Annotated in this window: 43 protein-coding genes, 2 tRNA genes, 3 rRNA genes and 2 pseudogenes (1 of these 50 running past the window's edge); 27 read left to right on the plus strand and 23 right to left on the minus strand. The window is 46.1% G+C overall.

Annotation, left to right across the window (positions count from 1 at the left end; translation table 11 throughout):
* Nucleotides 1-493 precede the first annotated feature (493 nt).
* The 7 genes from RGU72_RS00005 to RGU72_RS00035 all read left to right on the plus strand — a co-directional run bounded on the left by RGU72_RS00005 (nt 494) and on the right by RGU72_RS00035 (nt 8,031).
* Nucleotides 494-2,022 (plus strand): 16S ribosomal RNA (locus RGU72_RS00005).
* Between the two features lie 124 nt (nt 2,023-2,146).
* Nucleotides 2,147-2,223, plus strand: a tRNA-Ile gene (locus tag RGU72_RS00010).
* A 52-nt stretch (nt 2,224-2,275) separates the two neighbouring features.
* Nucleotides 2,276-2,351, plus strand: a tRNA-Ala gene (locus RGU72_RS00015).
* 413 nt (nt 2,352-2,764) lie between these two features.
* A 23S ribosomal RNA gene (locus RGU72_RS00020) occupies nt 2,765-5,640 on the plus strand.
* Nucleotides 5,641-5,869: 229 nt separating this feature from the next.
* Nucleotides 5,870-5,982: ribosomal RNA gene (gene rrf / locus RGU72_RS00025) — 5S ribosomal RNA — on the plus strand.
* The 16S, 23S and 5S rRNA genes sit together here with 2 tRNA genes alongside, the layout of an rRNA operon.
* 414 nt (nt 5,983-6,396) lie before the next feature.
* A complete protein-coding gene (gene pilV / locus RGU72_RS00030) occupies nt 6,397-6,978 on the plus strand; it encodes a type IV pilus modification protein PilV (RefSeq protein ID WP_322117781.1) in 582 nt (193 codons plus the stop codon).
* 3 nt (nt 6,979-6,981) lie between these two features.
* Nucleotides 6,982-8,031 (plus strand): PilW family protein, encoded by a 1,050-nt coding sequence (locus tag RGU72_RS00035; protein ID WP_322117782.1) that lies wholly within the window; start codon nt 6,982-6,984, stop codon nt 8,029-8,031.
* 32 nt (nt 8,032-8,063) lie between these two features.
* Here RGU72_RS00035 and RGU72_RS00040 read toward each other — a convergent pair.
* A pseudogene (locus RGU72_RS00040) lies at nt 8,064-8,311 on the minus strand (IS1595 family transposase); the annotation flags it as partial.
* Nucleotides 8,312-8,330: 19 nt separating this feature from the next.
* Nucleotides 8,331-8,549, minus strand: a pseudogene (locus tag RGU72_RS21345) (IS3 family transposase); the annotation flags it as partial.
* A 396-nt stretch (nt 8,550-8,945) separates the two neighbouring features.
* Between RGU72_RS21345 and RGU72_RS00050 the strand changes: the two are divergent.
* Nucleotides 8,946-10,064, plus strand: a complete 1,119-nt coding sequence (locus RGU72_RS00050) for a transposase (RefSeq protein ID WP_322117783.1) — start codon at nt 8,946-8,948, stop codon at nt 10,062-10,064.
* A gap of 356 nt (nt 10,065-10,420) precedes the next feature.
* Here RGU72_RS00050 and RGU72_RS00055 read toward each other — a convergent pair whose 3' ends face one another.
* Genes RGU72_RS00055 through RGU72_RS00070 form a run of 4 tightly spaced genes read right to left on the minus strand, consistent with a single transcriptional unit; the run spans nt 10,421 to nt 14,754 of the window.
* Nucleotides 10,421-11,599 (minus strand): FAD-dependent monooxygenase, encoded by a 1,179-nt coding sequence (locus tag RGU72_RS00055; protein ID WP_322117784.1) that lies wholly within the window; start codon nt 11,597-11,599, stop codon nt 10,421-10,423.
* Nucleotides 11,596-12,930: an aminopeptidase P N-terminal domain-containing protein gene (locus tag RGU72_RS00060; protein WP_416200142.1), complete on the minus strand. Its 1,335-nt coding sequence runs from the start codon at nt 12,928-12,930 to the stop codon at nt 11,596-11,598. Before RGU72_RS00060 ends, RGU72_RS00055 begins: the two co-directional genes overlap by 4 nt.
* 16 nt (nt 12,931-12,946) lie before the next feature.
* Nucleotides 12,947-13,693, minus strand: a complete 747-nt coding sequence (gene murU, locus RGU72_RS00065) for an N-acetylmuramate alpha-1-phosphate uridylyltransferase MurU (protein ID WP_322117786.1) — start codon at nt 13,691-13,693, stop codon at nt 12,947-12,949.
* Nucleotides 13,694-13,713: 20 nt separating this feature from the next.
* Nucleotides 13,714-14,754 carry an aminoglycoside phosphotransferase family protein gene (locus RGU72_RS00070; RefSeq protein WP_322117787.1) on the minus strand — a complete coding sequence of 347 codons (1,041 nt, stop codon included), beginning with the start codon at nt 14,752-14,754 and terminating at the stop codon, nt 13,714-13,716.
* Between the two features lie 266 nt (nt 14,755-15,020).
* On the opposite strand from RGU72_RS00070, the gene RGU72_RS00075 reads away from it, so the two are divergent.
* The 5 genes from RGU72_RS00075 to pgi all read left to right on the plus strand — a co-directional run bounded on the left by RGU72_RS00075 (nt 15,021) and on the right by pgi (nt 22,496).
* Nucleotides 15,021-17,246 (plus strand): LPS-assembly protein LptD, encoded by a 2,226-nt coding sequence (locus RGU72_RS00075; protein ID WP_322117788.1) that lies wholly within the window; start codon nt 15,021-15,023, stop codon nt 17,244-17,246.
* 91 nt (nt 17,247-17,337) lie between these two features.
* Nucleotides 17,338-18,753, plus strand: a complete 1,416-nt coding sequence (locus RGU72_RS00080) for a peptidylprolyl isomerase (RefSeq protein ID WP_322117789.1) — start codon at nt 17,338-17,340, stop codon at nt 18,751-18,753.
* Nucleotides 18,753-19,781, plus strand: coding sequence for a 4-hydroxythreonine-4-phosphate dehydrogenase PdxA (gene pdxA / locus RGU72_RS00085; RefSeq protein ID WP_322117790.1), 1,029 nt, complete (start codon nt 18,753-18,755; stop codon nt 19,779-19,781). The genes RGU72_RS00080 and pdxA overlap by 1 nt, the downstream gene beginning before the upstream one ends.
* Nucleotides 19,782-19,926: 145 nt before the next feature.
* Nucleotides 19,927-20,724 (plus strand): 16S rRNA (adenine(1518)-N(6)/adenine(1519)-N(6))-dimethyltransferase RsmA, encoded by a 798-nt coding sequence (rsmA, locus tag RGU72_RS00090; protein ID WP_322117791.1) that lies wholly within the window; start codon nt 19,927-19,929, stop codon nt 20,722-20,724.
* A 125-nt stretch (nt 20,725-20,849) separates the two neighbouring features.
* Nucleotides 20,850-22,496: a glucose-6-phosphate isomerase gene (gene pgi, locus RGU72_RS00095; protein WP_322117792.1), complete on the plus strand. Its 1,647-nt coding sequence runs from the start codon at nt 20,850-20,852 to the stop codon at nt 22,494-22,496.
* A 470-nt stretch (nt 22,497-22,966) separates the two neighbouring features.
* On the opposite strand, the gene gloA is transcribed toward pgi, so the two are convergent.
* The 8 genes from gloA to RGU72_RS00135 all read right to left on the minus strand — a co-directional run bounded on the left by gloA (nt 22,967) and on the right by RGU72_RS00135 (nt 30,269).
* Entirely contained in the window at nt 22,967-23,374 is a 408-nt protein-coding gene (gene gloA / locus RGU72_RS00100; protein WP_322117793.1) for a lactoylglutathione lyase, read from the minus strand.
* Between the two features lie 101 nt (nt 23,375-23,475).
* Nucleotides 23,476-24,309 carry a M48 family metallopeptidase gene (locus RGU72_RS00105; RefSeq protein WP_416200143.1) on the minus strand — a complete coding sequence of 278 codons (834 nt, stop codon included), beginning with the start codon at nt 24,307-24,309 and terminating at the stop codon, nt 23,476-23,478.
* 129 nt (nt 24,310-24,438) lie between these two features.
* A complete protein-coding gene (locus tag RGU72_RS00110; RefSeq protein ID WP_322117795.1) occupies nt 24,439-25,179 on the minus strand; it encodes a lysophospholipid acyltransferase family protein in 741 nt (246 codons plus the stop codon).
* 127 nt (nt 25,180-25,306) lie between these two features.
* Nucleotides 25,307-25,870: a D-glycero-beta-D-manno-heptose 1,7-bisphosphate 7-phosphatase gene (gmhB, locus tag RGU72_RS00115; RefSeq protein WP_322117796.1), complete on the minus strand. Its 564-nt coding sequence runs from the start codon at nt 25,868-25,870 to the stop codon at nt 25,307-25,309.
* 72 nt (nt 25,871-25,942) lie between these two features.
* Entirely contained in the window at nt 25,943-28,087 is a 2,145-nt protein-coding gene (glyS, locus tag RGU72_RS00120; RefSeq protein ID WP_322117797.1) for a glycine--tRNA ligase subunit beta, read from the minus strand.
* A gap of 76 nt (nt 28,088-28,163) precedes the next feature.
* Nucleotides 28,164-29,129 (minus strand): glycine--tRNA ligase subunit alpha, encoded by a 966-nt coding sequence (glyQ, locus tag RGU72_RS00125; RefSeq protein ID WP_322117798.1) that lies wholly within the window; start codon nt 29,127-29,129, stop codon nt 28,164-28,166.
* Between the two features lie 206 nt (nt 29,130-29,335).
* Nucleotides 29,336-29,839: a DUF805 domain-containing protein gene (locus RGU72_RS00130; RefSeq protein ID WP_322117799.1), complete on the minus strand. Its 504-nt coding sequence runs from the start codon at nt 29,837-29,839 to the stop codon at nt 29,336-29,338.
* Nucleotides 29,840-29,954: 115 nt separating this feature from the next.
* Nucleotides 29,955-30,269 (minus strand): TM2 domain-containing protein, encoded by a 315-nt coding sequence (locus RGU72_RS00135; RefSeq protein ID WP_322117800.1) that lies wholly within the window; start codon nt 30,267-30,269, stop codon nt 29,955-29,957.
* A 384-nt stretch (nt 30,270-30,653) separates the two neighbouring features.
* On the opposite strand from RGU72_RS00135, the gene RGU72_RS00140 reads away from it, so the two are divergent.
* From RGU72_RS00140 to RGU72_RS00150, 3 genes are all read left to right on the plus strand, one after another.
* Entirely contained in the window at nt 30,654-31,439 is a 786-nt protein-coding gene (locus tag RGU72_RS00140; protein WP_322117801.1) for a hypothetical protein, read from the plus strand.
* A gap of 397 nt (nt 31,440-31,836) precedes the next feature.
* Nucleotides 31,837-35,112, plus strand: coding sequence for an alpha/beta hydrolase family protein (locus RGU72_RS00145; protein ID WP_322117802.1), 3,276 nt, complete (start codon nt 31,837-31,839; stop codon nt 35,110-35,112).
* Nucleotides 35,113-35,279: 167 nt separating this feature from the next.
* Complete coding sequence (locus RGU72_RS00150) at nt 35,280-35,591, plus strand: hypothetical protein (RefSeq protein WP_322117803.1); 312 nt, start codon at nt 35,280-35,282, stop codon at nt 35,589-35,591.
* Between the two features lie 697 nt (nt 35,592-36,288).
* On the opposite strand, the gene RGU72_RS00155 is transcribed toward RGU72_RS00150, so the two are convergent.
* Nucleotides 36,289-37,236 (minus strand): bifunctional helix-turn-helix transcriptional regulator/GNAT family N-acetyltransferase, encoded by a 948-nt coding sequence (locus tag RGU72_RS00155; protein ID WP_322117804.1) that lies wholly within the window; start codon nt 37,234-37,236, stop codon nt 36,289-36,291.
* 646 nt (nt 37,237-37,882) lie between these two features.
* Here RGU72_RS00155 and RGU72_RS00160 point away from each other — a divergent pair.
* The 3 genes from RGU72_RS00160 to RGU72_RS00170 all read left to right on the plus strand — a co-directional run bounded on the left by RGU72_RS00160 (nt 37,883) and on the right by RGU72_RS00170 (nt 40,315).
* Nucleotides 37,883-39,217, plus strand: a complete 1,335-nt coding sequence (locus RGU72_RS00160; protein ID WP_322117805.1) for a cyanophycinase — start codon at nt 37,883-37,885, stop codon at nt 39,215-39,217.
* A 209-nt stretch (nt 39,218-39,426) separates the two neighbouring features.
* Entirely contained in the window at nt 39,427-39,729 is a 303-nt protein-coding gene (locus RGU72_RS00165; protein ID WP_322117806.1) for a hypothetical protein, read from the plus strand.
* A 28-nt stretch (nt 39,730-39,757) separates the two neighbouring features.
* Entirely contained in the window at nt 39,758-40,315 is a 558-nt protein-coding gene (locus RGU72_RS00170) for a GNAT family N-acetyltransferase (RefSeq protein ID WP_322117807.1), read from the plus strand.
* 173 nt (nt 40,316-40,488) lie between these two features.
* Here the strand turns inward: RGU72_RS00170 and RGU72_RS00175 are convergent, their stop codons facing one another.
* The 4 genes from RGU72_RS00175 to RGU72_RS00190 form a co-directional block, all read right to left on the minus strand.
* On the minus strand, nt 40,489-40,908 hold the full coding sequence (locus RGU72_RS00175; RefSeq protein ID WP_322117808.1) for a DUF2177 family protein: 420 nt from the start codon (nt 40,906-40,908) through the stop codon (nt 40,489-40,491).
* A gap of 272 nt (nt 40,909-41,180) precedes the next feature.
* Nucleotides 41,181-41,678 carry a pyridoxamine 5'-phosphate oxidase family protein gene (locus tag RGU72_RS00180; protein ID WP_322117809.1) on the minus strand — a complete coding sequence of 166 codons (498 nt, stop codon included), beginning with the start codon at nt 41,676-41,678 and terminating at the stop codon, nt 41,181-41,183.
* A gap of 282 nt (nt 41,679-41,960) precedes the next feature.
* Nucleotides 41,961-43,025, minus strand: a complete 1,065-nt coding sequence (locus RGU72_RS00185; protein WP_322117810.1) for a hypothetical protein — start codon at nt 43,023-43,025, stop codon at nt 41,961-41,963.
* 115 nt (nt 43,026-43,140) lie between these two features.
* Nucleotides 43,141-43,467 carry a hypothetical protein gene (locus RGU72_RS00190; RefSeq protein WP_322117811.1) on the minus strand — a complete coding sequence of 109 codons (327 nt, stop codon included), beginning with the start codon at nt 43,465-43,467 and terminating at the stop codon, nt 43,141-43,143.
* A 526-nt stretch (nt 43,468-43,993) separates the two neighbouring features.
* Between RGU72_RS00190 and RGU72_RS00195 the strand changes: the two genes are divergently transcribed.
* Nucleotides 43,994-45,052, plus strand: coding sequence for a hypothetical protein (locus tag RGU72_RS00195; protein WP_322117812.1), 1,059 nt, complete (start codon nt 43,994-43,996; stop codon nt 45,050-45,052).
* Nucleotides 45,053-45,102: 50 nt separating this feature from the next.
* Here RGU72_RS00195 and RGU72_RS00200 read toward each other — a convergent pair whose 3' ends face one another.
* Nucleotides 45,103-45,567, minus strand: a complete 465-nt coding sequence (locus RGU72_RS00200; RefSeq protein ID WP_322117813.1) for a hypothetical protein — start codon at nt 45,565-45,567, stop codon at nt 45,103-45,105.
* A gap of 312 nt (nt 45,568-45,879) precedes the next feature.
* Between RGU72_RS00200 and RGU72_RS00205 the strand changes: the two genes are divergently transcribed.
* The 5 genes from RGU72_RS00205 to RGU72_RS00225 all read left to right on the plus strand — a co-directional run bounded on the left by RGU72_RS00205 (nt 45,880) and on the right by RGU72_RS00225 (nt 51,738).
* Nucleotides 45,880-46,296, plus strand: coding sequence for a LiaI-LiaF-like domain-containing protein (locus RGU72_RS00205; protein ID WP_322117814.1), 417 nt, complete (start codon nt 45,880-45,882; stop codon nt 46,294-46,296).
* On the plus strand, nt 46,293-47,021 hold the full coding sequence (locus RGU72_RS00210; RefSeq protein WP_322117815.1) for a LiaI-LiaF-like domain-containing protein: 729 nt from the start codon (nt 46,293-46,295) through the stop codon (nt 47,019-47,021). Before RGU72_RS00205 ends, RGU72_RS00210 begins: the two co-directional genes overlap by 4 nt.
* A gap of 193 nt (nt 47,022-47,214) precedes the next feature.
* Nucleotides 47,215-48,294: a sensor histidine kinase gene (locus RGU72_RS00215; protein WP_322117816.1), complete on the plus strand. Its 1,080-nt coding sequence runs from the start codon at nt 47,215-47,217 to the stop codon at nt 48,292-48,294.
* 15 nt (nt 48,295-48,309) lie between these two features.
* Entirely contained in the window at nt 48,310-49,050 is a 741-nt protein-coding gene (locus RGU72_RS00220; RefSeq protein ID WP_322117817.1) for a LytR/AlgR family response regulator transcription factor, read from the plus strand.
* Between the two features lie 507 nt (nt 49,051-49,557).
* On the plus strand, nt 49,558-51,738 hold the full coding sequence (locus tag RGU72_RS00225) for a S46 family peptidase (RefSeq protein WP_322117818.1): 2,181 nt from the start codon (nt 49,558-49,560) through the stop codon (nt 51,736-51,738).
* Between the two features lie 128 nt (nt 51,739-51,866).
* Here the strand turns inward: RGU72_RS00225 and RGU72_RS00230 are convergent, their stop codons facing one another.
* The 3 genes from RGU72_RS00230 to RGU72_RS00240 form a co-directional block, all read right to left on the minus strand.
* A complete protein-coding gene (locus RGU72_RS00230; protein WP_322117819.1) occupies nt 51,867-52,349 on the minus strand; it encodes an SRPBCC family protein in 483 nt (160 codons plus the stop codon).
* 165 nt (nt 52,350-52,514) lie between these two features.
* A complete protein-coding gene (locus tag RGU72_RS00235; protein WP_322117820.1) occupies nt 52,515-53,633 on the minus strand; it encodes a HupE/UreJ family protein in 1,119 nt (372 codons plus the stop codon).
* Nucleotides 53,633-54,871 carry a hypothetical protein gene (locus RGU72_RS00240; protein WP_322117821.1) on the minus strand — a complete coding sequence of 413 codons (1,239 nt, stop codon included), beginning with the start codon at nt 54,869-54,871 and terminating at the stop codon, nt 53,633-53,635. Before RGU72_RS00240 ends, RGU72_RS00235 begins: the two co-directional genes overlap by 1 nt.
* Nucleotides 54,872-55,201: 330 nt before the next feature.
* On the opposite strand from RGU72_RS00240, the gene RGU72_RS00245 reads away from it, so the two are divergent.
* Nucleotides 55,202-55,426: a hypothetical protein gene (locus tag RGU72_RS00245; RefSeq protein WP_322117822.1), complete on the plus strand. Its 225-nt coding sequence runs from the start codon at nt 55,202-55,204 to the stop codon at nt 55,424-55,426.
* Nucleotides 55,427-55,779: 353 nt separating this feature from the next.
* A protein-coding gene (locus tag RGU72_RS00250) for a UvrD-helicase domain-containing protein (RefSeq protein ID WP_322117823.1) crosses the window boundary here: on the plus strand, nt 55,780-57,671 show its 5' portion. It continues 139 nt past the right edge of the window; 1,892 of the gene's 2,031 nt are visible here — the first part of the coding sequence; the start codon lies at nt 55,780-55,782; the stop codon falls past the right edge of the window.

Here is a 57,671-nt window from a genome sequence, read left to right on the forward strand (position 1 = left end):
TTTGCTATAGTTCGGCTCCCGTCGAGAGGCGGGGAAATAGAGGTAGAAAGACAGTGAAACACGAGAAGTGAGTACGGTAGTTTGAAGGCAGAGAATTGAACAAGATCAGGTAGAAGAAACCGGATGGGATTTAAAAAGAAGCTTCAAAATAGGTATTGACGGAAAGCGGTAAGTGGTTCATAATCTTGCTTCTTTGCTGCTGACAAACAAAACGCTTTGTCAGAAAGTAGAGAGAAAAGAGTGGTTGATTCGCAAGAATCCTAGTCTTTTTAAAGCGACACAGAATACAGATCTTTAACAATTAACAGTCAATAAATGTGGGCACTTGATAGAAGGCACCGTGATTTAATTTATTAGATCATGATACTTAAAAAATATCAAATGTTCGCAAAAGTAATAAATAGGATATCTCGCAAGAGATAGCCTGTCAGTTATTTGAGTGAGCGACACTGTTCGAAAGAACAGAGTTCAGCAATGAACAAAAACAGAGATTAAACTGAAGAGTTTGATCCTGGCTCAGATTGAACGCTGGCGGCATGCCTTACACATGCAAGTCGAACGGTAACGCGGGGCAACCTGGCGACGAGTGGCGAACGGGTGAGTAATATATCGGAACATACCCTAGAGTGGGGGATAACGTAGCGAAAGTTACGCTAATACCGCATACGAACTCAGGTTGAAAGTGGGGGATCGCAAGACCTCATGCTCATGGAGTGGCCGATATCTGATTAGCTAGTTGGTAGGGTAAAAGCCTACCAAGGCGACGATCAGTAGCTGGTCTGAGAGGACGACCAGCCACACTGGAACTGAGACACGGTCCAGACTCCTACGGGAGGCAGCAGTGGGGAATTTTGGACAATGGGCGCAAGCCTGATCCAGCAATGCCGCGTGAGTGAAGAAGGCCTTCGGGTTGTAAAGCTCTTTTGTCAGGGAAGAAACGGTAGTTCCTAATACGGACTACTAATGACGGTACCTGAAGAATAAGCACCGGCTAACTACGTGCCAGCAGCCGCGGTAATACGTAGGGTGCAAGCGTTAATCGGAATTACTGGGCGTAAAGCGTGCGCAGGCGGTTATATAAGTCAGATGTGAAATCCCCGGGCTCAACCTGGGAACTGCATTTGAGACTGTATGGCTAGAGTGTGTCAGAGGGGGGTAGAATTCCACGTGTAGCAGTGAAATGCGTAGATATGTGGAGGAATACCGATGGCGAAGGCAGCCCCCTGGGATAACACTGACGCTCATGCACGAAAGCGTGGGGAGCAAACAGGATTAGATACCCTGGTAGTCCACGCCCTAAACGATGTCTACTAGTTGTCGGGACTTAATTGTCTTGGTAACGCAGCTAACGCGTGAAGTAGACCGCCTGGGGAGTACGGTCGCAAGATTAAAACTCAAAGGAATTGACGGGGACCCGCACAAGCGGTGGATGATGTGGATTAATTCGATGCAACGCGAAAAACCTTACCTACCCTTGACATGGAAGGAATCCCGAAGAGATTTGGGAGTGCTCGAAAGAGAACCTTTACACAGGTGCTGCATGGCTGTCGTCAGCTCGTGTCGTGAGATGTTGGGTTAAGTCCCGCAACGAGCGCAACCCTTGTCATTAGTTGCTACGAAAGGGCACTCTAATGAGACTGCCGGTGACAAACCGGAGGAAGGTGGGGATGACGTCAAGTCCTCATGGCCCTTATGGGTAGGGCTTCACACGTCATACAATGGTACATACAGAGGGCCGCCAACCCGCGAGGGGGAGCTAATCCCAGAAAGTGTATCGTAGTCCGGATTGTAGTCTGCAACTCGACTACATGAAGTTGGAATCGCTAGTAATCGCGGATCAGCATGTCGCGGTGAATACGTTCCCGGGTCTTGTACACACCGCCCGTCACACCATGGGAGCGGGTTCTGCCAGAAGTAGTTAGCTTAACCGCAAGGAGGGCGATTACCACGGCAGGGTTCGTGACTGGGGTGAAGTCGTAACAAGGTAGCCGTATCGGAAGGTGCGGCTGGATCACCTCCTTTCTAGAGTTGTGCTGAAAGTTAAGTGTCCACACTTATTGACTGTTACTGTAAAGAACAAGGTAAGTTGCCAGGAAACTGGCGACAAGCTGTATAACTCACTCACGTGAGAATCGAGCAAGCACCTGGGTCTGTAGCTCAGTTGGTTAGAGCACCGTGTTGATAACGCGGGGGTCGTTGGTTCGAGCCCAACCAGACCCACCAAACTGGTGGAGCAGGTTGCAGGCAAGTGAGTGCAGGAAGACATCCAAGTTTCGGGGGTTTAGCTCATCTGGTAGAGCACCTGCTTTGCAAGCAGGGGGTGAACGGTTCGATCCCGTTAACCTCCACCAAGATTGAAACATTGAAGCAAAGTACAAACCTAAGTCAAGCAGCGCGCTCAACAGCGATAGCGGCAAGCGATTTAGGTTTGATCTTTCAACAGAGATTAAGCAAGACAGTATTACCGTTCTTTAACAATTGAGAAGAAGTAAAGTAGAAATAATCAAAATTATTTCTGTAAAGAGAAGTTAGCAACGACAGTTGTTAATGGAAATTATGGAAGGGTTGTGATTGTATCGAACAAACATAGTATTACAAAGAGTTTGAAAAGCACTGCTGCAAAGCAGAGTTTTAGAAAAAATCAAATTCCTTGAGATACGGCAAACGCTAAAGAAATACTCATAAGTAATAAGAACTATAACCGGTTTTTAGTGATGAACCTGGGTTCAGTAATGAACACAGACACTAGAAGCTAACGTTATAGGGACAAGTGACTAAGTGCACATGGTGGATGCCTTGGCGATATCAGGCGATGAAGGACGTAGTAGCTTGCGATAAGCTGCGGGGAGCGAGCAAACACGCTTTGATCCGCAGATTTCCGAATGGGGAAACCCGGCCGTAAGGTCATTGCAACATGAATACATAGTGTTGCAAAGCGAACGTGGCGAACTGAAACATCTAAGTAGCTACAGGAAAAGAAATCAACCGAGATTCCCAAAGTAGTGGCGAGCGAAATGGGAACAGCCGCAAGTGATAGCAGACTTGATAGTAGAACGGAATGGAAAGTCCGGCCATAGAGGGTGATAGCCCCTTATACGAAATCATATCTGTGGTACTAGGCTTGCAACAAGTAGGGCGGGACACGAGAAATCCTGTCTGAACATGGGGGGACCATCCTCCAAGGCTAAATACTCGATATCGACCGATAGTGAACCAGTACCGTGAGGGAAAGGCGAAAAGAACCCCGGAAGGGGAGTGAAATAGATCCTGAAACCGTGTGCATACAAACAGTAGGAGCGGACTTGTTCCGTGACTGCGTACCTTTTGTATAATGGGTCAGCGACTTACATTCAGTGGCAAGGTTAACCGCATAGGGAAGCCGTAGAGAAATCGAGTCCGAATAGGGCGAAATTAGTCGCTGGGTGTAGACCCGAAACCAAGTGATCTACTCATGGCCAGGTTGAAGGTGCGGTAACACGCACTGGAGGACCGAACCCACTAATGTTGAAAAATTAGGGGATGAGCTGTGGGTAGGGGTGAAAGGCTAAACAAACTTGGAAATAGCTGGTTCTCTCCGAAAACTATTTAGGTAGTGCCTCAAGTATCACCATCGGGGGTAGAGCACTGTTATGGCTAGGGGGTCATCGCGACTTACCAACCCATTGCAAACTCCGAATACCGATGAGTGCGAGCTTGGGAGACAGACGTCGGGTGCTAACGTCCGGCGTCAAGAGGGAAACAACCCAGACCGCCAGCTAAGGTCCCAAAGTATCGCTAAGTGGAAAACGAAGTGGGAAGGCTAAAACAGTCAGGAGGTTGGCTTAGAAGCAGCCACCCTTTAAAGAAAGCGTAATAGCTCACTGATCGAGTCGTCCTGCGCGGAAGATGTAACGGGGCTAAGCGATACACCGAAGCTGCGGATATATCTTAGGATATATGGTAGGAGAGCGTTCTGTAAGCCTGCGAAGGTGTCTTGTAAAGGATGCTGGAGGTATCAGAAGTGCGAATGCTGACATGAGTAGCGATAATGGGGGTGAAAAGCCTCCACGCCGTAAGCCCAAGGTTTCCTGTTCAACGTTCATCGGAGCAGGGTGAGTCGGCCCCTAAGGCGAGGCAGAGATGCGTAGCTGATGGGAAGCAGGTTAATATTCCTGCACCGTCGTATGATGCGATGGGGGGACGGATCACAGAAGGTCGTCAGGCGGTTGGAAGAGCCTGTTCTTGACTTGTAGAAGGCACTTAGGCAAATCCGGGTGCGTAATTCAAGGGGTTGAGACGAGTGAATTAATTCATGAAGCGATCGGAAGTGGTTCCAAGAAAAGCCTCTAAGCTTCAGTCATACGAGACCGTACCGCAAACCGACACAGGTGGGCGAGATGAGTATTCTAAGGCGCTTGAGAGAACTCGGGAGAAGGAACTCGGCAAATTGGTACCGTAACTTCGGGATAAGGTACGCCCTTGTAGTTTGACCCCCCTGCGGGGGAAGGATGAAAGGGTTGCAATAAACTGGTGGCTGCGACTGTTTAATAAAAACACAGCACTCTGCAAACACGAAAGTGGACGTATAGGGTGTGACGCCTGCCCGGTGCTGGAAGATTAAATGATGGGGTGCAAGCTCTTGATTGAAGTCCCAGTAAACGGCGGCCGTAACTATAACGGTCCTAAGGTAGCGAAATTCCTTGTCGGGTAAGTTCCGACCTGCACGAATGGCGTAACGATGGCCACACTGTCTCCTCCCGAGACTCAGCGAAGTTGAAATGTTTGTGATGATGCAATCTACCCGCGGCTAGACGGAAAGACCCCATGAACCTTTACTGTAGCTTTGCATTGGACTTTGAACCAATCTGTGTAGGATAGGTGGGAGGCTTTGAAGCGGGGACGCCAGTTCTCGTGGAGCCAACCTTGAAATACCACCCTGGTTTGTTTGAGGTTCTAACCTTGGCCCGTTATCCGGGTCGGGGACAGTGCATGGTAGGCAGTTTGACTGGGGCGGTCTCCTCCCAAAGTGTAACGGAGGAGTTCGAAGGTACGCTAGTTACGGTCGGACATCGTGACGATAGTGCAATGGCATAAGCGTGCTTAACTGCGAGACTGACAAGTCGAGCAGGTACGAAAGTAGGACATAGTGATCCGGTGGTTCTGTATGGAAGGGCCATCGCTCAACGGATAAAAGGTACTCTGGGGATAACAGGCTGATTCCTCCCAAGAGTTCATATCGACGGGGGAGTTTGGCACCTCGATGTCGGCTCATCACATCCTGGGGCTGTAGCCGGTCCCAAGGGTATGGCTGTTCGCCATTTAAAGTGGTACGTGAGCTGGGTTTAAAACGTCGTGAGACAGTTTGGTCCCTATCTGCCGTGGGCGTTGGAAGTTTGAAGGGGGCTGCTCCTAGTACGAGAGGACCGGAGTGGACGAACCTCTGGTGTATCGGTTGTCACGCCAGTGGCATTGCCGAGTAGCTATGTTCGGAAGAGATAACCGCTGAAAGCATCTAAGCGGGAAACTCGCCTTAAGATGAGACTTCCCAGAGACTAGATCTCTTTAAAGGGTCGTTCGAGACCAGGACGTTGATAGGCTGGGTGTGGAAGTGCAGTAATGCATTAAGCTAACCAGTACTAATTGCCCGTAAGGCTTGTCCCTATAACCTTAGCAGGTTATCTGTTACAAGTATTTGTGAAGTGTTTGCCTGAACCTTACGTCAGTAAGTTGTTCGACAACAGTCACAACCACCACAGCATGCCATGGTCTGGCGTGCTGTGAAAAAAACATTGATTAGTGCGATTCAACCCGTACACTCTACTGCGCTTCTTCCCAATTGGATTTGTTGACCCTCACAGAATAGCGTGACTTAACAGATCAACAAGTTATGCCTGATGACCATAGCAAGTCGGTACCACCCCTTCCCATCCCGAACAGGACCGTGAAACGACTCCGCGCCAATGATAGTGCTGCAACCAGTGTGAAAGTAGGTCATCGTCAGGCTTTTATTCCGCAAAGCCCTTAACTCCATCCGAGTTAAGGGCTTTTGCCTTTTTAGAATTTTGCCTTTTTTTGTCTTTGCTTTCGCCTTCGTCTTTTTAGACGATTCAAACAATACCCCTTCCTTATCACATGACACCGCACTGGCTACGCTGCCGCTGTACCTATCTCTCATTCTTCCTTCTCGGTAAACTCCCCAACCATTTCACCGCCGCTCTCGTATTGGCCTTGAGTGTGTAATCTAATGACGCTACCTGTTCTTGTAGCGCTTCTTTAAACATACTGGATGCATCCGCCGGCAGTAGTTTTGCCAGTTAAATTCTAGATTCGTCGGTAAGTTTCAAGTGATAAGCGGTTGCTGTAGGAAATTATTTATATGTAGAATAGTATTCAATCAAAATGTTAATACGAAATATTATGTTTATTGCAAATATAAAATATAGAGTAGGATTTTCGTTAGTCGAAGTATTAATCGCTGTTTTCGTGCTTGTACTAGGCGTCATCGGTGCGGCAGGATTGCAACTCGCAGCGATACGTACTTCACAACAGACGAATTTCCAGACAAATGCAGTACAACTTGCGAATGAATTAGCCGATAAAATGCGTTCAAATTCCGCCCAGATGGATTTGCCTGACGCTTCTAATTTATTCTTGAACATGAACTACAATTCCGCCACAGACCCAGCTCCCACAAAACCCGTTCTTTGCTATACGAGTAGCGCTAATTGTAGTGGTGCGAATTTGGCAGCAGCTGATATTTATGAGTGGCAAATGCGCCTTAATGCAGCTTTACCGAGCGGACGGGTCGTTGTTTGTCGCGATTCTGCACCATTTGATAGTACCGCCGGTGCTTTAACCTGGACATGTACTCCCGATGCTAACGCAGGCCTTACTATCAAAATAGGTTGGAGAACTAAAAACCCTGATGGTAGTTTTAATGATACCGCTGGAGTTACTCCCCCAGGTTTTGCCCTCACTGTTGAATCTTACGTGAAGTAAATTATGCCTATTGCTTTTTGTCAATTTCGCTCCCCCTTAAGAGCATCTATACGACAAGATGGGCTAACTATTGTCGAATTAATGATTTCGCTTACCCTTGGTCTTCTAGTGATATTGGGTTCTACCGCACTGGTCGTTTCAACTAAAACTTTATTTATTACGCAAACCGATGGAAATGATACGCAAGATACCGCTCGTTTTGCGCTCGACAATATTGCACGTCAGTTACGTCAAACTGGTTACGTGAATTATGACTTTTCTAATCCTAGCAACGTTCAAGTAACCCCATCAACGGCAAGTGCTGATTTGGCCGGAATGGATGCTAATAGTGTTAGTGCTACAAGTACTGATATTTCTACTCCTTTAAATACCTCAGTGAACTCAAGCGATGTACTGGCAATACGGTTTTTTGGATCCGGTACGGGTGCCAGTGGTGATGGCACAATGTCAAATTGCGCTGGTTTTTCTGTCCCAGCACCGATGTCGGCTAGTAAAGCAGATACTGATAGAGGTTGGAGTATTTATTATGTATCGTTGGATGCGAATAATGAACCTCAATTGATGTGTAAATATTTGGGAAGTAATGGAAGTTGGTCTGCTCAAGCACTAGTTAAAGGTGTTGAGTCCTTTCAAGTTCTTTATGGGCTTGATACCAATACTCCATCAGACGGATTGTCGAATCAATATTTAACAGCATCGGGTATCAATGCTTTAGATGCCAATCTGACTTTGACTGGTACTACAGCCGCACAGAAGCAACAAAGTTTATATTTGCAAACCTATTGGAAGAGGGTTTTAGTCGTGAAAATTGCTATTTTGGTAAGAGGTAAGGAAAATTCTCGCACTGATACAACCAGTACTATCTACAATTTATTTGGAGCAGATTATACCACTGTGAATGGCGCTAACGATCCCGGAACTACCATTAATGAGCAGAGCTTGCCAGCATCCACCATTAATAGAGTAAGGAAAGTATTTTCTTCTACTATACAACTTCGTAATAATTGCCTGGTCGATCCAGCCAGAAATATCTGTCTCCCACCAAATATTTAACAGTATTAGGAAGCAAACGAAGTTAAAGAAGATCATCTAAGTAATTTTAGCAGTACGAGATAGAGATCATTATGACGATGGTTAAAGTGAAATTCGCACTCTTTTAAATGCAATGGGAACGTATGTTTTGCAATGCCATTTAATTTTGCCAGAAGACGTTTAGCAAAGCTCCAGAATGATTCAGTATCATTGACATGGTTACTGCCTGAGACGAATTCATTATTGTCATGATTTGATTGACCCTAAAATGCTTATCAAAGCCCAAATGAACCAAGCTATCGGCAGCGAAAAACTACTTAAATTCCCAGCGCTTCTCGATCGAAATCATAGATCACCTTGAACAGTTGAATACTTCGTCTACTGCTAAACTGATCGTGCATAAAATCCATCTACCGAACCTGATTGATCGACTCTGGTACCGTTAGCTTAGCTGGCTTCTTACGCACCATCAGCTTCTTTGGCTTGATTCGGAGATGAAGTTCCAACTCCCGATAAATTCGATACACACGCATATGGTTTTAAGGCGTCTCTTTCACGTTGCGAAGATACGGTTAGAACAGACCAAAGCCACAATTCTGATTATAATCTTGGCATCAGCCAAACATCCATGCCGCCGAACTTTGCGCGCAATTTGTAAAACGTCGCACTGCTGACCCAGTGCTCACTAAATAAATCCGGCACGGGCTTACCGACCTCAGATTACTTCAATGAGCCATGAACTGACTATCTATAAATCGTCATCTTTTCATTAAAGTACCACCTCAATTCATTTCAAGAAAATTCTATTTCTGTAGAGGTTCTTGCAAAACGAAACACCGGAGAGTAATTTTATTGCGAGAAGCGCAAAATAGATGAGAAAGGAGCGGCCATTTCTGGCAAGATGAAAGTGACTAAACAACCATCTGCGCTCCGCTATGAATCCTACACAACGCCTGCTGATAATGCAACGCTGGAATTTACTGCAACACGATTTGCTACCGGAGATAAAACAGCAATGCGGGTCACTGACGCCGAAGCTGGAAAAATTGATTCATGTACTAGACTGGGTGCGCATCGAAGAATTTGTGTCGGACCAATGGCAAGGGATAGGACGCAAACCGCATGACCGTGGTGCATTGGCCAGCGCCTTCATCGCCAAAGCTGTGTTGGGGCTCAATACAACAGCGGCCTTAATAGAACGATTGACGATGGATCGCAGTTTAAAACGGCTGTGCGGCTTTGAGATGTGGAAAGAAGTTCCGAATGAAGCCACTTTTTCGCGCGCCTTTGGCGAATTTGCCCAAGCCAAATTAGCGGAGAAAGTGCACGAAGCGCTGATCAAGAGTTATTTAGGCGACAGCCTCATTGGACACATCAGCCGTGACGGCACGGCGATTGCGGCGCGCGAGAAGCCGAAGAAACACATGAAAGTTGTTTCCGTAGAAAAGGCCCAAAAGCAGCGCCGTGGACGGCCAAAGAAAGGCGAGATAAGGCCGCCAAAGGAAGAGAAAGTGACCAAGATAGGCTGGCAGTTGACGCAAACTTTACCGAGCATCGTCAATGCTTTACCCAAAGAGTGTGACCGCGGCACTAAATGCAATGCGCAAGGTTATAAAGTGAGTTGGAACGGCTACAAGCTGCATATCGACACCGCTGACTGCGGCGTTGCCATCAGTGCGCTATTGACCAGCGCCTCGGTGCACGATAGTCAAACGGCGGTGCCGTTAGCAACGATGACGGCCGCACGAGTAACGAATTTGTACGATTTGATGGATGCAGCGTATTGCAGTGAAGAGTTAAGGGCACACAGCAAAAGTCTTGGCCACGTGCCATTAATTGATCACAACGCACGCGGCGGGGAGAAGAAACCGTTCGCCCCGCATGAACAACAGCGTTATAAAGAACGCACGCAAGCTGAACGTACCAATGGCAGGCTGAAAGACGAATTTGGTGGCACGACAGTACGGGTGCGTGGTAGCGAAAAAGTGATGTCGCATTTGATGTTTGGTTTATTGGTATTGACCGCAGATCAGTTGATGCGTTTATTTACGTAACAGCTTTGCTTTTAAAGAGTCGAAAAAAACAACGTTTCCCAACGTTCATAGGGGCAGTGATGGTCACATAGGGATTGACACGCCATAAAACGATAATCCGGCACAAATTCATGTCACATGTGCCGCTTCAAACAAGAAAACCAATCGCAACAGTGGCCACACCCATGCTCGACTTTACTGGTTTGGGTATTTTGCAAGAAGCTCTGTAGATTACTGTTTTGTGCGGGAGTTGCCTTGCATAAAAAGATATGGGAAATTATCAGGCGAAGCCGACGCAGTGATTTTATGAAACCAATTTTGTGTCAAAGCGACATTTGATTATGAAAAAATCAGATAATAGGGGTTAATTTTGATAACTATCTCCAGCCAAACATCATTTGTTCTGCAAGTATTTTTTTCGCTGGCTGGACAATATCTAATAGCCCCAAACCCAAGCCAAATATGGATTGTGTGAGTGCGCCATCTGGTGCGCTGGCAAATATTCTTGCCATGCTATCGGTTAGCCGTATGGTGGTATTACGGTCAGTTTGTCGTTGTTTTAAGAAAAACTGCAATTGTTCGCCGACTTGCTGAGCAGCAGTCGGCTGACTGGATTCATCTTGCAGTGGTATCTCCGCCAGCGTGCTTGCCAGGATTTTGGCGTCGCGCAAACCAAGATTTAAACCTTGTCCTGCAACTGGGTGCAGAGTTTGTGCCGCGTTGCCAATGGTGACGATTCGCTTAGTTGCTTGTGCCTGCGCATTCAAGCCTAAGGGGTAGGAGTGGCGTGGCGATGCGGTCAAAATCTGGCCCAGTCGCTGACCAAATGCTTGCTGTAGAGCAGCTTTAAACGCGTTATCGTCCAAGCCCAAAAGCTGCTCTGCGCTTGGGGGGCGAACACACCACACCAGCGCATAACCATCCTCTTGCGGCAGCAGCGCTAACGGGCCTTGTTCGGTAAAGCGTTCAAACGCGCGCTGTGCAACCGACTGGCTGACCGTGATGTGAGAAATGATTGCCGTTTGCTGATAGTCGACACTGCGCACTTTTTGCATCTGATTACCAAAGGTGCCACCTTCTGCCTGCACCACGATGGTCGCGGTAATCTTTTCACCATTCTGTAAAGTCAGCGTGACCGCATCGTCGCTTTCTTCTAACGCTGCCACTGTTGCCGGACGTTTGATCTGTATGCCACGCTGTTCTGTTGCCTGTTGTAAAGGCGCAATGATATCGCCGTAACGAGCGACATATCCTAGCGCCGGAATGGAGTAATCCTTGCAGTCAATCAAGCTACGGCCAAAATGTCCGCGGCGCGATACGTGTATCTGCCGGATGCTGGTCGCCTTGATCGGCCATGCACCTGCATTTGTGAGAATTTGCTGACTGCCATAGGACAGCGCGATTGAGCGCGCGTCTTGTTCGGCTTGCGCACTGGTTTTGGCATCCAGCAAAAGGATGCGATCAGCGGCAATCCCCTGCTTGCAAAGCAACAGGGCTAAGCATTGTCCAACCGGACCTGCGCCGCAGATGGCGATATGGAAATCAGTAAGTTTCATCGTTTCATGACACTTTCGATTTCCGCCACGGTTTTTGGCGTGTCGCGGCTCAGATTGAGATGACCTTCTGGTGTGATCAGGATGTCGTCTTCGATACGGATACCAATATTCCAAAATTCTTCGGGAACGCCTTCTGCCGGACGTACATAGATCCCGGGTTCTATGGTGATGACCATGCCAGGTTCCAACTGACGATAAGGCCTTTCATCACCTACTTTGTCTGCTTCACGATAGGAGCCTACATCATGTACATCGAGTCCTAGCCAGTGCCCTGTGCCATGCATATAAAACTGGCGGAATGCTAGGTTATTGATGGCATCTTCAACATTGCCAAGCTTATTTTTATCCAGCAAACCGGTATCGAGCATACCTTGCGTTAATACTTTTACAGCGGCGTTGTGACCGTCCATATAGCGCGATCCCGGACGGGCACAGTCCAGTGCTGCCTGCTGGGATGCGAGGACGATTTCATACAAGGTTTTTTGTGCTGAACTGAATTTGCCATTGGCAGGAAAGGTGCGTGTGATATCGGAGGCGTAGCTATCAAATTCACAGCCAGCATCAATCAAAATCAAATCACCGTCTTTAATTAATGCATTGTTACTGCTGTAGTGCAAGACACACGCGTTGGCACCAGTTGCAACGATAGACCCGTAAGCCGGTGCTTGCGACCCTTGGCGGCGAAATTCATGATGTAGCTCCGCTTCAAGCTCATATTCATAACGACCTGCACCTGCGATCTGCATGGCTCTTGTGTGAGCAACGCCAGATATATTGGCCGCTTTTTGCATCAAAGCTACTTCAGATGCATCTTTACGCAATCGCATTTCATCCAGCAAGACGCGCACGTCGATTGTAGTGTCTGGCGCGCTGATGCCGCTACGAGATTTTGCACGTACCGCTTCTATCCAGTTATGCAGGCGTGAGTCGAGTTGAGTGTCGTTGCCCGTGCTGTAAAAAAGTGTAGGGACATCCGCTAGCAGATGCGGCATTTCTGTATCTAGCGCATCTATCGCAAAGCTTGCGTCAAAACCAAAATGCGCTTTGGCAGCAGCGGAACCGAATCGATAGCCATCCCAGATTTCGCGTTCCAGATTTTTTTCGCGGCAGAATAAGATACTGCGTTGCTCATGGCCGTTGGCGATGAGGACGATGAGCGCTTCTGGCTCTGTAAATCCTGATAGATAATAAAAATAACTATCGTGCCGGAACGGGAAAAAATTATCGCTGTTACGCACCCTCTCATAAGCAGTCGGGATGATCGCAATACCGCCACCACGTGCTTGCATTTGTGCAAGCAGTTGCTGGCGACGACGCAGATAAGATGGCATGCTCATACGGATATCCTTATGATTTTTTTACTGTGTTAGCCGTAGTGAAGGGCTCATTTAGCTGGGCTAGTTGCTCTGGCGTACCTACATTGTGCCAGTCGCCACGATACAGCTCACCACCGAGCTGACCACGATCAGCAATCTCGCGCAGTAAGGGACCGAGTTTGGCGTAACTGCCTGGTTCTATATCAGCAAAAATTTCTGGGCGGTACACACCGATATTACCGAAGGTCATGCGCGGCGATCCATCTGTACTGTCGTTGACCAAGCCCATCAAGTTCATTGCAAAATCACCATCGGGATGGAAGGACGGATTTTTTACCATATATAACCAGGCTAAATCGCGTTTATCTAACGGATGCGGATTACCCCACATATCATTGTCTTCCAGCGTATTTTTACATTCTTCAAAATTGAAATGAGGGATGTAAATATCGGACGATATGACGATAAACGGTTCATCCCCGTTCTCGGTCAACAAGGGCAGGGCTTTTGCAATCCCGCCCGCGGTTTCCAGCGCAGTTGCTTCTGCCGAATAACGGATATGCGCCCCAAATTTGCTGCCATCACCCAGCGCATCAACGATCATCTGACCAAGATGTGCATGGTTAATGACGATATCGGTGATGCCGGCTTTAACCAGATTCAAAATATGCCAGACGATCAGTGGACGACCGCGCACTTTCAGTAAAGGCTTTGGGCAAGTATCCGTGAGTGGTCGCATACGCTCGCCGCGACCTGCTGCTAATAACATGGCTTTCATTGGGGGTGTGTTCAATCTGATTAAAACGTGTAGCCGATTTGCGGTGCCGTATCTTCCAGTACATCCAACAAGCGCAATAAGGGGATCAGGATGTTGTAACGCTGCGCAGTTTTGCGCACATATGTCATTACCAGTGGCATATCTTGCAGATAGGCGTCTTTGCCGTCGCGATGAGCAAGACGGGCAAAAATACCGAGAATCTTTAAATGCCGTTGTAAGCCCATAAATTCAAAATCACGATAAAAGTTATCGACGTCAGGACTAACGGGCAGTCCGGCAGCACGGGCTTTTTCCCAATAACGGATGGCCCAGTCGATTACCATTTCTTCATCCCATTGCACATAAGCGTCGCGCAACAAAGAGACTAGATCGTAAGTTAATGGACCATACAAGGCGCCCTGAAAATCCAGAATGCCGGGATTACTTTTATCCAGCACCATTAAGTTGCGAGAATGGTAATCGCGGTGTACATACACTTGTGGCTGCGCCACAATATTGGCGAGCAAGGCTTCGAATACATTATTCAGGCTGGTACTTTGCTCTGTAGTTAATGTTAAGCCCAGATGTTTGCCGATATACCATTCGGGGAAAATCATCAGTTCGCGCAGTAAAAATTCTCTGTCGTATTCTGGCAATACATCCGCCTGACTTTGTGCTTGCATCAGAATCAAACTATCGATCGCATCCAGATAAAGTTTGTGAGCGGTATCGTTATTCAGCGCATTAAAATAGGTTGTCGTACCTAAATCAGTTAACAGCAAAAAACCTTGTTCAACATCTTGCGCAAGAATATCCGGGATAGATAAATTTATTTTTGTAAATAATTCTGCAATCTTGATGAATGGACGTACATCTTCTGCTGGTTGTGGTGCATCCATCACGATATAAGTTTTACCATCCTCACCGTCAATACGGAAATAACGACGAAAACTGGCATCTGCTGAGGCCGCACGCAAGCTCGCCACTTTTAAACTTGGACTAACAATACTTGTAAGCCAGGTATGAATAGCGGACATGCGCAGATCTTCTGTAACTGAGTTGGACGAAACGGGTAGGGACATAGATCGATTCTCTTGGGTAGCGAGTTAATTTCGGATAAGTTATTTGTAAATTAATTAATATTTATATGCTGATTTGGTATGGAGATAAGTTACGAGTCGCAAGAACGAATAGTTTTGGTGGCAATCCGTGAGGATATTTCCCCTATAATAGGCGCTTGATTTCTGGTTCGAATGTCAAAAAAGCTAAAAATGACTTTTAAATGATTTCTAAACCAGCTATACACCCTATAAAACGCCCGATAAGTCCTCTACTGAAATCATATTACATGCGCCGGAAAACTGTATTATCTCACCCGCAGCCCTTGTTTCCCACTATCTTGGCGATAGCCATATCAGCGTTATTTCCGGTTCCGGTTTTTGCCCAGGTGGCACCATTTAATCCCGTGAATTCGGCTATTTCAGCCAAACCAGTAGAAGTTGTCATCAAAGGTGATAAAGACCAACCAACTGTTATACAAGCTGAACAAATGTCTGGACGTCCTGAGCGCTACGCCAATTTTGATAATGATGTAGAAGTGACGAAGGCCGACACAAAGGTTAACGCTAATAAAGCGACTTACACTAATCTTGAGGATGAAATTAAAGCATTTGGTGATATTCGTATGTCACGTTCTGGAAATAACTACCTTGGCGACTCGATGCGTCTACAAATGGATTCTGGTGTCGGATTCATTCTTAATCCAATTTATAAATTAGTACGAAATAATGCACAAGGTAGAGCAGAACGCGTTGATTTTGAAAGCGATGAGCAATCCACAATCGTTAATGGTACTTACACCACATGTGATAGTAATGACCCCGATTGGTATCTGGAGTCAAAGTCGCTTTATTTAGACACTGAATTAGATCGCGGTGTCGCCGGTAAAACTATAGTTTATTTTAAAGGTGTGCCAATTCTTGCGACACCGTTTTTGACTTTTCCTTTATCCGGTGCGAGGCATTCAGGATTTTTACCGCCAATTTTTGGTGGCTCGTCTCGCGGCGGTCCTGAGTTAGCACTACCTTATTATGTCAACATCGCGCCAAACCGTGATTTGACGCTTTATCCAAAATTAATTGAACGGCGTGGTTTCCAGCTTGGTTTGGAAGCACGCTATATGGGTGACACCTACTCAGGAAATACAACAGTTGAGGGTTTAATTGACGATAAGCAGACAAATACAAATCGTTATGCTATCTCATCAATACACCAGCAAAGTTTATTGCCTCAGTTAGTTTTAGGATGGAACCTGAATGCGGCATCGGACGACAATTATCCGAGTGATTTTTCGAGCTCCATTACGAAAACTGCCCAGCGATTATTGCTAAGAGATGTCAATACAACTTATTTTGGATGGTTAGGTTCTGCAACATTACGCGCATCGAATTATCAAGTTTTACAAGATCCGACGGCACCAATCGCTAGGCCGTATGATCGCTTGCCACAATTAGAACTTCATGCTGAGCGGCATGATGTTTTAGGCTTTGACTGGTCGGTCGATACGATACTTACGCGCTTTTGGCATCCTACGTTAGTACGTGGTGACCGCGCAGTTTTTAATCCTCAGATTTCATATCCTATTGTACAGCCTGGGTACTTTGTTATTCCTAAGTTATCTCTTAATGCAACCAATTATCATCTGGTTAACCCAGATGTAGGGCAGGACAGTGATTTCCACCGAATTGTCCCGACCTTTTCGCTTGATAGTGGTTTAGTTTTTGAACGTCCCTCCACGTTATTTGGTAAAGCAGTTACGCAAACTTTAGAGCCACGGGTTTTTTACGTAAATACACCTTATCGTGACCAAAGTTTATTTCCAAATTTTGATAGCGGCATTGCAGATTTTAATTTCGCCCAGATTTTTAGTGAAAATCGTTTTACTGGTCTGGATAGGATAGGCGATTCTAATCAAATCACTGCAGCTCTAATATCTCGCTATATAGAAAGTGATGGCGAAGAGCGTTTGAAGTTGGCGATTGGACAGCGTTTTTACTTTAACACGCAAAAAGTGACCTTAGACAATACAACCGTTCCTCAGAGTCGCTCAGATTTATTGTTAAGTGCATCTGGAAAATTTTCTGACCAACTAAGCGCGGATAGTGCCTTACAGGTAAGCCAGTCAGACCGTCATGCAGTACGCTCCAATTATGGTGTGCGCTGGCAGCCAGCACCACAAACCGTTTTTAATGCCGAATATCGTTATCAACTAGATACCTTAAAGCAAGTTGATCTCTCGACACAGTTGCCTATCAATAAACGCTGGTTTGTTGTCGCGAGAAGTAACTACTCTTTACCAGACAAAAAACTGGTAGATGGTCTGGCGGGTTTTGAATATAAAGATCCTTGTAATTGCTGGTCATTCAGGATGGTAGCGCAACGTTTTTCTACGACTTCTGAAATAAGTAACACCTCCTTTTTTATTCAACTAGAGTTGAACGGTCTGTCAAAAATCGGATCAAACCCACTTGACGCCTTGAAAAAGAATATTTCGGGTTATCAGCCGATAAAGTAGCGTATATTTCAGCTTTTGCTAAAAAATTAGCGATGGAGATTGCGGAGCTTCTATTCCCTTTCTTCCATGGTTAATATGAATTTGGATCACTATGCGACATAACTTGCACATGAAACAACGTAATATCCTCTCACTCTTGGCTACCTCTGCTTTTTTGTTGGCGGGTTCTCCTACGTCGGCGCAGACGAAAATCAGCCCAACGATTTCTCCCATTCTTCCCGTGCTGCCTTCTAAGTCAGTGGGTAACGCATTTAATGCTAATGAAAAAGGGCAGTTGGTTAATAAAATTATTGTAGTGGTTAATGACGATGTCATTACCAGCCAAGAATTGAATGATCGTTTGAAGGCAGTAGAGAAGCGGCTCTCAGCGCAAGGTACAGCCTTGCCAAGCAGAGCTGATCTGCAAAAGCAATTACTAGAGCGGATGATTGTTGATCGCGCTCAACTACAACTGGCCAAAGAAAACGGTATGCGTGTCGATGACATCATGCTGGATCGCTCTATGCAACGTCTTGCAGAGCAAAACAAAATGTCTCTGCAAGAGTTTCGTAATCAGGTTGAGCGCGAAGGCACGCCGTATGTACGTTTCCGCGAAGAAGTGCGCGACGACATCATGATGCAGCGTATTCGTGACCGCGAAGTTGATAGCAAGATTCAGGTCTCAGAATCTGAAGTAGATAACTATATCGCGCAAGAGGCTGCACCAGGTAAGGTCGCGCAAGAATTGAATCTGTCGCACATTTTAGTAGTTATTCCAGAGAATGCATCTGCGGAGCAAATTGCGCAACGCAAAGCCCGTGCAGAAGAAGTCTTGAAAAAAATAAAAGCAGGCGAAGATTTTGCCAAACTGGCGGTCACTTATTCTGACGCCAGCGAAGGTATCAAAGGCGGTGACATCGGTTGGCGTGAGCAAGATCGTTTGCCGCAATTATTTTTGGATTCAATCAATAAGATCAAGGTAGGCGAAGTTACTGAAATTATTCGCAGCTCTAACGGCTTCCATATTTTAAAGTTGACGGGCAAACGTGATGTCGGCAAGAGTAAAGCGGATAGCACTGTCGTTCAACAGACGCATGTACGTCATATTTTGATCAAGCCAAGTCAAATCGTGACAACAGCGGAAGCACGTCGTAAATTGGTTGAATTAAAACAACGTCTGGATAATAAGGCGGCTACATTTGAAGAATTAGCAAAGTCCTTCTCTAACGATGGCTCTGCTGCTAAAGGTGGTGATCTGGGTTGGATTTATCCCGGTGATACCGTACCTGAATTTGAACAAGCGATGAATAAATTGGCGATTGGCGAGGTGAGTGAGCCAGTCGAAACACAATTCGGTTTGCATCTGATTCAGGTAACTGAACGCAAATCAGACGACGTTTCTAAAGAGCGTCAACGTTTGCTTGCTCGCCAGGCCGTGCGTGAGCGCAAGTCGGACGAGGCTTTGCAAGACTGGCTGCGTCAGTTACGTGACCGCGCTTATGTTGAGTTCCGTCTGGACGATAATTAATGACAAAAATTGCCATCACAGTAGGTGAACCGGCGGGCATTGGCCCAGAAGTTTCTTTATTGGCAGCATGGCAATTACGGTCAGAAATTCGTCCTGTCCTGATTGGTGACGCTGCTTATTTATCCATGCTGGCAGGAGAAATTGATCCTGCTATGCAGTTGATGGGCGTGTCATTAGAGGCTCTTCGTTACACTGGTTTGCCAGCCTGCGGCGTAAATCAAATTACCGTAATTGATTGTCCTCTAGCAGCTCATGTAATAGCTGGACAATTAGATCCTCGTAATGGCCGTTCGGTATTGCATACGCTGGATGTTGCTATAGAAAGCGTGCAGCAAGCCTGGTGCGATGCGATCGTTACAGCACCCCTACAAAAAAGTACGATCAATGATGCCGGTGTTGCTTTTAGCGGACACACCGAATATTTCGCTGAAAAAACAAATACTGCGCAAGTTGTCATGATGTTGGCATGTGAAGCATCCGATCATTTGCCACACGCTTTGCGAGTCGCTTTGGCGACCACGCACCTTGCATTAAAAGATGTGCCTGCCGCGATTACTTTTGATCATTTACTTAAAACGCTGCAGATTATTCATCAAGACTTACAAGTCAAATTTGGTTTACAACAACCGCGTATTTTCGTTACTGGCTTAAATCCCCACGCCGGTGAAAACGGTTATCTTGGGCGTGAAGAGATTGACATCATCACTCCTGTGATTTTACATGCACAGGGTTTAGGGATGGATGTGCGTGGCCCATATCCAGCAGACACGCTATTCCAGCAAAAATATTTGCAGGAGGCTGATTGCGTGCTGGCGATGTACCACGATCAAGGTTTGCCTGTACTAAAGCACGCTAGTTTTGGTTTAGGGGTAAATATCACTTTAGGTTTGCCGCTGATACGAACCTCAGTCGACCATGGCACTGCACTTGACTTAGCCGCGCAAGGCGTAGGTAAAGCAGATGTCGGCAGTATGCTGGTAGCGGTACGAGTCGCAGCTGGTATGGTGAAGGCGCAATCTCAGCACTAGCTTGTCAGAAGTATTAAGCGTCAATAAAAAACTTAGACAACGAGAGCATTTCGCTGGCAGTCATTGATGATCGCTGACGATCATAGCTTCTATCTTACTTGTCACACATGTTCTACAATCGTGAAATTCAGAATACCCAAAAATCATGAAACACATACCTCGTAAACGCTTCGGCCAAAACTTTTTGACTGATCAATTGGTGCTCAGTCACATCACCAGTGCCATCAATCCTCAGCCTGATCAAACTATGGTTGAGATCGGCCCAGGTTTGGCTGCTATGACTAAACTCTTGTTAGAAGGATTAAGTCAACTGCATGTAGTTGAGCTGGATCGTGATTTGGTAGCGCGTCTGAAAAAGAATTTTGATCCTGCTAAATTGATCGTGCATGAAGGGGATGCTTTACGGTTTGATTTTTCGACGATCCCATTGCCGCCGGATAAAAAGCTCCGTGTCGTTGGCAACCTGCCTTACAACATTTCTAGCCCTTTATTATTTCATCTGGCCGAGATTGCACATCTGGTTGAAGATCAGCATTTTATGCTGCAAAAAGAGGTTGTGGAACGTATGGTTGCAGAACCCGGTGGCAAAGCATATGGTCGCTTGTCCGTCATGCTGCAATGGCGCTATCACATGGATTTATTGTTTATCGTACCGCCGACAGCGTTTGACCCACCACCTAAAGTAGAGTCTGCGATTGTCCGTATGATCCCGAAGGCGGAACGTCTAGAATGCGATATTCATAAATTGGAACAAGTAGTGACTAAGGCATTCTCACAACGCCGTAAAGTGGTACGTAATTGTGTCGCCGGAATGTTTACTGAGCAGCAATTGATTGATGTTGGTATCAATCCGCAAATGCGACCAGAAACGATTCCGCTCGAACAGTATGTCGGTTTGGCTAGGTTACTCGTAGAACTGAAGCCCGATGTACCTGCAGATTGATTTGTAATTAATAGGGCTTACGCAAAACCAGCCCTATAAATAAGCTTAGTTGCTTTAGCCGAGCAATACCGTTTGCCTGGATACTGATTTTTCTTATCTCTATCGATTTTCCTCCGATTGCAAATATGAACATTACTACTACGCCAGAATGGCAAACCTTGCTAGCGCATCAAGCTCGTTTAGAACACGTGCATTTGCGCGATTTGTTTGCTGCTGACCCACAACGTTTTCAACATTTTTCTCAGGAGCTGGATGGCTTGCTGGTAGATTATTCCAAGCAAAGGATAGATGCCGAAACATTGCAAAGTCTGGTTGCCTTAGCCAGATTATCGAAGGTAGAGGACTGGCGTGACCGCATGTTTTCGGGTGAGAAAATCAATATCAGCGAAGACCGCGCTGTACTTCATACTGCTTTGAGGCACTCGGCTTTTACACCGTTCCCAAATCCAGAAGCCGACGTGATGCCTTTGGTACGCGCTGTGCGCAGACAAATGCGCGATATCGTCGAGCGGGTGCGCAGCGGATTATGGCGGGGCTTTAAAGGTGATGCGATTCAAAATGTGGTGAATATCGGGATTGGTGGTTCTGACCTCGGCCCTAAACTGGCGACGCGCGCATTGTCGGCAATGCAGCATCCTGGCCTGAGTTTTTATTATGTTTCTAATTTAGACAGCGCCCATCTCGCACCTTTGTTGGAGACCTTAGACCCGCGTACGACCTTGTTTATTGTCGCCTCCAAGACGTTTACCACGCAAGAGACCAGTATTAACGCCAACACTGCACGTACCTGGCTGATGGCCGCGGCGATGGAGGAATGGGCGGTCGCTAAGCATTTTATTGCTGTTACTTCCAGCCCCGATAAAGCGCATGAGTTTGGTATTCCTGATGCCAATATTTTACAAATCTGGGACTGGGTTGGCGGGCGATACTCTTTGTGGTCGGCGGTAGGTTTATCAGTTGCACTCGCAATCGGGATGAATGGCTTTGAGCGCTTGCTAGATGGTGCCGAGGCGATGGACAAGCATTTTTGTAAAACGCCGCTAGAGCATAATTTGCCGGTTTTGCTGGCGTTGATCTCCGTGTGGAACACGAATTTTCTTGGTGCTGAAACGACCGCAATCTTGCCGTATAACGAGTCCTTGCGTCACTTGCCCGCTTTCTTGCAGCAATTAGAAATGGAATCGAATGGCAAAACGGTAGGACGTGACGGTGAGCCTTTGACTTGTCGCGCCAATCCGATTGTGTGGGGCGAAATTGGCGTCAATGGCCAACATGCTTTTTTCCAGCTTTTGCATCAGGGCGGCTGGTTGATTCCATGTGATTTCGTGGTGGCTGCTTCCAGTGATTATCCTTTGCCAGGGCATCAGGCGCCATTATTAGCCAACTGTCTGGCGCAAAGTGCTGCTTTGGCTTTCGGCAAAACTGAAGAACAAGCACGCATAGAATTGTCTGCCGCAGGTTTGAGTGAGAGCAAGATCGCCGCGCTATTGCCGCATAAAGTATTTGCAGGCAATCAGCCATCCACGAGTATTCTCATCCCTAGCCTTGATCCTTATCAGCTCGGCATGTTGCTCGCTTTGTATGAGCATAAGGTGTTTGTCCAAGGCGTGATCTGGGGCATTAACTCTTTCGATCAGTGGGGCGTTGAGTTGGGTAAGCAGCTTGCCAATCGCTTATTGCCAGCAATTAAAGGCGATCAGGCCTACGACGTTCAACTGGACACTTCGACCACAGGTTTAATCGCTTATTTCCGTCGGCATGGGCATGTATAAGGAAAATCAACGGTTTTAATTTTGATAGGACTTACGCAAAACTACCCTAACTGCGTTGCAGCTCCTAGCTGTACCGAGACAAATCAAAGGTTTTATTTCGGATCATGTAATGGAGATAAGCTTTAACAAAAGTTGACACAAATTGACCGTCGGGTTGAAGCAAACTGAATATAATTGATTCAAGGCAATAAATTAATTGACTTGCAGAGATATAAATCACAACACTACACAATTGGCGGATCTATCATGTTGACAGGAATTATCAGTGTTCTCACTTTCGCCCTCATTGTTGGTGTGATTGGCTTGATTAAAGTAATGAACAAGATTGCAGAGCAATCTGACCAGCCACAATAAAAAAAGCTGTCTCTAATCTCAACAGATCACAGACAGCTTTTTTATTTAAACCTTCACTTGATTTGATCTGGTTCGTCCAGACTACAATTCCCTTCGTTTTTAACTGCCAAAGAGTCTTACAGACTGGTCGCTTGTTCGGCAGTTTTCCGCTCTATCAATTCTATTTTGTAGCCGTCAGGATCTTGTACAAAAGCGATAACGGTCTTGCCGCCTTTCACTGAACCTGCTTCACGCGTTACGTTGCCGCCTCTGGCTTTTACTGCATCACATGCCTTGTACGCATCTGGCACTGCGATCGCGATATGTCCATACGCGCTACCCAAATCGTATTTTTCGACGCCATAGTTGTAGGTCAACTCTAGTTCTGCGTGATCAGGGTTATTGCCATAGCCGACAAAGGCGAGGGTATATTTGTACTCGGGGTTATCCGATGTCCTGAGCAATTTCATACCCAACACTTCAGTATAAAAATCAATCGAGCTTTGTAAATTACCGACGCGTAACATGGTGTGTAATAGACGCATAATAAAATTCCTTTAAATATACTGGATATGAGTATGATAATTGAAGCACAGATTGTCCATAGAATGATTGGACGATCTTCTAAAAACTATAGATACTCCCCTTAAAATACGGGGAGGTCGTGTGCTGCATGCTGTTTTAATGCATGCTTAGCATGTTCAAATTCTGGGAACACCGATTGTACTGTCGCCCAAAAGCGGGGGCTGTGATTCATCTCTCGCAAATGCGAGAGTTCATGCGCGATCACATAGTCAATCACCGTCAGAGAGAAATGAATCAGCCGCCAGTTCAGACGAATTTTACCTTGCGAGGTACAAGAGCCCCAGCGCGTAGTCGCAGCAGACAGTGCCATTGAATGATAACTAACATCCAATTTTTCCGCATAGACAGGCAAGCGCTCTAAAAATACCCGGCGGGCTTCTTGCTGCAACCAAGCCTGTACCCGGTCTTTGAGTTGTTGCTCCCCCGAGTCCGCAGGCAGACAAATTCTCAGCTCGTTACTATCGCTGTCTAAATGAATGCCCAGCGATTGCGTGGCAAGAATTCGCAAAGTCAGTTGCTTGCCCAGATAAGGTAATTGAGCGCCATCTGCCCATACCATTTTAGGTTGAACCTGATGCGTAGCCCGTTCACGGCGCTCGGTAATTTTGGCGACGATCCAGCGCTGCTTCTCGTGAATTGCCTGCTCAATATCGCCAATTGTTACCCAGCGTGGTGCAGTGATTCTCAGTCCCTCGTCATTGATTAAAAAGCCAATGGTACGTCGCTTGGAGCGCAGCAGACTATATTCCAGCCATTGCTCTTGCAGGCGGATCTGACGTTTATTCGGAGATTTTTCTGGCGGCGTGGATGATGTCTTTGGCGGTGCCGGAAGACTGGGTGGCGTTGCTTTTTTCGGCGCCGGATCTTGCATTTTACGGCGGGGCGATTGGAACATCCCGCCGTCGTCAGTCCGGCTATCTGAAAACAAATCCAGTTGCAGTAAAAACTGCAACGGCTTGGTCAATAATGAGAAACGTGATTTCAAAAAACTCTCTTGTTCCTGATTGATCAAGAGTCGCTCTGATCAATCCTTTTTGTATATATGCGGTGAGATCACACGCATTTCGCCTTCTATCCAAGCCTCTACTTTTTGCATCATTTCAGCCGCACTCAAACCATCAGGTGGTATTGGTTTGCCGATTGATACCGTGATCAGACCTGGCATTTTGATGAAAGAATTTTTAGCCCAGCATTCACCGGAATTCATCGCGATCGGTACAACAGGAGTATTGGTTTCTGTCGCCAGGCGAGTACCGCCCATTTTGTAATTACCTTTTTGTCCCACCGGGATACGCGTGCCTTCCGGGAACATAATAACCCATTGTCCATCAGCGAGCCGGCGACGGCCATGTACCACGACTTGGGCGAATGCATCCTTACCTTTGCTACGATCAATCGGGATCATGCGCATCAAAGAAATGCCCCAACCGAAGAAAGGGATGTAGGTAATTTCTTTCTTAAATACGAAGACTAAAGGTCTTGGCATGCAGGTCAAATAGAAAATGGTTTCCCATGCCGATTGGTGCTTAGACAGTAAAATAACCGGCGCATCTGGCAGGTTTTCCATTCCTTTGATTTGGTAGCGGATGCCGCAAATAACTTTGGCCGTCCAGATCACAAATACATTCCAGCGCGCGGTCCAGTAGTAACGTTTGTTATACGGCAGTGGTGCAAACAGCAAGCAAGCCATAGACCAGATCACTGTCGCAACAGCCATCAGGCTAAAGAATAAAACCGAGCGTAAAAAATAATTAAAACGAAGCATTGCACATCCTAATAAGATCATAGCTAATAAGGTCACAGCTAATAAGGTCACAATAAATTACAGAAAACTCCAGCAGACTCAATCAGCGATGATATGTTGTATTCGTTTGCTAATTTGTTAGATTAGCTCAAACCGCCACAAAAAATTCCGCAGGTACAGTTTTTAAAAGAATATCCACCATCGAGGCGAGGTCTGGATAAATCTGTGTCCCCGGCGGTAGTCCTCCTTTTTCAAAGGTCTTTTTACCTTTGCCTGTCAGTACTAGATGCGGCAAGCAGCCGCATACAAATCCCGCCTGCAGATCACGCAGCGAATCGCCCACACAATGGATGCCTTTTAAGCTGACATCGTAACGACTGGCGATTTCTTGCAGCATGCCTGGTTTGGGTTTGCGACAATCACAATTATCTTCAGAGACATGCGGGCAAAAAAACACGGCATCAATTTCAGCACCGACTTGCTGTGCTGCTGAATGCATTTTTTGGTGAATCGCATTCAGCGTCGCCATATCAAACAGCTTACGTCCAATACCAGACTGATTGGTAGCAACGACGACTAAATAACCAGCCTGATTCAGTTTAGCAATCGCTTGCAATGAACCGGGTATCGCCTTCCACTCATCAGGAGATTTGATGAACGCGTCTGAGTCCTGATTGATTACGCCATCACGATCCAGAATGATTAGCTTCATAGTTTTTTCCATTGCTTCTTCTCTGTTCTGTTTGCGCGATCGATCTTGCTTAGTTGACTGATTAAACTGATTTTATGCTGCAAGTTTGGAAATGTCAGCCACCTGATTCAGCATGCCGTGCAACTCGTTTAGCAGCGCTAGACGATTATTGCGCAAGGCCTGATCCTCGGCGTTGACCATAACATCATTGAAGAAACTATCGACTTCAGCACGCAATGCCGCCAAGATTTTTAAAGCGCCGGAGAAATCACCTTGAGCGAACGCTGCATCGACCTTTGGCTTTACATCACACATCGCCGTATGCAATGCTTTTTCGGCTGCTTCTTGGAGTAACGGCAACTGTACCGATCCTAGCGCGCCATCTGTTTTTTTCAGAATGTTAGTGATTCGTTTATTGGCAGCTGCCAGCGCGCTGGATTCGGGTAAAGCAGCGAACGCTTGCACCGCTTGGTAGCGTTCTACAATATTATTGAGTTTATCTGGACGTTGACTAATTACCGCATCAATTTCATTCTGAGTATTGTTTTTATCAGACAATGATTCTCTGATCTTTTTTCCCAGCGCCATTACTTGTAATGAACCGTCATATCCTCGGAGCAGTCCATTCAAGCGATCATAGATAAAATTCAAGACATCAGTTGTTGGGTCTTTAAAATTAACATTATTACTAAATTGATTTACAGTATTATTTATTAACTCTAACAGCGATAAATCTAATTTTTTCTCCATTAACATTCGTACGATCCCTAAAGCATGGCGACGCAAGGCAAACGGATCACGATCCCCCGTTGGTTGCAAACCTATGCCCCAAATGCCGACCAGCGTTTCTAATTTATCGGCGAGCGCAACCGCGGTGCCTGTCGCGGTCGCAGGTAAGGCATCGCCCGCAAAACGTGGTTGATAATGTTCGGATGCGGCAGCAGCAACCTCTGGATTTTCATTATCATGTGAGGCGTAATACGTACCCATAATGCCTTGCAGTTCTGGGAATTCGCCTACCATATCGGTCAATAAATCAGCCTTTGCCAGCATCGCACCGCGCTCTGCCAACGCAACATCGTAGCCCAGACTTTGTGCGATTTTTCCAGCGAGTGATTTCACGCGCTGCATACGTTCAGCCTGGCTACCTAGTTTGTTGTGGTACACCACATTTGCCAGCATAGGCAGACGCGCTTCCAAGGTTTTTTTCTTATCTTGCTCAAAGAAGAATTTGGCGTCAGACAGGCGAGGGCGTACCACACGTTCGTTACCTTGAATGATATGTTCTGGCGTCGCTGTTTCCAGATTAGATACGATCAAAAAGCGTGAGCGCAATTTGCCTGCGGCATCGGTCAGCGCAAAATATTTTTGATTCGTCTGCATCGTCAGTATCAGACATTCTTGCGGTACTGCCAAGAATTCATCCTCAAATTTGCACTCATACACAACTGGCCACTCGACCAATGCCGTGACTTCATCCAGTAATGGTTCTGGCATCAAAACCTGATCGTCCCCCGCTTTTGCGAGCAAGGCAGTGCGGATTTTTTCTTTGCGTTCAGTGACATTGGCAATGACTTTACCCTGGCTCAGCAGATCCGCAGCATAGTCATTTGCATGCGCTATATTGATTTGGCCGCTAGTCAAAAAGCGATGTCCTAAAGTGATGCGGTCACTGGTCAGTCCCAGTAGTGCCAGCGGTACCACGTCAGCACCATGCAGGGCGATGATGCGATGTACCGGACGCACAAAATGGACTGTCGCACCGTCTTGACGTTGATAGCTCATGACTTTAGGAACCGGCAATTTATTAATCGATTCTTCGACCGTTGCTTGCAAGCTATCGGCTAGTGCAGTACCTGATGCAGTGTAGTTATAGAAAAAACTCTCAGCCTTGCCATCGACCGCACGTTCTAACTGGCTGATTTGCAAATCTGGGAATCCCAGTGCCGCTAACTTCTTCGCCAGCGGTGCGGTGGCATTACCTGCCGCGTCTAATGCCACAGAAACCGGCAAGATTTTTTCACGGAGTATTTTGTCCGGCGAGGTCGGACGCACATTGGTAATACTCACGGCCAGCCGGCGCGGTGACGCATAAGTTGTTGGGACAGAATCGCTCTCTAAAAAATCGCGTGACTTTAAGCCGTTGACGATACCCGCAGCAAATGCTTCGCCCAGCTTGGCGAGTGCTTTGGGTGGTAATTCTTCCGTGAGCAGTTCTACTAATAATGTTTGGTTCATTTCTTTTATTCCAGAATGGAGATCGCTTGCGAGCAGATATATTGTCGTTTTTGTGATCGCTAAGATGTCACTAAATTTAAGCGGCTTTCAGTTCCGCATTTGAGGCAGTCTCTAAAGCGGCTTTTTTATGCTGGCAATCTGGAGCACAAATCGGGAAGCCCAATGCTGCCCGCGAAGCCAAATAAGCCGCCGCGACCTTGCGTGATAAGTTGCGGATACGACCAATATAGGCAGCACGTTCCGTCACCGAGATCGCACCCCGAGCATCTAGCAAATTAAACGTATGGCCAGCTTTTAAGATCATTTCATAAGCTGGTAAAGCGAGTGATTTTTCTTCTACTGCCAGCAATTTTGCCGCCTCAGCCTCGTAGCTGTTAAATAGCGAGAACAAGAAATCGGTATTTGAGTACTCAAAGTTAAATGTCGATTGCTCGACTTCGTTTTGGTGGAATACATCGCCATAGGACAAGCGCACTGTTTTGCCGTTTTCTTCGCGCTCAGTCCACACCAGGTCATACACGTTTTCTACGCCTTGCAAATACATCGCCAGCCGCTCAATACCGTAAGTGATTTCGCCCAGAATCGGTTTGCAATCAATCCCGCCAACTTGCTGGAAATAAGTGAACTGGGTAACTTCCATTCCGTTCAGCCAGACCTCCCAACCCAAACCCCATGCACCTAAAGTCGGATTTTCCCAATCATCTTCCACAAAACGCACATCGTTTTGCTGCAAATCCAGACCGAGCGCTTTTAAAGAACCAAGGTAGAGATCCAGAATATTTTCTGGTGCTGGTTTTAGTACCACCTGATATTGGTAGTAATGCTGTAAGCGATTAGGATTTTCACCATAGCGACCATCCTTAGGGCGGCGTGACGGTTGTACATAGGCGGCGCGCCAAGGTTCTGGTCCAATCGCTCTTAAAAACGTGCCCGTGTGTGACGTACCTGCACCGACTTCCATGTCATAAGGTTGCAACAAGGCGCAACCTTGCGCAGCCCAGTATTCTTGCAGTTTGAGGATGATTTGTTGAAATGTAAGCATTATGATGTTCCGCTTTGATGAATGGCGCAGACTGAAGTTTGCTAAACCTTGGATTTTAGCGGGTTTTGCCCTAGATAGGCGAATTTGCTTGCAGCATTGACAGCTCAGATACTTGCTGAACCCAGAGTCACGGAGGCAAAAAAACCAAGAGGCAGTCACCGGTTGGCGCTGCCTCTTTTTATTGGCTACATGAGCAACCTTAAGTCTTACATCTCTTTTGGACAGGCACCGAATTGATTTTCTGAACGCTGGCTATCAGTTGCCCAAAATACGATCAGTACGATGACGCCCACTACCGGCACCAGGCCGATCAACAACCACCATGCGCTACGGTCAGTATCGTGCAGCCTTCTTACTGAAACTGCCAGTCCGGGGATCAGAGTCGCCAATGAATATAAGCTGCTGAGCAGTCCAGAATCCGTCCCGAAGTATGATGTCCCGGTTACGCGATCAACGATCGATAATCCTATGTTGATTAATATCGTGAACAGAGTAAAAAACCAAAATTCTTTACGACGTGAACGACCGCTAAACTGGATATATTTTTTTAATACCAGCACATACCAGTCGAAGGCTTGTGAAATATCTTCCGACTCCACTGGCAGCGCTGATGATGTTGACGATACTGTCTGTGAGGCGCCGCAATGCGGACAGGTTGGGGCGGTTTCGTGAATTTCTTTACCGCAGCCGCGACAAAATACCATGCTCATTTTGTACCCTCTATAAAGTTGTATTGCGTAGTCTTATGTTTTGTATTTTTAAAAATCTCATTTTTTGAGAACGCATTTAGTAGTTGAAACCGCCAAGCGTTTTGTTCTCTAAAATTTATGTCCAGAGATTAATCCTATTACCTTGTTTATCCGTAAAACTGCCGACCACAATCATAATAAAATCAATCAGCGCCCAAATCCCTAGGCCACCGAGTGTGAGCAATTGCAAAATACCTGTTCCGATTTTTCCAACATAAAATCGATGTACGCCAAACATGCCTAAAAAGAAGCAAAACAGCGCAGCCGGAAGTATTCTTTTTTCTGATTGGGTTTGCTGTTGCAAAGTGCCCTGTGGCGCACCGCAATGTGGACATGTGACAGCAGTTACATGGATTTCTTTTCCGCAGCCGCGGCAAAATACCATACTCATTTTTTTCTCCTTGTCGTGTTGGTAGTGCGTGATGACAGTGAATATCGATTACCAGCACTTGTTTTAAATAAGGTACTACCCGGTACCACTATGCAGAAAAAATTACCAATAAATCTATTAACACTGATAATTTCATGAGAGTACTTGTTTTATTGAAACGACAAAACAAAAATGTCAAAAACTTGTAGAAACTGTTGGATTGATACCCTAAGCTCGTGCATAGATACAGTTAACAAATCGCTTTTCGCATCCCGCCGTATAGGGCAATCAGACTGCAGATCGTTGGACGGAACTATTGTCGCTATTGCCACTCTGACAGAAGTTATTTTTAGCATGTCGATTTTGTCGCATCTTATTCAACCCCAATTTTTATCCGAGGTAAAAATGTATTCCACTCGATCGACGATGTTGTCCCGTATCTATTCAGTTGCTTTGATTAGTACCCTGTCAATCGGATCGCAATTTGCTTATGCCGACGGCTTAAGTGATTTAAAGACTGCTTTGATCAGGTTGCAAGGCGCGACACCGGTGAAGGCAAATTTGGAAGCAAAGACATGGAGTCGTCAGGGGGATGGTAAAGACGCAGATGAACGCAGTGGTATCGCCAGTGTGCAGATAGAGGAAGGGCCGCGTGGCTTGCAGGTGTATTACAGCAGAGACTTGTTGAGTCGACTGGAAACCGAAGAACGCGCCCGTGAAAAAGATCCAAAGGCCAAAACCCCAACGCTTTCTGCGCTCAACGATATCAATTCTAGTGAGCTGCGTCCGTTGATTTATGCCGCCAATAGTTTGTCCCGTGCAGTAGAAAAAGCCATATTCAAAAATGAAAAAGCGGATACCTACAATGGTAAGCCAGCGCGTCTGTTGAGTTTTGAAATGACCATCGACAAGATGACCGAAAAGGAGCGTAAGTATATTAAAAAGTATGAAGGTAATCTGGATATCTGGATCGCTGCCGACGGCACACCGCTGGCCAGTCGCATGCATGAAACCGCATCCGGGCGTGCTTTTATTGTGATTAGTTTTGAAACCAGTAATGACAACGATCAGGTCTACGGTTTAGTCGGTGACCGTTTGGTGATGATACGCAAAGAGACCAAAAGCAGCGGTGCAGGTGCAGGCGAGAAGGGTGAAATGCGTAGTATTAAAACGCTGCAATTGCAGTCCTGATGCTTGCTTGGCGTTGCTATTGCAACCGCCTTTATTCTGTTATCTATTCTACCATCTCGCAGCATAGATAAATATATACTCCTATCCTGTATATTTAATTGTCCATAGATTAATTGGTCTATAAGCCAATTTTAATAAAAAATAGGGGGAGTATGTTGAATTTTATCTATTTTTTGCTGCGGATTTCCCCATTTGATATGTTATTCGAGGCGAGACTGCTTTTTGTCTTACTCTGAAGTACGCCTTGATTTCCTGCATTTGCCCTGTTCACGCCCTCCGCCTATTTCCGTATCTAAAATGATGCAAATATTTTCAACTGTGCAGTAATTTTTGCGCATTTCTGTGACAATGTTTCTTCATCTCAATTCTGTTATTTCATCTAAAGAAAGCACATCCTGTGTTCTCCAGACAATCGCTCCTACCTTCCGCCGCCATTCTGTTTTTTAGTCTGACCAGTCAACTCGGCCTGGCGCAAACTGCTACTTCAGCCAATCTAGCTAGTCAAACTATGACTGCAAGCAATACCACGGCGAACAACAAAAAAATGATCACTCACGATGTCTATGCTAATTGGCGCAGCATTCAGGGCGATAAGCTTAGCCGGGACGGGCAGTGGGCAGCGTATGCATTGGTCGCGCAAGAAGGTGATGGCGAGCTAGTCATCCGTCATCTTGCCAGTGGACGCGAATGGCGTTACCCGCGCGGTACTGCACCTATCTTCAGCGCAGACGCTCACTATGTTGCATTTGCCATCCAACCCACTCGTGCAGAAATCGACAAGGCCAAAAAAGAAAAGAAGAAAGGGGAGGATCTACCGAAACCCGGTTTTGGCGTAATGGATCTAGCAACGGGTAAAGTCGAGACGCTGAACCGCGTTAAACGTTTTGGTTTTCCAGAAGAAGGCGGCAATTGGCTGGCAGTCTTGCTGGAGGCACCGAAAGACGAGAAAAAAGATAGCAAGAAAGAATCTGAAAAAGAATCCACAACCGCAAAGCCGGACGATATTCAAGATGGCATATCCGACCAGCAAATGGCTGGCGCTGGCAGCGCATCCGCCAGTGGCAAAAAGAAAGAGGCAGGCAGCGAGCTACAACTATGGGATTTGACTAGCGGAAAGCACATTAGCTACAAAGACGTAGCGGAGTTTGTCTGGGCAAAAAATGGTGGTTTGCTGGCCTATAGTGTGTCAGTAAAAGACGTCGTAAAAACGTCTGAAAAAGCTAGCGATAAGCTAATAGAGAAAGTGACAGAAAAATCAGCAGAGAAAGTGACAGAAAAAACCAATGAAAAAATAGGCGAAAAAACAGCTGAAAAAATAAATCAAAAAACCGACTCAACAATCGCTAGCAGCACCGACAAAATAAAAGAAGCAGAAAAATCCAAAGAAGCCTCTAAGGAGGGCGTGTATTTATTCAGCACCGCCGATAGCAGCACGCAAAGTCTATTAACAGGTGCCGGAAGCTACAAGCAGTTGAGGTTTGACGACGCAGGTACGCAACTCGCCTTTGTCAGCAACCGTGATCAATTGCTTGCCCTGCGAAATGAAAAATCGAGTGAAAAACTCGTTGAAAATACTACGCAAAAAGAAAAAAATAAAGAATCCGACAAAGCCAAAGACCCCGACCCAACAGCCTTCTCGCTGTTCTACTGGAATACCAAAGATCAGGCCGCCAGCTTATTAGCCAACGGCGCAACTCCAGGCATGCCAATCGCCTGGTCACCTAGCGAATTTGGTGAGGTCGCTTTCAGCAAAGACGGCGCACGGCTGTTTTTCGGCACCGCAGAAGATCCAAAAATAGAACCCAAAGACGCGCCAGAAGCGATGAAAGTCGATCTATGGCATTGGAAAGACCCAGAGCTGCAATCGATGCAAAAGGTCAAGGCAGAAAAAGAAAAGCAACGCAGCTATCGAGCCGTCGTGCATCTGGCCGACAAGCGTTTTGTGCAGCTGGCGAATAAAACTATGCCGGTTGTCATCACCAATGACAATGCCCAGTTTGCGCTGGGTATCAGCGATTTGCCCTATCAGATTTTGCAGTCATGGGATTCTTTATATTACGACGCCTATGCATTGGATTTGCAAACTGGCCAAAGTAAGCCCTTAGCAAAAAAATTACGCTTCGAACCCGCTCTGTCATCTGCCGGTAAATATATGCTGGCCTTTGATGCGGCGACCAGCACCTGGTTTAGCTGGAGTACCGCTGACGGTAGCAAGACCAACCTGACAGGCAAACTTAAAGTCCATTTTGAAGATATTAAACAAGACACGCCAGAGCCACGTTCTGCCTACGGCTTTGCAGGTTGGACAGAGAATGACGCCAGCGTTGTTGTGTACGACCAGTTCGATTTATGGGAGATCAATCCTGTCACTCATGTCAGCACTAATTTGACTGCTGGTTATGGCCGTAAAAATCATTTGGAACTGCGCTACGTCAGCTTAGATAAAGAACAAAAATTTTTGCCATCCGACCAAAATTGGGTGCTCGCTACGACCAATGATACTGATCGTTCTAGCGGCTATGTACAACAAAATCCCAAAGGGGGCGAGCCTGTCAAACTGATCCATGCGAACAAAATGATCAGTGGTTTATTGAAGGCAAAGCTGGCCGATACTGTCTTATTCACCCAGCAAAGTTTTGAAGAATTCCCTGACCTGTGGGCCAGCAATTTAAAAATGCAATCACCACAAAAAATCAGCAACGCTAATCCGCAACAAAGCCAATACAACTGGGGTACGCAAGAGTTGATCAGCTATACCACCGCCGACGGCAAAAAATTAAAAGCCTTGCTTGCCAAGCCAGACAATTTTGACCCGAAGAAAAAATACCCGATGATGGTCTACATCTACGAAAACATGACAGACAATTTATACCGCCATGTCCCGCCAGCACCTAGCCAGAATATCAATGTTACTCGCTACGTCAGCAATGGCTATATCGTGTTACGTCCGGATATTGTCTACACCACCGGTTACCCGGGTAAGAGCGCGATGAACACTGTATTGCCAGCCATCCAGCAAGTCATTGCCAAAGGCTATGTTGATCCGCAACGTGTCGGCATACAAGGCCACAGCTGGGGCGCGTACCAGATTAATTATCTGCTGACGCATACCAACATCTTCCGCGCGGCCGAGGCTGGCGCATCAATGGCAAATATGATCAGTGGTTACGGCGGCATTCGCTGGGGCACAGGGATGAGCCGCGCTTTTCAGTATGAACGCGGTCAGAGTCGTATCGGCGGCACGCCTTGGGGTGATCAGGCGAAGTACATCGAAAATTCACCTATCTTTAAAGTCGATAAAGTCCAGACGCCTTACCTGACCATTCACAATGATGAGGATGATGCGGTTCCGTATTACCAAGCAATTGAGTTTTTTACAGCGTTGCGACATCTAGGAAAAGAAGCCTACTGGTTCAATTACAACGGTGAAAAACATGGCTTAAGAGAGCGCGACAACATCAAACATTACACCGTTCACATGGCAGAATTTTTTGACCATTATTTGCTAGGCAGTCCACGCCCAGAATGGATGGATAAACCGGTTCCTTATCTGGAGCGCGGTAAGCGTGATGTGATGGGATTGTTTAAAACGGCGGAGCAAAAAGAGCAGGAGGCAAAAGCCGATGCCGATGCTAAAGCGAAAACGGCTAAGAAAGAGCCGGCACTAAACTAGCGTTTTATATCTATTAACTCAGACTTAATCTGATAATAATTGCTAGATGGTTTAAAGTAGTTATTAGTTTGCAAGCAAATTGGAAGTGTCATTCGTATGCGCTTCCAATTTGTTGCCAGAAAATATTTTTTAAAGCAATATACTTCAACCATTTTTCTATGGTCGCTATGTCGATACTCCTTTGGTTACTAGTTCCTTCTTGCGCCTTAAGTTTTGCGGCTTCTATTGATTTAAATGAAAGCGATTTGTTTTCGCGAACGGAAAAAATTTTATGGTTCTTTCTCATATGCTTTATTCCTTATGCGGGCTTTCTTATGTTTCGGCGTACCTTACAAGCCAAAAACTGGTTACAGCGAAAATCTGATAAAGACGGTGTGCCAGTTCAATGGGACACAGCAGAAGCTGACTTTCAAGAGCCGAGTAGTTCGTCAGAAATCTATGATAGTTCAGACGGATTTTGGAGTGATGGACACCATTGATTTTTTTACTGCTTATTTGCGACCGTCGGGTAGTGCATTTTATAAGCGCATGACAGGGTTCGCTTAAGGCTTATTTATCTATAATGAAAATTAAACGTTGTTGGCCATTAGAGGACGATCAGCGTAAGAGAACTTGACAAAAAAATGATATCAAAAAACCTTATTTTTTTTTTGACACTTCTAATAGGTGTAATTGCTGGATTTGTTTTAGGTCAGTCGTTTAGAGCGACATATCGAGTGACGCCACCGCATCGTCCATCAAATGTTCCGGTCTCAAGTAGTTGGGAGGGAGGCGAATCTGGTGGTAATTGGTTTGACTGCACCCATCAAGTTGATGGGAAATATCGATGTTTAGTTTTTGCTGATACGACTGGCGTGCTGATTTCCGATGGATTGTATACTTTCATGCCTGAGGACTCGGACGGGCGAATACACCCAGTGCTTCTTAGTTCCGACACCGAAATAAAAGTAAGTGGTTCAAGGCTAATCCGCATTAAGTAATTTGTTAATTGTGCTCAAGCGGAATCGATGATTGCTATAGCTTGCAAGTTGCCAACATGCCAGCACGAAGCCTTAGGTTAAGTCTGAGTTACATTTTATAAAAATGATACTCATCGAGAAGATGTCAGCTACGTGGTGTATTTAGTAGGTATTAATCCGTGTTCATTTTTCCATGGCAACAGAGCGAACCAAAGAACTACTTCAACACAAAGCGCTGCTCTACAACTTCTTTACCCCATTGATTACCGATACACTCCTCCACCAATACAAAGCCAAATTTTTCATAGAGCCGGCGCGCGCTATCCAATCCTTGAAATGTCCAGAGGTGTACTTCCGCGAAATTCTGTTTTTTACAAAACGATATCGCTACATTCAAAAGTTGATAACCAACACCTGCGCCACGTAAGTTATCGTCTACGATAAACCAGCGCAGATGTGCCAAGTTTTGTCCGAGATGCTCTCCATCTATGGCGATTGATCCTGCAATTCGCCCTGAGTCCAGCGCCACCCACAGACCGTTCTGCGGGTTAGTTAATCGGGTCATAAATTCTGCAATGCCGGTCGCTACCTGGCTTTCAAAAAATTGCCCGAAGCCGATCAACGATGAGTAAAAAGATGCATGCATTTCTGTTACCCGACCAATTACGCCGGGTAAATATCCCTGCTTAATTGTAATGCCTTGATTTGATGTTGCTGAGTTACCTAGCCGGCTATTCTCCAGCGCCGCCGCATAAGTCTGTAAGCCCTGCGATATTGTGCGTTGCTGATAGTCGCTGAGCTGATCGATAGCGCTGGCGACCTGTCGCTGAGCAAACGTATTGATCGATGCCAAAGTACGTTTGCCTTGTGGAGTTAAATTTAATAGTTTTGCCCGGCCATCATTGTCGCTAATCGTTTCTTTCAATTCGCCTGCTTCTAATAATTTTCGGATCATCCGGCTAATACTGGATTTCTCTAAATTCAGTACGTCTGCAAGTTGCGCCGCCGTCAGGGTGCGCTCTTCACCGATCTCTACCATCGCATGGACTGCGGACGGTTGATAGTTGGTCGCAGCAAGAGTTATTTGCATGAACCCGAGTTCACGCACCATTTTCCTAGACGCTTTACGAATCGGATCAATATGGGAATGATCAGAATTGGGCATGCTCTCGTCCTAGGATATAAAGTTGTATTGTACAACTAAATTAGTTGACGTCAGGAAAAGGCAGAAAAGTCGAAAAGGCCGAAAAAGTAGGGAAGCGATGCCGTCTCATTTTGACGACGGTTACAAAATAGTTTTCAGCTAAAAGTCTCATTTTTGAAAATTTCGCCGGGTATTTTCAAATAATCCGTCTTGATTGCAACAGCTTTGCTCCGTCAATTTTTACATATCACTATCTGTTTTCCTGCTAAACCGTATTTTTTTACTTGCCTGTTTCATCGCATTTGATGAAAAACTCCTCTTTAAATTAGTAAAATAATTTACATAAATATAAATTGTGTAAATTATTTTCCGTGCCTATGATGTTCTTACAGTTTTCTCCCAGCTTAGCGATCACTTGGCATTTTTTAGGTTATCGATCATCAGGCGCATATCAAATGGATTTCAAGTAAGTGAAAACTGGTTCTGTGCAGATGGGCAGGTTGGTCAGACGGTAGCAAGACGGCGGACTGGTCCTAAGATTTTTGTTGTAATAAGTAATGGGTAATAGGCAATGGGTAATAGGCAATAAGCAATAAGCAATTGAATTCATGTTGTTGAAAACAGATTGACGACATTTGATCGTCATCCAACTTTTAGGAAAGCAAAAATGAATAAAATGTTTTTGGGATTAACGATCAGAATGCTGACTTGTGCCGGCTTATTAGCGACACCTTTTACGACGCATGCCGCCAAGGTTTTTATGATGGGCGGTGCGACAGCAGAAACCAATAATGAAATCTATGCCGGATTGCGCGCATCTACCTCGCGCAACTGGACGCCTAACACCAGCATCTATACCAATTGCGTGACTGATTGGAATACGACAACTTGCCCGAGAGTTGCCGTCGTCACGGCATCGGCAGATACCGCTGCCTCCGGTGACAACGTGTATAACAATGATGATGCGACGACCGGTGCGCTGAGTTACATCAAGCTATTCCAAAAGCATGGTTTTGCTCCAAAGCATATCACTGCGCATGCGGATAATTACACCAACGATTCTTATTCTGGCAATGCAGTAGGAAACGCTAATATCGCCATCATTAATCAGGCCGACGTGGTGTTTTTTAATGGTGGTGATCAGTCGCGTGCTGCCAGAACTTTTTTAACTAATAGTGGCGCTGATACGCCATTGATGGCGGCATTGCGCACTCGTGTCAACAATGGCAGTCTGGTGATTGCAGGTACATCGGCAGGCACCATGATTCAGGCAAATCCTATGATGGGCGAGGGCGTTGCCTACGGTGTTTTGTACTTCAACGCCAACTTTGCACCTAAGAGTGTTGGCAGCGCGACCGGTTTAAAAGATGACCGCAGCGGTACCAGTTCACTCGCTTATTTAGAAAATGCCGGCACGATGACAGGCTTTGGATTTTCTGGCACCAATGTCGCAGTCGATACCCATTGCAATGCTCGCGGACGCGTCGCCCGCTTGCTGGCAGGGATGAGAAATACCTCAAAAACGCAAGGTGTTTGCGTGGATGAGGATACCGCTATTTATCTCAATGGCAGTGCCGCAACGATCTACGGTTCCAACGGCGTGAGCGTTGCCGATACGGCCAATGCGATCTTCCCAACGGCCTCGTATTTTAAAGTTACCGGCGCACAAATTACCTACCTGACCAGCGGTGACGCCTATAACTTTTCGACTAAAACAGCGACCAGCAGCAAGAGCCTGATTACACGGCCTTACAATGCAACCTACTATGACTCGGCTGCGATTTTAGACCCGAACGAGATTACTAAATCATTGACCTGGATCGTAGACAGCACCACGGCTTATAACGTCGGGACTGCACCCAAACCAGTCTATACATCGGGACCAACTTACCCGTCCAGCGCGATTGCGTACAAAATTAAGTTCTACAAAGATAGCAATACCAAAGGCTATTACAGCAGCGGAAAATATAGTGCTGTCAGAGTATTGGTCGATATTTATTGAACCTACTACGTTGAATGAAAAAGCCGCTGATGTTGAGTCAGCGGCTTTTTTATTGCTCAATTTCCTCGGTATATTTTGTATATCGTTGCAGTATCGTTTATTTAGTGCGAACATCAAATACTGGCTTAATCTCTTATTTTATAATGAAAAGAAAACCTCGAAAGACTATAGTCGTCGTCATTTTTTTAGGCTTGATCACAGCCGGAATTATGCTGACTCCTTTTGGTTGTTCCGTGATTGGTGGTCGATGGGGGAGCACTTGTGTTTCCCCTCTATGTGATTATTTTGGCGATTGTGGTCAGTGGGCTGCGCCAATGATTAATTGCGATACTTTGCCGCTGCAAACATCTAAAGCGCGAGTGCATTTTTTGTTTGGGCGGCCATGGCGTGTTAGTGGCAATACTGAATATTGGGCTTTTGAAAAAGTGCCAGTATTTCCGAAAATCACGTATAGCGATGCGCGTGTTAGGCATGTCGCTTGTCTGAAGACGCCTGAGTTGTCAGTCGAATAGACAGACCAATATTTTTATTAAGGATTTTATGCCCTCCTTCGACCAACTTACGCTACAAACTGAACGTTTACTACTGCGTCCATTTAAGTTAGACGATGCTGCCGACTTGCTGTCGATTTTTTCTGATCCGCTTATCACAAAATATGGCATTACTTTGCCATGGACAGAGTTAGAGACTGCGCAAAAAAGGATACAGCGTGATTTAAAAGAAATGCCTGTGGGTGACAGTTTGTGTTTGGCGATAGTGCGATTATCTGACAATCAATTATTGGGTGACTGTTCGCTTTTTCATTTCTCTGAACAATGTCGCCGTGCCGAAATTGGTTATGTCTTGAAACATGCAGCCTGGGGGCAGGGCTATATGCAAGAGGCTTTGCTGGCATTGATTCAGTATGGATTTTCTGAACTTCGGCTCAATCGTATTGAGGCGGATATTGATCCCATGAACCTGGCATCTGCCAGATGTCTGGAGCGACTTGGCTTTAAGCTGGAGGGCATGTTGCGCGAGCGCTGGATTGTGGCCGGCGTTGTGTCAGATTCGGCTATGTATGGCTTGCTTGCGAGTGACTGGGCTGCGCGTAGTTAAGCGTTGGAGCTTGCTGATCAAGGCATGAATTCTATAGTGATAGAGTGGTGTTATTTGTATACTCCTGCGGTGTATGTATTAGTCGTCCATATAAAGTTTGGTCAATCAGGCATATTTATGGAAAATTAGGGGGAGTATATTCATTTCTGACAAGGATAAGATTTATCTCTACGTCAGTTTGAGTTGAAAAACCTTGTCGCATAATATCCTGCCGATCCCGCCGCTGCGCTGACACATGCGCCCCAGATGATGTCGATGACGGTGAGTGTTGGAGACCAGCCTTTTAAGGTGGCAAGATTGCTGAGGTCGTAGGTGCCGTAGGCAACAATACCCAACAGGCCACTCATCAGTACAGCGGTCAGCCAGCTTTGTTCACGTACGGCTGGCATGATGGCGAATACCAGCAAGCCAAGCAGATAAACGAGATAAAAAGTGGCAGCCGGAATCATCTTGGGCTCGGCCAGCATCAGCGGGCCGAGTTGAGATTGATAAAAGTTCTTGGCTACGATCGTAAGCCAGATAAAATCGAGTACGCAAAATACTACTGCCGCGACCAGATAGGCAACAAGGTAAGTGTTAAACGATTTTGTCATGACAGTAGAGGATGGTTAGGTTAGGAGTGTTCGTTAGACTAACTCAATTTAGCCGAAATTTTCGATTACGATTCGAGATAATGAGGGATGCACTTTTCGTGTAGTTTTGATGTGAGTTTGTTGTGAGTTTGCTCTGAATAAGACGCTCATGGCGAGCCATGAGCAACTAATAGTGTCAAAAATGACCAGAAACGCGTGGCCAGCACGTAAATAGCACTACTGGCTTGCCTAATACATTCACTCCTAAGCATCAAGAATCAGCAGTGTTGATCTCAAAACTGAAGTTTGGCGTGTTCACCTAAATTCTGTTGATGTTCACCGGTAATCGCCGCTTTGGCCATCTGATATAGCATATCCATTTTATTCGTTTTGCTATCCCAAATCTCTGCCAAGTGGATATGCAATTTGATCAAAGAGAGTTGCGGATCATCCAGGCCGGATGGAAACCATGCCGCGACTTGGGATGTCCACAACTGTTTTTCTTTGGCTTGGTCTTTGACTAGTTCGACCGTACCGGCAATCGCAATGTAGAGATTGTCAGATGGATCTGCAAAGCTGACGTTGGTCTTTGGATGGCGCGTAAGATCTAAAGCCAGTTGAGAATTGCTGGACACAAAAAACCACATAATGCCATCGTCATCCGTCGCTTGAGCAGTCATTGGACGACTTGATAAACTCAGGTCTTCGTTGATCGTTGTCATCATGCAGAAATGAATATGCTCGATTTTTGAACGTAAGGTTTGAATAGAATTGCTGTTATCTGACGACATGATCATTCTCCTGAATTAAGAATGATTAACGATATAGCAGGTAACGGGATGGCTCTGTGCGGTATCACACACCGGCGAGCTTAGCATGCATATTGATAGGTCTTACGCAAAAAAGGAAAGCCACTTGCGGCCTCTGTGTCTCTGTGCGTTTGTGGTGTGGGGTTTTAGTTTTTGCGTAAGTCCTATCGATTAGAAAGCGCAGGATATTCGACTTAGGAAAACGCTATCGCCATGACGAGACGTGAACAGGCCGCTTGAGCGATAGCGTGACTAAAATAGTGGTTAGATAAAGTCTTGCTCGGATTCCCGCTTCAGTCTGCGTACTACTTCCCAATCTAATTCGACATCACGTTTTTTTTCTAACGCGTCGATATTTTTGATTTTTTTGCCTTCTACAAATTTACCGGATAACAAGTGGCGTGGTTTGGTTGGCGCAGAGACAAATCCGTGGCTTTCCCAGAGCGATCGGCGCAGGGTAGTGCCCGCCAAAATACCATAATCGTCACCGCTGCTGACACCTTTTTCTGCGACGACGGATTCGCCTGCCTTGATGTATTTGGCCGCGTAGATAGTGGCTTTGGTGGCAATCCAGCGGCCGCAATGGATTTCGCCGTTCAGGCTGCTAATTTCACCGCTGGCGCGTAATGTGCCCCAGGTGCTGATGTCGCCATGGCAGACAATCGCGCCGGTTTCCAGATTGCCCTGGCAGGTAACATTGCCTGCGAATAGCGTGCCGGTGACAGTGATGTCGGTTTCGCTAAATACTTCACCTTTGCAATTGGCGTCGCCTGCGATCAGGACTTCGCTCGCGCTTAAATGACCGCCGATATATTGGACCTCAATCACATCAAAGACATCATCCAATTGCACGCTGCCATGACAATCCAAGACGTCGCAAGCCAGATAGCCGAGCGCTTGGATGTCGCCAAAGCCACCAAAAATTTCATGATGCGCATCACGTTGCAGAATAGAAGGATGGACTAATTTGTCCATATAGCTGCTGCCGTCCTTGCTGGCTTTGGCTTGATCAAGTTCCAGCATGCGCGCCATCCATTCGGCATTGCAACCTGTCTTGAGTAAAAATTCGACTTCGATATCGCCGCCGCAATCGAGTGCCTGGCCGACATACAGCGATTGAACCTGAATATTGCCTGTCACAGTAATTTTGCCAAGGCAAAATACTTCTTCTGCCTGCAGATCACCGTCTACCAGCAAGTCACCGCCGACGATGAGTTGTGTTGCGATCAGCAAATCGCCCTGAATATGCACATCGCCTGTGCTGGCAAATTGCTTGCGCTTAAGACGTTTAGCTTGAAAAGGCGCGGGTGTGTTTGACTTGGTAGACATAGTAGTTTCCAGTGGAGGGAACGCGGTGCGTCCGAGAATGAAGTCGCTATTATCCTCGGAGCTTGGCTTGCTGGGGAAGTTTAACTGACGCGATGCTTGATTGACCAAGCAGAAGCTATATTTTGATACTGAAGTTTTGTAGTTGCTCGTCGTCCTCATGACGACGAGAGGTTTTGCGACGGATTATTTTGGCGCGGGTATCAAATAAAATCGCTACCGAGGATGGCGCGCGCTCGGTCTGGCGGCGGTCGTTGCCACGGCGGCGATCTTCTCCACTGCGGGCGCCATTGACAGAAGCAGGTGTCGCATTGCTCACGGGTTGGTCATCTGGTTTTACCTTCTGTGGAGCTTCGTCATCAGATTGCGCAACGGTTTCATAGCCCATATGACGTGTATCAGCGGGAATGACTTGGTTGACGCGAGGAAATGAAAAGAGTTTCATACAAATTTGCTGAGTGTTATCTGTGACGTGCTGTATCAAGTAGTTTTAATCTAGTTAAGCTAAATAACGGCAAAACCTGCGCTAACTTAAATTAGCGATCAATTTTCTATAAGCGTGATTAAAAAATATATTTAAATGAGCAAGTTGTTGGGTGTTCTCTTGTTATTAACTAAGTGTCATTAACCAAGTGTCATTGACTACGCTAAAGAAAAAAGAGCATTTTGATCATTGATGCCAGCCGTGAAATATCGAAAATCGGTACATGACCGACTTTAAGTTGTGAGCAAAACTAAGTGCATTGTCAATGTCGATTACAATGCGCTAGCGCAAAACCAACCGAAAAAAGTACGGCAAAAAACTCAGTGGCAGACCGCATGACTCTCACGTAATCGATGTGTAATCGACGTGTAATCGACGTGTGATCGATGTCTAATTGATTACGGTTGCTATCCGGTTCATTTGTGCCCGCGTATTTTTTCTGTTTGATAAGCGCTCCTTGCTACCCATTTTTGTAACGATGTACATCATGCCAATGAACTCCCCAGATAATCCTCAAATCCACAGCGTTTTGCCAGAGTCGGCGATAGCAATGGCGACCAAAAATATTGCCGATATTTTGTCAATGGCGATGGAGCATCAGCTCGCACACAAAGCTCTGATCGTCGCTGATCGGGGCTGCGGTTTGTCTTTGGCGCTGAGTGAGGCGTATCGACGTTGTTTACCAGACGCACAGTTCATTGATTTTGATCAGGTAAGCCCGGAAGAGATCCATGCCGTGTTTGAGACTCTAGCGCCATCCGATCTGGTGGTGTTGGTACAAACTACCAGTTTCCGTCTGGATGCCTATAGGGTAAGGGTCGAGTTATTTAAGCGTGGTTTAAAAGTGATTGAGCATGTGCATCTGGCGCGCTTGTCGGCTGCTGAGGCATTGATTTATATCGATAGTCTGGCCTACGACCCTGCGTATTTTCGCGGCGTCGGTCGGGCACTAAAAGATAAGATTGACCGCGCTGGCAGTGCGGTGGTCGAGAGCGGCGAGGGCGCACGTCTTGTATTTGCTTCGCCATTAGAGCCCGCTAAATTGAATATTGGCGATTACACTGGCATGACCAATGTCGGCGGCCAGTTTCCGATTGGCGAGGTATTTACTGAGGCGCAAGATTTAGAAGCGGTTAGTGGTCGCGTGAGAATTTTTGTATTTGGCGACAGTAATTTTATGGTCAACAAACCAGCGCACCCGATTACGCTGGTCGTAGAAAAAGGCCGGGTCATCGACGTCATTGATTCCACGCCCGAGTTTGATGAGGTCTTAGCCAGTATCCGTGCTGCCGAGGGCGAAGTCTGGTTACGTGAATTGGGATTCGGTATGAACCGGGCATTTTCAGCAGATCGTACCGTATGCGATATCGGCACTTACGAACGCATGTGCGGTATTCATTTATCGCTTGGTGCAAAACATGGCGTATACACCAAGCCGCAACTCAAGCGTAAAGATGCGCGTTTCCATGTCGATGTTTTTGCCGTAACCAATGCCGTGTTATTGGATGACGAAGTTGTCTACCGTGATGGTGCGTGGCTGGCGTAATTGGTGGGTTTTGTAGCCGCTAATTTGGATGTGACTATCAAGGTCGGCTATCAGGTTCGTGTATGGCGCAGCAATAGCAAAATGCGCTTATGAATATTCAGTATCCTTCTGCTCCATAAACGATTGTCATGCGCCTTAAACGCATGTAAAGAGCGTAAGTCTTTAATCTTGTCGTAGATACTCTCGATCAATTTGCCCGTGGGCTTGCCTGCCCATGTGGCGAGATCACTTTTCTCTATACCCTCGTAGCTTGGAATGTCGTGGCGCTGGACTGAATCAAAATCAAATCCGCTAGCGTTCAGACGATCAAACACTGTTGTTGAGAACGACGGGATGACATCGGCTGGCGGCACATGGTCTTGTACTACCCTAAAACATAAGCGGGAATTTTCTTTAATCTCTTCAATCAGGGCACGGACGTCGCCTTTGTTTTTCGCACTGACATCTCTGAACCATTGCATAGCTTTGGCAGCGGTAGAGATGACGTTGAGGAAGGGCAGTAGATTTTCTATCATAGGGATTACAAGCGGTCGCTGTCAGTATCGCGCTAGCTTACGTAAAGTTGAATTCCTTGTCTATCCGTTACGCTTAGATTTTCCACTTTGACTAGGATGACTTCTCAGAAGCGTAGATCGGATGCCTTGTTCTGCGTCATTCACCGATGTTTCGCTATTGACCGAACGATCACTGCTATTGGCCGAAATCAGGAAGACATTTTTCCCCACATCTATTATCTTGAACATGTCGACGCAGCAAGAGCAAATTGATTAAAAAATATAGTGGGTCTGTACAAAGTACGATCCGTTCATTTTAATAAGGGAGTCATGATGAACTCTGATATTTCGCAAGCTAGTATTCAACAATACAGAAAACAACGTCAACGTAAATCGGTGATCTGGGGATTGGTATTGATCGCAGTCGGTACTATTTTTTTATTAGAGCGGCTGGGGTATGTTGATTTGCACCCTTACATCGGCGAAAAAATTCGCTGGTGGTACGGCTGGCCACTGGTGATCGCTATCGTTGGTTTGGTTGAGGCCTTAAGTGCCACTATGCTGGTGCAGGTGATTAAAGGGATCTCGCAAATAGCCATAGGATTGTGGCTGTATGTTTGTCTGACTCAACTCTGGGACTGGACATTTCAAACCAGCTGGCCGATTATCCTCATCATTTTTGGCGTTACTTGGGTCGCTACCGGCATAACGAATTTGTCAGAAAAATCAAATAAGGAATCACAATCATGAACCAGTCACATAATCAACGTCGCGTCTTAATTGGCGCTATCGTTATCATCTTTGGTGTGTTGGCGTTGGTAGACAACTTACATTGGTTTAACGCTCGCGACTATATTCAATTCTGGCCCATGGTATTCATTGCTTTTGGTGTTTTAAAACTGTCGCAGACGCGTGCTACTTCAGGCTATATCATCGCTGGTGGATTAATTGCCGCCGGAGCGTTGATGACATTATCCAACCTTGGTTTTATTATTTTCCGGATGCGTGACTGGTGGCCGTTGTTTATTATTGTGGCGGGCCTCGCGGTCGTCTTCAAGGGTGTACGCAAAGACCGCTTTAGCGACAATAATAGTGACCAGCTTGGGGATAATACCAATACGGGATTATCTGGTTTGAGTAGCATGGGCGATAGCAGTATCGACGCAATCGCTGTCATGAGTGGCAATAATATGAAGGTCGTATCACAAAATTTTCGGGGTGGTGAAGCAACCGCGATTATGGGTTCAGTAGAGATCGATTTACGCCAGGCATCTATTCAGTCTGAAGCAGTCTTGCAAGTCTTTGCTGTCTGGGGAGGCATCTCTTTAAAAGTACCTGCTGATTGGACCATTGTCAGTAATGGCATACCGATTATGGGCGGGATTGAAGATAAAACTATTCCTCCGATGACGGCGACCAAACGCTTGGTGATTGAAGGTTATGTCGTAATGGGTGGCGTTGAGATCAAAAATTAATTTATATTTATATAGATGAGGACTTATGCAAAATTTCGCTAGCAAAGTGCTGCAATGCAGTTAGGGCAGTTTTGCGTAAGTTCTATAAACGTAATTGGCTGTATTTATTAGCTCTATTTTTTAGCTCTATTTTTTAGCTTTATTTATATCAAGCACACCGATTAGACCAATGATAAAACCAATAGTCTCTAGCATGCGTAAGTTGATGTGGTATCTGATGGCATGGCTATTGGCTGGCGTGGTGATTGCTGCCTTATTAGTGACAATGGCAAATATTAGTTGGGGAGCAGGTCTTGGGTTTGCCATCCCGGTTAGTTTGATTTATGGCTTTGTCGCTGCTTCTGCATTCTATGTTTGCCGCTCTTTGCCTTTTGAAAAGCGGCAATTTCTTTTGACGCTGGTGATTTTTGGCGGCGCGTCATTGTTGTCTGGATTGATGTGGCTATTGCTCTGCTACGCATGGAATTATTTGGCGCAAGCAATACGTCATTCATTTTTATATGGTGCAGATACAGATAGTAATTTGACTGTAAATTTGATCGTAATAACGCAGCCGATGTCAGTCATGCTGTTTGTAGCTGGTTGTGGTTTTTATTTGCTTTCTATCTTAGTGCATGACGTTCTGATTGCACTTGACAATATGCGCCTGGCAGATCGCCGTGCAGCAGAGTCTCGGGTACAGGCACGTGATGCAGAGTTGCAGGTTTTACGGACACAAATCAATCCTCATTTTTTGTTTAATAGCCTGAATTCAATTAGCGCTTTAACTTCGATTGATCCAATTGCCGCTCGTACGATGACTTTGGAGTTAGCGCAATTTTTTCGTCAGACTTTGGCTTTGTCGGAAAAAGAACAGATTCCCTTAACAGATGAAATCAGCTTATGTCGGCATTTTTTAGCGATAGAAAAAATCCGCTTTGGTAAAAAATTGCAAAGCGATATTCAGGTTAGCGACACTGCGCAAACGGCATTGATACCGCCTATGTTATTGCAGCCTTGTATTGAGAACGCGATCAAACATGGTATCCGTGATTTGACCGAGGGTGGGACTATTACACTACGCGCAATGACAAGAGGTGACTGGTTACATGTCACGATAGAAAATCCTGTTGATATCAACCCAAGTACGACCGTAGGAAATGGCTTAGGCTTAAAAAATAGTCAGCAACGCTTACGTTCTTTGTATGGTGAAAAAGCGCGTATCAGTTGGACAAGAAATACAGAATTCTTTATCGTAGAAATAGCGATACCACTTAGTATCGTCAATCTTTAAAAATACTAAAAAATGATGAATCCTATAAATGTATTGATCGTTGATGATGAGGAATTAGCGCGATGCTTGATCCGGGAATATCTGCGCGCGCATCCAGATATTGTCATCGTAGGTGAGGCAGAGCACGGACTTGATGCGGTGAAGCAGATTAACGCGCTTAATCCTGATTTAATATTTTTAGATATCCAGATGCCTAAGCTGACTGGCTTGGAAGTGCTGGAGCTGACGGGCAGACAGGCTGGGGTGATCTTTACTACCGCTTACGATCAATATGCCCTTAAGGCATTTGATCTACATGCGATTGATTATTTACTCAAACCATTTTCACAAACACGATTTGATGAGGCCCTTGCGCAGGCACGTAAATCAATCGCGCAACTGGTCAATCCGCAAGCCACCGCGATCCAGCAATTGCTGTCAGTGCCGGGCAAACTACTGGACCGTATTTTGATCCGTGACCGAACTCAGGTGCATGTTATTCCCGTAGATAAGATGGAATATGTAGAAGCGCAAGATGACTACATCAGTATTGTCAGCGACGCAAAATCTTACCTGAAGACGCAATCTCTGTCGGAGCTGGAAGCGCAGCTCGATCCGAAAAAATTTGTGCGGGTGCATCGTTCATATTTAATCAATATTGAACAGCTGAAAAGTATAGAACGTAGCACCAAAGACAGTCATGTTGCGATCATGCGCTCTGGCAAACAGATTCCGATCAGCCGGACTGGTTATGAACGTATCAGGCAGATTATGTAAACAGGCCATGTCAGCAGATCATGCAAATTAAATGACACAAAAATCACAATTACTTAGGGCTAATTGAAATAGATAATCACTAAGTTCTGGCGCAAGAAGGCCTTAGTATGTTGCGTAAAACTAACGGGCGATCTTGGATGGTAATCGATTATTGTGTCGCATTTACGCACTTTGCCAGCGCTAACAATCGACGAAAAACGATCTAAAAATTGACAGTCGCTACTGATAATTTTTGGTCGCCTCAGATGGAGTATTTTTTGAATAGTTCACTTTTTTCTCAAAAAAACATAAAAAACAATGTTTTTTACCTCCCGCAGCGATAAGTCTTTTGCTCGCATTTCATTATCGCTTTTTATTCGCTAGTCCCATCCTAAAAAACAAGTAAAGAACTTGTAAGCAATTGTATTGACTTCATTCCATGACGATCAGATACTGCAATGCTATGAAAAAGAGACCCTCTTTTTCAGTCTATTTCAATAACGATCCCATAAAGATTCTGAGACTCCGATGAAAAAATCACTCGTATTATTTACTGCGCTGACAGCATTGAGCAGCGCTATCAGCGTTGCTTACGCCAACGAAGGCATGTGGATGCCGCAACAATTGCCAGCCATCGCCAAGCAATTAAAAGCGGCTGGCTTAAAGCTTGATCCTGCCAGCTTAACTAAATTGACTGAGTTCCCTATGGGCGCGATCGTTAGCTTGGGTGGTTGCTCCGCATCGTTTGTTTCAGATCAAGGTCTGGTGATTACTAATCACCACTGCGCTTACGACAGTATTGCCCGTAACTCCACACCAGAGCGTAACTATCTGGCTAATGGGTTTTTGGCAAAGACAATGGCGGATGAACTCCCGGCATCCCCAGGCAGCCGGGTTTTTGTGACCAAGGATGTCAAAGATGTCAGTTCTAAAATTATCAGTCCTGAGGTCGCTAAATTAGTCGGTAAGGCGCGAGTAGATGCGATAGAAAAGAATGAAAAAGCATTAGTAGCAGAATGCGAAAAAGATGTCGGCCATCGCTGCAATGTTTATCCTTACTATGGTGGCTTAGAGTATTACCTGATCAAGCAATTAGAAATTAAAGACGTGCGCCTGGTACATGCACCAGCCGAAGGTGTAGGTAAATTTGGTGGTGATACCGATAACTGGATGTGGCCACGTCACACCGGTGACTATAGCTTCTTGCGTGCTTATGTCAGCAAAGACGGCAAGTCAGCAGAATTCAGTAAAGATAACGTCCCATACAAGCCTACGCACTATCTGCGTCTGGCTAAAGAGGGCGTGAAAGAAGGCGACTTCGTCATGGTAACTGGTTATCCGGGACGTACCAATCGCCATCGTTTGCCTTCAGAAGTTGCTTATACATTCGACTGGAACTATCCAGCCTATGTCAAAGCCTCTGGCGAACAACTGGCTGTGATCGAACGTGAAACCAAAGATAGCCCGGACAAAAAATTGAAATACGCTGGCATGGTTGCAGGCGTTAACAATTACTATAAAAACCGCCAAGGTATGTTGGATAGCTATGCCGGTAGTGATTTATTAGCCCGCAAGCAAAAAGAACATGCGGACTTGAAGACATGGATCAATGCTGATGCTGGTCGTAAGCAAATGTATGCAGCAGATATCGACGCGATCGAAAAACTCATCTCTGAACGTGATGCAGAAAACCGCCGTGACTTCTTGCTAGCCTATTCTTCACCTCGTTTGTTAGCTTCTGCACGTAGCATGTATCGCCTGGCAAATGAGTCAACCAAGCCAGACGCAGAACGTAAATCTGGTTTCCAGACACGCGATCTGCCACGCTTTAAAGCGGGTGTCGCCGCGGTAGATCGTAGCTATGATGAGACCGTTGATAAAGCATTGGTACTGAACTTCATGACTAAGTACGCAGCGCAAGCGAGTAAAGACCGCAATGCGAATTTTGATGCTGCCGTTGGTATTAAAGATGGTATGAAAGAAGCCGACATTAAAGCTCTATTAGATGCAATGTATGCGGGTAGCAAACTGGCGATCAAAGAAGAACGTGCGCCTTGGCTGGAACGCAAACCAGATGATTTCAAAGCTAGTAATGATAGTTTCATCAAAGCTGCTGTTGCGATGTATGACGAAAGTCTGAAGCGTGAAGCACGTGACGAAGAGATGGCTGGCAAAATTCAGCAAGCCTATGCAAACTACATGAAGGCAAAAATCGCTTTCATGAATAGCAAAGGTCAAGCGGTTTATCCTGATGCTAACAGCACTTTGCGCGTTACTTTTGGTAAAGTCGCTGGTCGTCCATATGGTGTTGATGGCACAAGTTGGACCGCCTTTACCAGCCTGCATGGTATCGAGAAAAAAGCGACTGGTACTGGCGAGTTTAATGCCCCACAAAACCAATTGGATGCAATCAAATCCAGCAAATATGGTGCCGACAGCAAATACTATGATGCCAAGTTGAAATCAGTGCCGGTCAATTTTATGGCGACATTGGATATTACAGGCGGTAACTCTGGCTCTGCAGCATTGAACGCTAAAGGTGAATTGGTTGGCTTGGCATTTGACGGCACTTTAGATTCCATCATCTCTGACTGGGATTTCAACGATGCAAACACACGCGATATCCAAGTAGATTTGCGCTATGTATTGTGGGAAATGAAAAACGTTGATAAAGCCGATAACCTGCTGAAAGAATTACGCGTAGAGTAATTAGCTAAAGTAATAAAGAAAAAAGACGCCGTTCTTTGAACGGCGTCTTTTTTTATTTCTATTCAGACTAAAACAGCAACTGGTAGCACGCGTAGTGTCAATGAGTCGCGATATTCAACGACAAAAACTTATGATGGCAATGCGTTCAGCCGTCCGGCTTCTGCCATTTCTCTTATAACGCGTATCGTATCAATATCCGCTTCCTGATAAGCAGAGCGGCGATATTCGTTGTACATCTCATTCGCGATATCTTCTTCCGCGCTATGACCATCGTCATATAAAAAACGCACGAATAAAGCATCCGGCGAGGGTTCTTCAATCTTCATTAATAGCGACGACTGAGGAATATCCTTCTGCGCTGCTACGTCATACAACACCGAATCAAGTTCGACAAAACGAACCTCATCGCTAATCACTAAATCGCCATAACGCAGACTACGTGAGAATCCGTTTGTATTGCGTGCAGTGATCGTACTCTCATCAAGGTAAGGCACAAATAACTTGGGAGACTCGGCGCGCAACACCAAGCCACGCCACAATTGTTCGCGCGTAATGACATCGTTCAACGGATTAAGTATGTCGTTGATTTCTACTAAGTGTTCAAATTTCATATGCAAATTCCTTGTGGACAGCGCTTAGTTTACTCTGCTTCTAAACCAATTGCCACGCAAGCGAGTCGAGCCTACTTTTGGGTTTGACATTGAGTTTCAAATTCAGGCGATTTATGCTGCGATGAAAGGCAGCTTATTTGTCTGGTCAAATCTAACTCATGTAAATCACAAAAACTTCATATCAAACGCACGCTCTATGAACCAGATCGCTGCCAGAATCGCGATGACGACCGAGCCACCAATCAAGATCAGGCGACGATAAAACCAGCTTGTTCTTAATGCAAATGCGATGGGTAAAAATGCGGCAACAATCGCTAACTGACCACCTTCAACGCCCAAATTAAATCCGACCAATGCCAGGATCAAGGCACCTTGCGGCAATCCAAGATCAGTCAACACACTGGCAAATCCGAATCCGTGTATCAATCCAAATAAAAACGCCATGACCCAGCGTCGTTCCCGGAATAGAGGATAAATATTATTTAGTGCCGCGATGACGACCGATGCTGCAATCGTCGATTCTACCCAGCGCGATGGCAAACTAATGACGCCTAATGTTGCCAGCGTCAGCGTGATGGAATGCGCCAGCGTAAACGCCGTAACGATTTTTAATACCGACCAAAATGCTGGCTTAAAAGCGCTGACGGCCTGCCATTTTTTATCCTGGCGGAACACCACTGCTGGTAGGAGTAAAGCTAACAAAAATAGAATGTGATCAAAGCCGATCCAGATATGCCAAACACCTTCTCGGGCATAGTCCAAAAATTGTTTAAAGCGACTGACTTCACTGAGCTTGAATTCCTGAGTTGCTTTATCCGGACTAAATATCGCGGTACTGGATTGCCCTTGATAATCGAGCCGCAACAAACCCTTGTGCTGGGGATCAATATCAAAAAACAGATTGTACTTAGCTTGCAGTACGCTGATGGGCGTAGGACATTCTGCTTTAAAGCGCATCACTGCATAAGCACCATCTGTATGATCATCGACCAAATGTTCTGTTACTTGTATCGGGCAATCCTTGCCTTGCGCTGAGACGTGCAAGCGTGACATGGCATAGGCTGCAATCTCCGTATGTTTGGCACGAACCTCGCCCCAGGTAATTTCGGCATCACCATTGGCGTCCAGGCCAATCGCAAAATCTAAATCGCGCAGGGCGATATCCCATTGTCCGATGATGGAGCTGTCCTTCACGCTCAGACTAAGATAGCTGTCGCTGGGTTTGTGGGCAGATGCGGTCAGAGCAAAAAACAGACCGGCTAACAAGAGAATTAAGCGTTTCATCAATGAGCTACCTGCATTGCTTGTAGTTGTTTTAATTGCTGACCCAGCTTGATTAAATAAGCGTCTTCTATGTGACTGCTATCGAGCCACTGCAAAACAGCTTGAGCCGCATTGGGGTCTTTGAGTGCTAAGGCGGATTCCAAAAAGATGCGCGCATCACGTGGTTCTAATTGGACTTTCCAGTTTTCTTGCGCCAGAGCCAGTGCTTTTTTAGGGTTGGCTTTTACCTGCAGTTCGAATCTGGCTTCTTCTTGTTGGTGTACTGTGTCGCCCCTTAGCTGCGCTGCGACATAGCGTGCTGTTAATATGGATTCACTTTCTTTTGCTTCCGGCATATTCAGAATTCGCTCAGCAAATACCAGGCGCAGCAATAAGTTATCCGAACGAATTTTGTCTTTTAACAGCGTGACCACTTCGGTAGGGCGTTTCTGGTCTAACAGAAAATCCGCATACGCCGCGAGTAGAAATGTGTCTTGAATACCCAGTGCCAATGCTTGTTTGAAATGTGCTTCAGTGCGTTCAATTTTCCCTTGCCTCTGACTTAGTTCGGCAAGTCGTATCAGTACCCACAATTGTAGATCGGGCGCGACCTTATCTCCGTCGCTTTGTGCGTCTTTTAAAGCATCGTTAAAAGTGGTGTTTAAGGTATCGTAGGCGCTGGCTAATTTCCCGGTTAAACCATCAACCATGGTTTCGCAGCCGACTACGATCAAATCATTGGTTAGTCCATCCAGCGCGCGGCAATCGGATCTAGCCAAATCATATCGGGCCTGAACAATTTCAATCACCGCTCTCAGCACACGAGCTTGAGGATTTTTTGGATCGCGTGCGATTGCCTTATTCAGATCCGATGTCGCACCAGAAAAATCGTGGCGGAATTGCAACAGCCCCGCGCGTAGCACCTGGACATCGATTGGCGGCTCCGGCATATCCCACCAAGGCTTGAGCGCAGCCTCCGCATAGCCTAGATAACGCGGATCGCCTTCTTCACCCACCATTCCATAATAGCGACGCGCCAGTTTGACGGCGACCTCAACATTCTTTGGGTTGCGCTGCAACTCAGCACGCATCTGCGCCAGCTCACGTGCCACAGGATCATTGGGCTTAAATGGTAGTCGCTCCAGCACGGTCGCGTCATTGGGCGGGATGTGCGCTGCTGAAAATGCTGTTGTTGCAGTGCAAAACAAGAGACTTAAAATGAGTAGCTGACGTGGCGCAAAATGGGTAAAAGAGGGCATCGGACGATCCAAAAAATTGGGTGTGACTGCAAAGTGCCATCGATCGCGCATCATAGCAACAAGACTACAGGCATGCAATTTGACTGAAGCGACTTTGAATATGAACAGAACTTAGGATTGGGTAAATACGCTTGATTGTTGATTAAATTAGAGTACGACTTTCGGGTCAAGACCAGTTCGCCAAAAAATAGATAAATCTTTTTTAAAATAAATCGTCAACCACTTATAATTAATTTGCGTTAAGGGTACAGGTTCATGTGAATCGTAGATGTAGAAATTAGTAATTTTGATTTTAATTAACAACAACAGTTCTAATTACAGGGGTATAAAATGAAGAAACTCATCGCTGCTTTGGTTACTTGCTTATTCGCCGCATCCGCTTTCGCTGCTTCCCACACGGCTGCTCCTTCAGCATCTGCAATGGCATCTGCAATGGCATCTGCACCAGCCGCTTCTGCTGACGCTTCTGCGCCAAAAGCGAAAAAAATGAAAAAAATGAAAGCAAAAAAAGCTGATGCGTCCGCATCAGCAGCTGCACCAGCCGCATCTAAATAATTTGTAAGCTGTATTCGGGCAGAGCGGGTTACTCCCTCTGCTGCGGTTGGTAATTGTCTTTTTATGAGCCTCCTCTTTTTGCGAAGATGAGGCTTTTATTTTGACTTTTGACCTTATAATTTTATTGTTTTTCTTGCATTCTGCTCCTCTGTCATTTCAAGCGTACGCTTGCAAGGCGCCTGGCAGTCCATGAAGTATTGTTTGATTGCCGTCGGTGCGTGGCTACGTCCATACGGCAGAATGATTGAATACAGCTACAATAGCGCCTGCCCAGATATCTGCTGACCATCCTTCAGATATACCAATTCGGCGCTGCTGCTCCGCTTTACATCACCTCAAAGTACATTCAACTCATGTCCCACGGCCTTAACCAACCCCAACGCGATGCAGTCAACTATATGGACGGCCCTTGTCTGGTGCTGGCGGGTGCGGGATCGGGTAAGACACGGGTCATTACGCAAAAAATCGCCAACCTGATCGAAAAGCATGGCTATGATCCCAAGCACATTGCCGCGCTGACGTTTACGAATAAAGCCGCGCTAGAGATGCAGGAGCGCATTGCTAAGATTTTGCAGGAGCCTAAAAAAGCTAAGCAACTTACAGTGTCGACTTTTCACTCTCTTGGCGTCAAAATTTTACGGCAAGAGGCGCGGGCCTTAGGTTTGAAGGACCGGTTTTCGATCATGGATAGTGATGATTGCTTTTCTTTGGTGCAAGACTTAGCAATCACGACAGATAAGCAATTGATACGCCGTATCCAGACCGCAATGTCGCTCTGGAAAAATGGATTGATCGATCCCGAGCTGGCAATCCAGCAAGCTCAGGATGAGGATGAGGCCACCGCCGCCCGGATTTATCGCAGCTATGTAGCGACCTTGTCTGCTTACCAGGCGGTTGATTTTGATGATCTGATCCGCCTGCCTGTTGAGTTATTCCGTACCAACGAACAAGTACGCGATAAATGGCAGCGCCGTTTGCGCTATCTGCTGGTGGATGAGTATCAGGATACCAATACCTGTCAGTACGAACTGGTTAAATTACTCGTCACCGGTATAGGTAAAAAACCGATGTTCACTGCTGTGGGTGACGACGATCAGGCGATTTACGCCTGGCGCGGTGCAACGATAGAAAATTTGAAGACGCTGGGCATCGACTTCCCCGATTTAAAGCTGATCAAACTGGAGCAAAATTACCGCTCCAGTACCCGCATTTTGCAGGCAGCGAATTCTGTGATTGGCAATAATCCTAAATTATTTGATAAATCGCTCTGGTCAGAACACGGCCTCGGTGATCCGGTCAAAGTCTTGGGTATGCAAGATGATGAGCAAGAGGCGGATCAAGTCGCCATCATGATTTCTGCCCATCGCTTTGAGCGTCGCGCCAAATGGTCGGATTACGCCATTTTGTACCGTGGCAATCATCAGGCGCGCGTGATTGAGAAAGCGCTGCGTAAAGAGCGTATTCCTTACACGATCTCTGGCGGGCAAAGCTTTTTTGATAAAGCGGAGATCAAAGATATTATTTCTTATCTGCGTCTGATCGCTAACGAAGACGACGACCCGGCCTTCATCCGTGCGATCACCACGCCCAAACGCGGTGTCGGTCAGGCTACCTTAGAGGTGTTAGGCGCATTCGCCGGACAATGGCAATGCTCCTTATTTGAAGCCGTATTCAAAGGTGGGATAGAGGCCAAACTGACGGATCGCCAGCTCACGCCTTTACGTGATTTCTGTACCTTCATCAATCAGGTTGAAGCACATGCGCACCGCGAAACCCATGCCGGAACCTTGCTCGACGATTTGATGAAAGAGATCAATTATGAAGGCTATCTTTACGACAGTTTTGATGATCGTGCCGCGCAAGCCAAATGGCAAAATGTGCTCGATTTCACCAACTGGCTCAAAGAAAAAGGCAGCGGCGGCAAAGAAGGTACCGACGATCATCGCAGCTTGTTGGACTTAACCCAGATGGTCGCATTGATGACCATGATGGAAGGTAAGGATGAAGATCCCGATGCCGTCAGAATGTCCACCTTACATGCATCCAAGGGGCTGGAGTTTCCCCACGTGTTTTTGGTTGGAGTGGAAGAGGGCATCTTGCCGCATAAAGGCGACCCTGATGCGCCGGTAGAAACCATCGCCGCCCGTATCGAGGAAGAACGTCGTCTGATGTACGTCGGCATCACCCGCGCTCAGCGCAGTCTGCATATCACCTGGTGCAAAAAGCGCAAACGTGCTGGTGCGCC

The organism is Undibacterium sp. 5I1 (genome assembly GCF_034314085.1).
In the GTDB taxonomy this organism is placed as follows: Bacteria; Pseudomonadota; Gammaproteobacteria; order Burkholderiales; family Burkholderiaceae_D; genus Undibacterium.

Bases quoted from the DNA above. Each gene is read 5' to 3' on its own strand.
- pilV (WP_322117781.1), top strand. From the start codon at position 6,397: ATGTTTATTGCAAATATAAAATATAGAGTAGGATTTTCGTTAGTCGAA.
- RGU72_RS00035 (WP_322117782.1), top strand. From the start codon at position 6,982: ATGCCTATTGCTTTTTGTCAATTTCGCTCCCCCTTAAGAGCATCTATA.
- RGU72_RS00050 (WP_322117783.1), top strand. From the start codon at position 8,946: ATGAATCCTACACAACGCCTGCTGATAATGCAACGCTGGAATTTACTG.
- RGU72_RS00055 (WP_322117784.1), bottom strand. From the start codon at position 11,599: ATGAAACTTACTGATTTCCATATCGCCATCTGCGGCGCAGGTCCGGTT.
- RGU72_RS00060 (WP_416200142.1), bottom strand. From the start codon at position 12,930: ATGCCATCTTATCTGCGTCGTCGCCAGCAACTGCTTGCACAAATGCAA.
- murU (WP_322117786.1), bottom strand. From the start codon at position 13,693: ATGAAAGCCATGTTATTAGCAGCAGGTCGCGGCGAGCGTATGCGACCA.
- RGU72_RS00070 (WP_322117787.1), bottom strand. From the start codon at position 14,754: ATGTCCCTACCCGTTTCGTCCAACTCAGTTACAGAAGATCTGCGCATG.
- RGU72_RS00075 (WP_322117788.1), top strand. From the start codon at position 15,021: ATGCGCCGGAAAACTGTATTATCTCACCCGCAGCCCTTGTTTCCCACT.
- RGU72_RS00080 (WP_322117789.1), top strand. From the start codon at position 17,338: ATGCGACATAACTTGCACATGAAACAACGTAATATCCTCTCACTCTTG.
- pdxA (WP_322117790.1), top strand. From the start codon at position 18,753: ATGACAAAAATTGCCATCACAGTAGGTGAACCGGCGGGCATTGGCCCA.
- rsmA (WP_322117791.1), top strand. From the start codon at position 19,927: ATGAAACACATACCTCGTAAACGCTTCGGCCAAAACTTTTTGACTGAT.
- pgi (WP_322117792.1), top strand. From the start codon at position 20,850: ATGAACATTACTACTACGCCAGAATGGCAAACCTTGCTAGCGCATCAA.
- gloA (WP_322117793.1), bottom strand. From the start codon at position 23,374: ATGCGTCTATTACACACCATGTTACGCGTCGGTAATTTACAAAGCTCG.
- RGU72_RS00105 (WP_416200143.1), bottom strand. From the start codon at position 24,309: ATGTTCCAATCGCCCCGCCGTAAAATGCAAGATCCGGCGCCGAAAAAA.
- RGU72_RS00110 (WP_322117795.1), bottom strand. From the start codon at position 25,179: ATGCTTCGTTTTAATTATTTTTTACGCTCGGTTTTATTCTTTAGCCTG.
- gmhB (WP_322117796.1), bottom strand. From the start codon at position 25,870: ATGAAGCTAATCATTCTGGATCGTGATGGCGTAATCAATCAGGACTCA.
- glyS (WP_322117797.1), bottom strand. From the start codon at position 28,087: ATGAACCAAACATTATTAGTAGAACTGCTCACGGAAGAATTACCACCC.
- glyQ (WP_322117798.1), bottom strand. From the start codon at position 29,129: ATGCTTACATTTCAACAAATCATCCTCAAACTGCAAGAATACTGGGCT.
- RGU72_RS00130 (WP_322117799.1), bottom strand. From the start codon at position 29,839: ATGAGCATGGTATTTTGTCGCGGCTGCGGTAAAGAAATTCACGAAACC.
- RGU72_RS00135 (WP_322117800.1), bottom strand. From the start codon at position 30,269: ATGAGTATGGTATTTTGCCGCGGCTGCGGAAAAGAAATCCATGTAACT.
- RGU72_RS00140 (WP_322117801.1), top strand. From the start codon at position 30,654: ATGTATTCCACTCGATCGACGATGTTGTCCCGTATCTATTCAGTTGCT.
- RGU72_RS00150 (WP_322117803.1), top strand. From the start codon at position 35,280: ATGTCGATACTCCTTTGGTTACTAGTTCCTTCTTGCGCCTTAAGTTTT.
- RGU72_RS00155 (WP_322117804.1), bottom strand. From the start codon at position 37,236: ATGCCCAATTCTGATCATTCCCATATTGATCCGATTCGTAAAGCGTCT.
- RGU72_RS00160 (WP_322117805.1), top strand. From the start codon at position 37,883: ATGAATAAAATGTTTTTGGGATTAACGATCAGAATGCTGACTTGTGCC.
- RGU72_RS00165 (WP_322117806.1), top strand. From the start codon at position 39,427: ATGCTGACTCCTTTTGGTTGTTCCGTGATTGGTGGTCGATGGGGGAGC.
- RGU72_RS00170 (WP_322117807.1), top strand. From the start codon at position 39,758: ATGCCCTCCTTCGACCAACTTACGCTACAAACTGAACGTTTACTACTG.
- RGU72_RS00175 (WP_322117808.1), bottom strand. From the start codon at position 40,908: ATGACAAAATCGTTTAACACTTACCTTGTTGCCTATCTGGTCGCGGCA.
- RGU72_RS00180 (WP_322117809.1), bottom strand. From the start codon at position 41,678: ATGTCGTCAGATAACAGCAATTCTATTCAAACCTTACGTTCAAAAATC.
- RGU72_RS00185 (WP_322117810.1), bottom strand. From the start codon at position 43,025: ATGTCTACCAAGTCAAACACACCCGCGCCTTTTCAAGCTAAACGTCTT.
- RGU72_RS00190 (WP_322117811.1), bottom strand. From the start codon at position 43,467: ATGAAACTCTTTTCATTTCCTCGCGTCAACCAAGTCATTCCCGCTGAT.
- RGU72_RS00195 (WP_322117812.1), top strand. From the start codon at position 43,994: ATGCCAATGAACTCCCCAGATAATCCTCAAATCCACAGCGTTTTGCCA.
- RGU72_RS00200 (WP_322117813.1), bottom strand. From the start codon at position 45,567: ATGATAGAAAATCTACTGCCCTTCCTCAACGTCATCTCTACCGCTGCC.
- RGU72_RS00205 (WP_322117814.1), top strand. From the start codon at position 45,880: ATGAACTCTGATATTTCGCAAGCTAGTATTCAACAATACAGAAAACAA.
- RGU72_RS00210 (WP_322117815.1), top strand. From the start codon at position 46,293: ATGAACCAGTCACATAATCAACGTCGCGTCTTAATTGGCGCTATCGTT.
- RGU72_RS00215 (WP_322117816.1), top strand. From the start codon at position 47,215: ATGCGTAAGTTGATGTGGTATCTGATGGCATGGCTATTGGCTGGCGTG.
- RGU72_RS00220 (WP_322117817.1), top strand. From the start codon at position 48,310: ATGAATCCTATAAATGTATTGATCGTTGATGATGAGGAATTAGCGCGA.
- RGU72_RS00225 (WP_322117818.1), top strand. From the start codon at position 49,558: ATGAAAAAATCACTCGTATTATTTACTGCGCTGACAGCATTGAGCAGC.
- RGU72_RS00230 (WP_322117819.1), bottom strand. From the start codon at position 52,349: ATGAAATTTGAACACTTAGTAGAAATCAACGACATACTTAATCCGTTG.
- RGU72_RS00235 (WP_322117820.1), bottom strand. From the start codon at position 53,633: ATGAAACGCTTAATTCTCTTGTTAGCCGGTCTGTTTTTTGCTCTGACC.
- RGU72_RS00240 (WP_322117821.1), bottom strand. From the start codon at position 54,871: ATGCCCTCTTTTACCCATTTTGCGCCACGTCAGCTACTCATTTTAAGT.
- RGU72_RS00245 (WP_322117822.1), top strand. From the start codon at position 55,202: ATGAAGAAACTCATCGCTGCTTTGGTTACTTGCTTATTCGCCGCATCC.